Source organism: Modestobacter lacusdianchii, assembly GCF_054177765.1.
The window spans coordinates 1-56,790 of record NZ_JBJJTJ010000001.1 but is presented as its reverse complement, the minus strand read 5'-3'; the positions used below and the strand labels follow the sequence as shown (position 1 = coordinate 56,790).

Sequence of the window (56,790 nt, the reverse complement as noted above, 5' to 3'; positions counted from 1 at the left end):
CGCGCCCCCCGTCGAGGAGGCGCCGCCCCGGGTGACGCTGCCCCAGCGGCCCGCCGTCCGTCGCCCCGACGACGTGGCACCGGAGCCCGGCGGGGAGAACGACGCCGCGCCCCGTCGCCGGGTACGCGACCGGCTGGCCCGCCGGATCGTGGCCGGCCAGCGCTCCACCGGCATCCGCCCGGTGCTCGAGCCGCTGGCGGCGCTGCACCGGCAGAGCCACCCCAAGGCCGACCTGCTGCTGCTCCAGCGTGCCTACGACGTGGCCGAGGAGGCCCACTCGGCGCAGAAGCGCAAGAGCGGTGACCCCTACATCACCCATCCGCTCGCCGTGGCCACCGTGCTGGCCGGGCTGGGCATGGACACCACCACGCTGGTGGCCGCGCTGCTGCACGACACCGTCGAGGACACCGGCACCACGCTGGAGTCGATCACCGCCGACTTCGGCCCCGAGGTCGCCCACCTGGTCGACGGCGTCACCAAGATCGACAAGGTCAAGTTCGGGGACGGCGCGCAGGCCGAGACGATCCGCAAGATGATCGTCGCGATGTCCCGCGACCCCCGGGTGCTGGTCATCAAGCTCGCCGACCGGCTGCACAACATGCGCACGCTGCGCTTCCTCCCGCCCGAGAAGCAGGAGAAGAAGGCGCGCGAGACGCTGGAGATCCTTGCCCCGCTGGCCCACCGGCTGGGCATGAACACGATCAAGTGGGAGCTGGAGGACCTCGCGTTCGCCACGCTGTACCCCAAGCGGTACGACGAGATCGTCCGGCTCGTCGCCGAGCGGGCGCCGTCCCGGGACACCTACCTGTCCGAGGTCACCTCGGCGGTGACCGACCAGCTCAAGTCGGCCAAGATCGAGGCGACGGTCACCGGGCGGCCGAAGCACTACTACTCGATCTACCAGAAGATGATCGTCCGCGGCCGCGACTTCACCGACATCTGGGACCTGGTCGGCATCCGGATCCTGGTCGAGTCGGTGCGCGACGTCTACGCGGCGCTGGGCATCATGCACGCCCACTGGCAGCCGGTGCCCGGCCGCTTCAAGGACTTCGTGGCGATGCCGAAGTTCAACATGTACCAGTCGCTGCACACCACGGTGATCGGCCCGCAGGGCAAGCCCGTGGAGCTGCAGATCCGCACCCACGAGATGCACCGCACCGCGGAGTACGGCATCGCGGCGCACTGGAAGTACAAGGAGAAGGCGAAGGCCGCGGCCAAGGCCGGCGGCGGCAAGGCCGAGCTCGTCCCGGCCCCGGGCGCCCCCGGCGACGACATGCTGTGGCTGCGCCAGCTGCTCGACTGGCAGCGCGAGGCGCAGGAGCCCGGTGAGTTCCTGGAGACCCTGCGCTACGACCTCGGTCCGCAGGAGGTCTTCGTCTTCACGCCCAAGGGCGACGTGATCAGCCTCCCCGGCGAGTCCACCCCGGTCGACTTCGCCTACGCCGTGCACACCGAGGTCGGCCACCGGTGCATCGGCGCCCGGGTGAACGGCAACCTCGTCTCCCTGGACAGCAAGCTGTCCAACGGCGACGTGGTCGAGGTCTTCACCTCCCGGTCGCCCACCGCCGCGCCGTCCAAGGACTGGCTGTCCTTCGTCGGCAGCTCGCGGGCGCGCACCAAGATCCGGCAGTGGTTCACCAAGGAGCGCCGCGAGGACGCCGTCGAGGCCGGCAAGGACGCGCTGACCAAGGCGATGCGCAAGGCCGGGCTGCCGCTGCAGCGGCTGCTGGGCGGTGACCAGCTGGTCACCCTCGCCGCCGACCTGCACTATGCCGACGTCAGCGCGCTCTACGCCGCGGTGGGGGAGAACCAGGTCTCGGCGCACTCGCTGGTCGAGAAGCTGCTCACCGCCCTGGGCGGCTCGGAGGGCGCGACCGAGGACATCGCCGAGACGGCGATCCCGACCAAGCGCACCGTCGCCCGCACCGCCAGCGGTGACCCGGGCGTGGTGGTGCACGGCATGACCGACGTGTGGGCCAAGCTCGCCAAGTGCTGCACCCCGGTGCCCGGGGACGACATCCTCGGGTTCGTAACCCGCGGCGGCGGCGTCAGCGTGCACCGCACCGACTGCACCAACGCAGCCGACCTGCAGCGCAAGCCCGAGCGGCTGGTCGAGGTCGACTGGGCGTCGCAGCCCGGCGCGGTGTTCCTGGTCGCCATCCAGGTGGAGGCACTCGACCGGCACCGGCTGCTCTCCGACGTCACCAAGGCGCTGGCCGACGAGCGGGTCAACATCCTGTCCGCGTCGGTGCAGACCAGCCGCGACCGGGTGGCGATCAGCCGGTTCACCTTCGAGCTGGCCGACCCGGCGCACCTGGGCGCGGTGCTGCAGACGGTGCGCAACGTCGACGGCGTCTTCGACGTCGAGCGCGTCACGGCGTAGTCAGACCCGGGTGGCGAGGACGGCGTAGAGCGGGTCGCCCACGCCCGGCCGGGTCCGGAGCTCGACGGTGGGCTCGGTGAACCGGCGGCTGCGGCGCACCAGCTCGGCGATGACGGCGCCGTGCTGCTCGTCGTCGGTGGCCAGCCACCCGCGCACGGCCTTGGTCGGGAAGCACCGGTTCGAGTAGGTGATGGCCAGTACGCCGCCCGGGCGCAGCACCCGCCCCACCTCGGCGAGGACCTCGATCGGCCGGGTCAGGTAGTCGACCGACACGCAGCACACGGCCGCGTCGACGTCCTCGTCCGGCAGCGGGACGGTGGGGTCGGCGTTCAGGTCGTGCACGAGCCGTTGCGTCGCCGCGGGGTTCGCCGCGAGCTCGTCGGCGTTCATGCCGAGCACGACCAGGTCGGCCGGCGGGGTGGCGAAGTGCGACACCCAGGAGGACATCAGGTCCAGCACGCGGGTCGGTCGGGGCGCCGACCCGTCGATGCCCAGCTCGGCGTACAGCGCCCCGACCGCGGCGATCGCCGCGTCGTCGATGTGGGTGACCAGCCGGGGCCGGTCGTAGAACCGCGCGTCGGGCTCGTCGTCGGCGCGGTCGAAGAAGCCCGGGGGGAAGCCCGCGTACGGGTCGGCGGCCATGCCCCCAGTGTGCGGGCGCGGACGCACGAGGGCCCGGCCTCCAGCTGGAGACCGGGCCCTCGTGCGGTGCGCGCTACTGCTGGACGGTGACCGACTCGATCGTCACCGGCGTGGCCGGGGCGCCGTCGGTGGCGCCGCCCTCGATGCCGGCGGCCGCGATGGCGTCCAGCGTCGCCAGGCCCGCCTCGTCGATGGTGCCGACCACGGTGTAGTCGGGCTGCAGCTGGCTGTCGGCGTAGACCAGGAAGAACTGGCTGGCGTCGGTGCCCTGCCCGGCGTTGGCCATCGCCAGCGTGCCCCGCGGGTAGGTCTCGTCGCCGGTGACCTGGGTCGGGAAGTCGTAGGTCGGGCCACCGGTGCCGGTGCCGCTGGGGTCACCGCACTGCAGCACGCTCAGGCCCCCGCTGGTCAGCCGGTGGCAGGGCGTGCCGTCGAAGAAGCCCTGCTGGGCCAGGTAGACCATGCTCGCCGAGGCGCAGGGGGCGTTCTCCTGGTCCAGGGTCAGCCCGATGTCACCGGCGGAGGTGCTCATCGTGACGTTCGTCGTCCCGGTGGTCGGCACCTCGGCCGGCGGGGTGCCCACGTCGGTGAGGGTGTCGCTGCCCGAGGTGTCCGGCACGAAGTCGCAGGTGCCGTCACTGCCGTCGACCACGCCGGCCGCCGTGGAGTCGCCGGCGGCGGTGGCGTTGCCGGCGTTCTCCTCGTCGCCACCGAGCCCGGTGATGATGAAGACCGCGCCGATCACGGCGAGGACGGCGACCACGGTCACCCCGATCAGGGTGTTGCGCTTGCGCTTCTGGGCGAGCTCCTCGCGCCGCTCGAGCTGGCGCTGCAGACGTCGCTGGGCCGCCTCGCGGCGCTGCTTGTTGGTCGGCACTCTTCTCGGGCTCCTCGGCTTGCTGCGCTGTCTCACGGGCGGCCATCCGGTTCCACACCCGTGGATGTCGAGAGCGCAGTGTAGGTGGGGCAGCTGTCCGCTCCCTGGCAGCGCGGCCAGAGCGCCGGGACGCCCGCGTAACCTGCACGGGTGCTCATCCGCTCCTTCCCCGCCGGCGCCTTCGGCACCAACTGCTACGCCGTCGCGTCCGGCGCCGGGCAGGAGTGCATCGTGGTCGACCCGGGGATGGACGCGGTCGAGCCGCTGGCCGCGATGCTGGCCGCCGACGGGCTGAAGCCGGTCGCCGTCGTGCTCACCCACGGCCACCTGGACCACACCTTCTCGGTGCTGCCGGTCTGCGACGGCTACGACATCCCCGCCTACCTGCACCCGGAGGACAGCGGCATGCTGTCGGACCCGGCGCGCTGGCACGGCCCGCAGCTCGCCCCGCTGATCACCGGCGTGGCGCTGCCCGACCCCGCGGACGTGCTGCCGCTGGCCGACGGGGCGACGATCTCGCTGGCCGGGGTCGACCTGACGGTGCGCCACGCGCCCGGGCACACCCGCGGCTCGGTGGTCTTCTCCCTCGACCTGGGGGAGGCCCCCGGGCTGCTCGCCGGTGACGTGCTGTTCGCCGGCTCGGTGGGCCGGTCGACCTGCCCGGTGGGTCCTGGGACGACATGCTCGGCTCGCTGCGGGACGTCGTCCTGCCGCTGGACGACGAGACCGTCGTCCTCCCCGGGCACGGGCCGGCCACCACGATCGGGCGCGAGCGCGCCACCAACCCCTACCTGGCCGAGGCGGCCGCCGCGCCGAAGGGGCGCGGCCTGTGAACGGGCACCGGACGGACCGACGAGTTGAGCGAGTGATGACACCGTGAGCGAGCCGATGCGGGCTCCCAAGGGCACGTTCGACACGCTGCCCCCCGAGTCGGCGCAGTTCCTCGCCGTCCGGGACACCCTGACCGCGCCGCTGCGCCGGGCGGGGTACGGCTACATCGAGACGCCGACGTTCGAGGACACCGCGGTGTTCTCCCGCGGGGTGGGGGAGTCCACCGACGTCGTCTCCAAGGAGATGTACACCTTCACCGACCGGGGCGGCCGGTCGCTGACGCTGCGCCCCGAGCTCACCGCCGGGCTGATGCGCGCCTTCATCGAGCACCGGCTGTACTCCGGCGCGCTGCCGGTGAAGCTGTGGGCGGTCGGCTCGGCGTTCCGTTACGAGCGGCCGCAGGCCGGCCGGTACCGGCACTTCACCCAGGTCGACTGCGAGGCGCTCGGCGTCGACGACCCGGCGCTGGACGCCGAGGTGGTGGCGCTGGCCGTGCAGGGTTTCCGCGACCTGGGGCTGCGCGACTTCGAGCTGCAGCTGACCTCGCTGGGCGACGCCACCTGCCGGCCGCAGTACCGGGAGCTGCTCGTCTCCTTCCTCTCGAAGCTCGACCTGGACGAGGACACCCGGCGCCGGGCGGCGATCAACCCGCTGCGGGTGCTGGACGACAAGCGCCCCGAGGTGCAGGCCCAGCTGGACGACGCCCCGCTGATGGTCGACCACCTGTCGGACTCCACCAAGGCGCACTACGACGCCGTCCGGGAGCACCTGACCGACCTGGGTGTCCAGTGGACCGAGGCGCCGCGGCTGGTGCGCGGGCTGGACTACTACACGAAGACCACCTTCGAGTTCGTGCACTCCGGGCTCGGCGCGCAGTCGGCGATCGGTGGTGGCGGGCGCTACGACGGGCTGTCCGCGGCCCTCGGCGGCCCGGACCTCTCCGGCATCGGCTACGCCGTCGGCGTCGACCGCACGCTGCTGGCGGTGCAGGCCGAGGGGCTGGACGTGGTGGCGGCGGCGGGCGTGCAGGCGTTCGTCGTCCCGCTGGGGCCTGAGGCCAAGCGGCTCGCGGTGAAGCTGGTCGGCCAGCTGCGGGAGGCCGGCGTCTCCGCCGACACCGTCTACGGCGACCGCGGGCTCAAGGGCGCGATGAAGGCCGCCGACCGCTCGGGCGCCACGCACGCCGTGGTCGTGGGCGACCGGGACATCGCCGAGGGCGTCGCGCAGCTGCGTGACCTGCGCACCGCCGAGCAGGTCGCCGTCCCCCTGGATGAGCTGTTCGACCGGGTGCGTGCGACGGTGGGGGCATGACCTCTTCGACTCCGCTGGAGACCCGCCCGCTCGGCCGCACCGGAGCCGACGTCTCCGTCGTCGGCCTGGGCACCTGGCAGCTCGGTGGCGACTGGGGCGACGTCACCGAGGACGACGCCGCCGCCGTCCTCGACGCCGCGCTCGACGCCGGGGTCACCCTGCTCGACACCGCCGACGTCTACGGCGACGGCCGGTCCGAGGAGCGCATCCGCAAGGCGCTGGCCGCCCGTGGTGAGCGACCGTTCGTGGCCACCAAGGCCGGCCGCCGCGCCGACCCGTTCACCGCCGAGCAGTACACGCCGGAGAACCTGCGCGCCTGGATCGACCGTTCCCGCCGCAACCTGGGCGTGGACACCCTGGACCTGGTCCAGCTGCACTGCCCGCCGCCGACCGTCTACTCCGACGAGCGGGTCTACGACACCCTCGACACCCTGGTGCAGGAGCAGGCCATCGCCGCCTACGGCGTCTCGGTCGAGACCGTCGCCGAGGGCCTGACCGCGCTGCAGCACGAGGGCGTGCAGTCGATCCAGGTGATCCTCAACGTGTTCCGGCGCAAGCCGCTGGAGCAGCTGCTCCCCGCCGCCGCCCGCGCCGAGGTCGGCATCCTCGCCCGGGTGCCGCTGGCCAGCGGCCTGCTGTCGGGCAAGTACTCCACCGACACCACCTTCGCCGCCGACGACCACCGGAACTTCAACCGCAACGGTGAGGCGTTCGACGTCGGCGAGACCTTCGCCGGCGTCCCCTTCGAGGTCGGCGTCGCCGCGGCCCGCGAGGTCGCCGAGATCGCCGGCCCGGACGTCACGACGGCGGCCTTCGCGCTGCGCTGGGTCATCGACCAGCCCGGGGTCACCACCGTCATCCCCGGCGCCCGCAACGTCCAGCAGGCGCTGGGCAACGTGGCCGCCGCCTCCCTGCCCTCGCTCACCCCCAGCCAGCTCGCCGACCTCGAGCGCGTGTACGACGAGCGCATCCGCGCCCACGTGCACGACCGCTGGTGACCCGTTCCCCCTTCTCGAGAGAGGCCTGAAGTGCTCCGCACCCACGACGCCGGCACGCTCCGCGCGACCGACGCCGGTTCCACGGTCACCCTCGCCGGCTGGGTCGCCCGCCGGCGCGACCACGGCGGGGTCGTCTTCCTCGACCTGCGCGACGCCTCGGGCTACGCCCAGGTCGTCGTCCGCGAGGAGGAGGCGCACGCGCTGCGCAACGAGTACTGCGTGCTGGTCACCGGGCAGGTCCAGCGTCGTCCGGCCGGCAACGAGAACGCGGAGCTGCCCACCGGTGAGATCGAGGTCGTCGCCAGCGAGCTGCGGGTGCTCTCGGCCGCCGCGCCGCTGCCGTTCCCGATCGAGACCGCGCAGGCCGCCGGGGACGACGTCCGGTACCGGTACCGCTACCTCGACCTGCGCCGCCAGGGCCCGGCGGCGGCGCTGCGGCTGCGCAGCGAGGTCAACCGGATCGCCCGCGGCGTCATGGCCGGGCACGGGTTCACCGAGGTGGAGACCCCGTCGCTGACCCGCTCCACCCCCGAGGGCGCCCGCGACTTCGTCGTCCCGGTGCGGCTGCAGCCGGGCCACTGGTACGCCCTGCCGCAGTCGCCGCAGCTGTTCAAGCAGCTGCTGATGGTCGGCGGGCTGGAGCGGTACTACCAGATCGCCCGCTGCTTCCGGGACGAGGACTTCCGCGCCGACCGGCAGCCGGAGTTCACCCAGCTGGACTTCGAGATGAGCTTCGTCGAGCGGGACGACGTCCTGGCCGTCGCCGAGGACGTCATCCGGGCGCTGTGGCGGGAGCTGGCCTCCTACGACGTCCCGGAGATCCCGCGGATGACCTACCGCGAGGCGATGGACCGGTTCGGCTCCGACAAGCCCGACCTGCGCTTCGGGATCGAGCTCACCGAGCTGACGTCGTACTTCGCCGACACCCCGTTCCGGGTGTTCCAGGCGCCCTACGTCGGCGCGATCGTGATGCCCGGTGGCGGCTCGCAGCCGCGGCGGGCGTTCGACGCCTGGCAGGACTGGGCCCGCTCGCGCGGCGCCAAGGGCCTGGCCTACGTGACGATCGCCGAGGACGGCACGCTCGGCGGGCCGGTGTCGAAGAACATCTCCGAGTCCGAGCGGGCCGGGCTGGTGGAGGCCGTCGGCGCGAGGCCGGGCGACTGCGTCTTCTTCGCCGCCGGTCAGCGCCGCTCCTCGCAGGAGCTGCTGGGGGCCGCACGCAACGAGGTCGCCAAGCGGCTCGAGCTCATCGAGCCGGGCTCCTGGTCGTTCCTGTTCGTCGTCGACTTCCCGATGTTCGAGGAGACCGAGGACGGCGACTGGACCTTCATGCACCACCCCTTCACCTCGCCCACGCCGGAGTGGCGCGAGCGGTTCGCCGAGGACAAGGGCGGCGCGCTGTCGGACGCCTACGACCTGGTGTGCAACGGCAACGAGCTGATGAGCGGGTCGGTCCGCATCGCCGACGCCGAGCTGCAGGAGCGGGTGTTCCAGACCCTGGGCATGACCCAGGAGGAGGCCCGGGCGCAGTTCGGCTGGTTCCTGGAGGCCTTCGACTACGGCCCGCCGCCGCACGCCGGTGCCGCGATCGGCTGGGACCGGCTCACCGCCCTGCTGGCCGGGGTCGACTCCATCCGCGAGGTCATCGCCTTCCCGAAGACCGGCGCCGGCTACGACCCGCTGACCGCGGCACCGACCCCGATCACCGCTGCCCAGCGCAAGGAGGCCGGCATCGACGTCGACCCCGACGCCGACCCCGCGCCGGGCCAGCCCGGCGCCCCCGGCCCCACCGACCCGTCGAAGGCCTGACCGCCTTCCACGAGCCTGACCGTCATTGATCATGGGCGTCTCGTCGCTCGCCACGCCGTACGCCCGCGTGTCGTCGGCCAGACGCCCATGATCAACTGCCCGGTGGGCGCCACCCGCGGCTGAGCAACGCTCTCCGGGTGCGGTCGACGACCGTCTCGGGTCCGGACAGGTGGTGGGCGGCGAAGCGCAGGACGAGCCAGCCGTCGAGTGCGCTCAGCGAGTACCGGTCGACGTCCCGCCGGAACTGTTCGCGCTCGGCGTGCTGCCTGCCCTCGTACTCCAGCAGCACCTTCCAGTCGCTGTAACCGAGGTCGCCGTGGCCGACCTCCCGGCCCCACCGGTCGACCACCGGCACCTGGGGCTCGGGGGTCGGGGAGGTCGCTGTCGACCAGCCCACCAGCGCATCAGGCTCTCCGGACGGGACGCCGCCAGCGGGCTCAACGCCGGTGCACAGAGCCGGGCTCGGACGACCCCGCGCACCCGACCGGCCCGGGCCAGCCGCTGCTCCAGGCGGTCGCTGTCCAGGTGCCGGTCGCGGTACAGGGCGTCCCCGACCGCGACCAGCTCCGCGGGCGGCAGGGCGGCGGCCAGGTCGAGGAAGGTCTGCGCTCCCGAGGTGACCCGCAGGCCCGCGTGCTCCACGACATCGGCCTCGTCCAGCGTGCGGACGTGCCGGACGAGCTGGCGGCGGGCTGGCACGACGACGTCCGGCGGCAACACGACGGTCAGTCGCGGCGGGGACGAGCCGAGCGCTCCCAGCAGGGCGGCTGCCGTCGTCCCGCCGAACGCGGCCCCGGGTGGGAGCACTCGCGTCCACGCGCGGCAGCGTTCGACCAGGGTGAACGCCGCCCGCGACAGGTACAGGCCCTGGCCGAGGCGAAGGCCGTCGCGCTCGATCTGTCGCCGCGTCACCCCAGCCGCCCGGGCGCCGGCCCACGTGTAGCTGCTGCCGAGCCCGATGCCGTCCACGCGTCCACCGTGGCGCCCGACCCGTCAGCCGACCAGCTCCGACGAGTGCCTGTGGACGCTCCGCCACCTGTGGATGCAGTGACTGCAAGCACTGGCCCAGCCGTTGATCATGGGCGCCCTGCACGGTGACACGCCGTCCGACGGCCTGTCGTCGGCGAGACGCCCATGATCAACCGCAGACGGCAGACGGCAGACGGCAGACGGCAGACGGCAGACGGCAGACGCCAGACGGCGGACGGCGGACGGCGGGTCAGGCGGCGTTGAGGCGGGTCAGGTGGTCGTCGGTCAGGTGGAGGTCGGCGGCTGCGGCGGAGTCGGTGATGGACTCGGGGCGGGAGGCGCCGGGGATCGGGATCACCTCGTCGGCCTGGGCCAGGTGCCAGGCCAAGGTCACCTGGTGGACCGAGACGCCCAGCTCGTCGGCGACCGCGGCGAACTCCGCGGCCGTCGAGCCCAGCTCCTTGGCCGCCGGGACGCCGCCGAACGGGCTCCACGGCAGGAAGGCCAGACCGTGCTGCGCGCAGTGCGCCAGCTCCCCGGCGGAGGAGCGCCAGCCGGGGGAGAACTGGTTCTGCACGCTGACCAGCGCGTCGCCGACGATCGCCCGGGCCGCGTCGATCTGCCCGACGTCGGCGTTGGAGATGCCGGCCATCCGCACCAGTCCGTCGTCCACCAGCGACCGCAGGGCGCCCATCGACTCCTCCCACGGGGTCGACGGGTCGGGGCGGTGGAACTGGTAGAGCCCGATCGCCTCGACGCCCAGCCGACGCAGCGAGGCCTCGCAGGCCCGGCGCAGGTAGGCCGGCGACCCGTCCAGCTCCCACTCCGCACCGCGCCGGGTGTGCCCGCCCTTGGTGGCCACCAGCACGCCGTCCGGGGAGCCGGCCGAGCGCAGCGCCCGGGCGACCAGCTCCTCGTTGTGGCCGAACTCGGCCTCGTCCCGCGCGTAGGCGTCGGCGGTGTCGATCAGGGTCACCCCGGCGTCCAGGGCGGCGTGCACCACCGCCTCGGCCTCGGCCGGCGTCGGGCGGGGGTCCTTGGTCGACAGCGGCATGGCGCCCAGGCCGACCGCCCCCACCGGAACGGTGCCGACGCTGCTGTTGCCGATCGTGCGCTGCTGCATGGGGTCTCCTGGAGGTCGAGGGTGGCCAGACCCGTCGTGCCCCGCGGGTAACTTCGCAACCGTGACGTCGCTGTTCGACCCCGCTCCCGCCGACGGCCCGCCGCCGGTCGACCCCGGGGCGCCGCTGGCGGTCCGGATGCGGCCGCGGTCGCTGGACGAGGTGGTCGGGCAGCAGCACCTGCTCGGTGCGCGCGCTCCGCTGCGCCGGCTGGTGGAGGCCGACGAGCCGATGTCGCTCGTGCTCTACGGCCCGCCCGGCACCGGGAAGACGACGCTGGCGCACGTCATCTCGCTGGCCACCCAGCGCTCCTTCGTGCAGCTGTCGGCGCTGGACTCGGGGGTCAAGGAGGTCCGTGCGGTCATCGCGGACGCCAAGCGGGAGCTGACCCACGCCGGCCGGCGCACCGTGCTGTTCATCGACGAGGTGCACCGGTTCTCCAAGACCCAGCAGGACTCACTGCTCTCCGCGGTCGAGGACCGGATCGTCAGCCTGATCGCCGCCACCACCGAGAACCCGTTCTTCTCCGTGGTCAGTCCGCTGCTGTCCCGCAGCCTGGTGCTCGCGTTGCAGTCACTGGACGACGAGGACGTGCGCACCGTGCTGCGCCGGGCGCTGACCAGCGAGCGCGGCCTGGACGGCGCGGTGACGCTGACCCCCGAGGCCGAGGAGCACCTGCTGCGGGTGGCCGGAGGCGACGCCCGCAAGGCGCTGACCGCGCTGGAGAGCGGGGCCGGGGCGGCCCGGGCGGCCGGCTCCGACGTGCTCGACCTGGCCACCTTGGAGACCGCGGTCGCCCAGGCCGCGGTGCGCTACGACCGGTCGGGTGACCAGCACTACGACATCGCCAGCGCGCTGATCAAGAGCATCCGGGGCAGCGACGTCGACGCCGCGCTGCACTACCTGGCGCGGATGGTGGAGGCGGGGGAGGACCCGCGCTTCATCGCCCGCCGGTTGGTGATCTCGGCGAGCGAGGACATCGGCATGGCCGACCCGACCGCGCTCCTCACCGCGGTCGCCGCCGCCGACGCGGTGGCCTTCATCGGCATGCCCGAGGGGCACTTCCCGCTCGCGCACGCCGTGGTCCACCTGGCCACCGCGCCCAAGTCGAACGCGATCACCACGGCGATGGGGGAGTCGGTCGCCGACGTGCGCGCGGGGCTGGCCGGGCCGGTGCCCGCCGGGCTGCGCGACGCGCACTACGCCGGGGCGAAGAAGCTCGGCCACGGGAAGACCTACGTCTACCCGCACGCCCACCCCGACGGCGTCGTCCCGCAGCAGTACCCGCCCGACGCGCTGGTGGGCAAGGACTACTACCGGCCGACCGGGCGCGGGGTGGAGGCCCAGATCGGTGCCCGGCTGGCCAAGCTGCGGGCGATCGTCCGCCGCCGCGGCTGAGGTCCAGCGGTCACCGTCGGCGAACGGCGGCGCCCGGTGTCGGTGCCGGCGGTTAGGGTTGCCCGACCGGTGGACCGTCACCGGTGACGTGCACGAGACGACGAAGGGGACCCTCGAGTGTCTGCAGGAGAGTGGGCCGGGCTGATCGCAGCCGGTGCCTTGGTGCTGCTGGTGGTCCTGGTGGCGGTGCCGCTGCTCAAGCTCGGGCGCACCCTGGACGAGACGACGCTGACCATCCGCCAGGTGCGTGAACAGAGCCAGCCGATCCTGAGCCAGGCGTCGACGACGGTCACCCACGTGAACGCCAACCTCGAGCGGGTCGACGACATCACCGGCAACGCCGCGAACGTCTCCAGCAACGTCGCCGCGCTGACCAGCGTCTTCGCCGCGACCCTGGGCAGTCCGCTGATCAAGGTCGCCGCCTTCAGCTACGGCGTGCGCAGCGCCGCCCGCAAGAAGCGTGAGGGTCAGGCCGTCGCCGACGCCGCCGCCCGCGACAAGGCCGAGCGGCGGGCCCGCCGCAGCGCCCGGCGGGCCGCCTGATGCGCCGGCTGTTCTGGCTGACCATGGGCATCACCATCGGTGTCCTCGTCGTCCGCAAGCTGTCCCAGACCGCGGAGAAGCTGACCCCGCAGAGCCTGGCCGGCAACCTCGCCGACGGGCTGCGCGAGCTGGCCGAGGCGATCGGCGACTTCGGTGCCGACGTGCGCGCCGCCGCCGCGGTCCGGGAGGACGAGCTGCGCGCGGGCACCGGGCTGGACGCACCGCTGCCCGACAACTCGCAGGTCGCGCTGCCGACCCGCCGCGGCGCCCACGCCGCGGACAACTGAGCCATCCCCTCCCGGCGCCGCTGAGCCCTTCCGGGCACCGCTGAGCCCACCCCGCCCTTGAGGACCGAGACCACCCGCATGCAGACCGCCGAGATCCGCCGCCGTTTCCTGGAGCACTTCGAGAAGCGCGGGCACACCGTCGTCCCCAGCGCCTCGCTGGTGTCGCCGGACCCCTCGCTGCTGTTCACCGTCGCCGGGATGGTGCCGTTCATCCCGTACCTGACCGGTCGCGAGCCCGCCCCGTACCCCCGGGCCACCAGCGTGCAGAAGTGCGTCCGCACCCTCGACATCGAGGAGGTGGGCAAGACCACCCGGCACGGCACGTTCTTCCAGATGAACGGCAACTTCTCCTTCGGCGACTACTTCAAGGCCGAGGCCATCCAGTTCGCCTGGGACCTCGTGACCGGAGCGGTCTCCGACGGTGGTCTGGGGCTCGACCCCGAGCGGATCTGGCCGACGGTCTACCTGGACGACGACGAGGCGTTCGACGCCTGGCGGGCCTACGTCCCGGCCGAGCGCATCCAGCGCCGCGGCAAGGACGACAACTACTGGTCGACCGGCGCGGCCGGCCCGGCCGGCCCCTGCTCGGAGATCCACTACGACCGCGGGCCGGCGTACGGCCCCGGCGGCGGGCCGGAGGCCGATCCCACCGGCGACCGGTACCTGGAGATCTGGAACCTGGTCTTCATGCAGTACGAGCGGGGCCCGGGGGAGGGCAAGGAGTTCCCCATCCTCGGCGACCTGCCGAAGAAGAACATCGACACCGGAATGGGGCTGGAGCGGGTGGCCTTCCTGCTCCAGGGCGTCGACAACATGTACGAGATCGACGAGGTCGCGCCGGTGCTGCGCCGGGCCGCCGAGCTGGCCGGGGTGCGCTACGGCGCCGACCACGAGGCCGACGTGCGCCTGCGGGTGGTCGCCGACCACGTGCGCAGCGGGCTGATGCTGATCAGCGACGGCGTCACCCCCGGCAACGAGGGCCGTGGCTACATCCTGCGCCGGCTGCTGCGCCGCGCCGTCCGGTCGATGAAGCTGCTCGGGGTCGACGAGGCCACGCTGCCGGAGCTGCTGCCGGTCTCCCGCGACGCGATGAGCGCCAGCTACCCCGAGGTGGCCACCGACTTCGCCCGGATCTCCGGCATCGCCTACGCCGAGGAGGAGGCGTTCCGGCGCACCCTCACCGCCGGGACGGCGCTGTTCGACACCGCGGTCGGCCAGGCCAAGACGGCCGGCACCGCGGCGCTCTCGGGTGAGCAGGCGTTCTCGCTGCACGACACCTACGGCTTCCCGATCGACGTGACCCTGGAGATGGCCGCCGAGCAGGGCGTCTCCGTCGACGAGGAGGGCTTCCGGGCCCTCATGAAGGAGCAGCGCGACCGCGCCCGCGCCGACGCCCGCGCCAAGCGCACCGGTGCGGTCGACGTGCTGGCCTACCGGCGGCTGCTGTCGGAGTTCGGCCCCACCGACTGGCGGGCCTACGACACGCTGCACACCCAGTCCCGGGTGCTCGGTGTGGTCGACGAGGAGGACACCGACGGTGAGCCGGTCGTGGGCCCGGGCGGCATCACCCGGGTCGTGCTGGACCGCACGCCGTTCTACGCCGAGTCCGGTGGTCAGGTCGCCGACGCCGGCGAGCTGACCTGGGACGGCGGCCGGGCTGAGGTCATCGACGTGCAACGCCCGGTCAAGGGCCTGGTGGCCCACCAGGTGCGGGTGCTGGAAGGCGAGCTGCGCGCGGGCACCGAGCTGACCGCGCAGGTCGACCGGGAGTGGCGGCTGTCGGCCTGCCAGGCGCACTCCGGCACCCACGTGCTGCACGCCGCGCTCCGCCAGGTGCTCGGCCCGCAGGCGCTGCAGTCCGGCTCGTACAACCGCCCCGGCTACCTGCGGCTGGACTTCGCCTGGCAGGGGGCGCTGTCGGCGCAGCAGCGGATCGACGTCGAGGACGTCGCGAACGCCGCCGTCCGGGCCGACCACGGGGTCCGGGCGCTGTACATGACGCTGCCGGAGGCGCGGGAGTTCGGTGCACTGGCGCTGTTCGGCGAGACCTACGGCGAGCAGGTCCGGGTCGTCGAGATCGGCGGCGAGTGGTCGCGGGAGCTCTGCGGTGGCACGCACGTGCGGGGCAGCGCGCAGATCGGCACCCTGGCGCTGACCGGCGAGAGCTCGGTCGGTTCCGGCGCGCGCCGGGTCGAGGCAGCGGTCGGCCTGGAGGGCTTCCGCTACCTCGCCCGTGAACGCGACCTGGTCCGCCAGCTCGCCGACCTGCTCAAGACCCCGCAGGACGGGTTGACCGACCGGGTCAGCGGCATGATCGCGCGGCTGCGGGACGCCGACCGGGAGCTGGCCGACCTGCGCGCCCAGCAGGCGGTGGCGGCGGCCGGTGACCTGGCGGCCGGCGCCCGCGACCTCGGGGGCGTCGCGGTGGTGACCGGTGCACCGTCGGGGCTCTCCGGCGGCGACCTGCGCAGCCTGGCCCTGGACGTGCGTGGGCGGCTCGGGGAGCGTCCGGCAGCGGTCGTGCTCGCCTCCGCAGCGGACGGCAAGGTGGCGCTGATCGCCGCCGTCAACCCGGCGGCCCAGCAGCGCGGGCTGTCGGCCAACGACCTGCTGAAGGCGGCCGCGCCCGCGGTCGGCGGGCGCGGCGGCGGCAAGCCGGACGTCGCCCAGGGCGGTGGCACGGACCCCAGCGGCATCCCCGCCGCACTGGCTGCGGCCGAGCAGGCCGTCGGCGCGGCCGGCGCATGACCGACGAGGCCACCGGCCCCGGCTCGGCGGGCGAGGCCACGGGGCCCGGCACCGGCCCGGTGGGGCAGCAGGCGGCCCGGCCGCCGGTGCCACCCACCGGGCGTGCCCCGGGCCGGGCCGCTGACGGTGAGCACCGGACCGAACGCGTGCCGTTCCCCCTCCCCGCTCCAGGCGCGGTCGGGGCGCCCTCCGGGGCGCCGGCCGCGACGGGGCAGCCGGAGACTGGCGCCCTGGACCTGGGCGGCTACCCGCCCCGGGTGCCCGGGGCGGCAGGACGCCGGCCGGTGCGCCCAGGTGGGACGCCCGACGAGGAGGCGAGCCGAGTCGATGACGAGTGACCCCGTCGCCGGTGCCGCACCGCAGGCCTGGGTCCCGGGCCGACGGCTGGGGGTCGACGTCGGCACCGTGCGGGTCGGGGTCGCCCTCTCCGACGCCACCGGGACCCTCGCCAGCCCGCTCGTCACCCTGCGCCGGGCCAAGGACCAGAGCGACCTGGACCGCCTCGCTGAGCTGGTTGTGACAGAAGAGGTGGTGGAGGTGGTTGTGGGCTTGCCAACGCACCTGTCCGGTGCGTCGGGCGCGTCGGCAAGAGATGCCAGTGCATACGCTCAGGCCCTGGCCAGTCGCATCGGGAGCGTCCCGGTGCACCTCGTCGACGAGAGGCTCTCCACCGTGACCGCAACGAGTCATCTGCGCGCAGGCGGCATCAACGCCCGCCGGCAGCGTGCGGTGATCGACCAGGCGGCTGCGGTGGTCATCCTGCAGAGTCACCTCGACGGGCGTTCGCGCACTGGCACTGACTCGAGGGGGCGCCACTCGTGACGGACCCGAACCAGCCGCGCCCGCGCGGCCGCCACGCCCAGCCCGACGCCGACGGCGCGGGCCGCTCCGCCGCCGAGATGCTGGCCGCCTGGTCCAGCTCCTCCGTCGCGACGGACACCCCTCCGGACGCCACCCTGCGGCCGCGGCGCGGACGTCGCTCCGCCCCGGACACCGACGCCACCGGCGTGCGTGTCCTGGCCCGTCCCGCGGTGGACGTCGCCGACGTCGGGATCACCGGACTGGAGGCGACCGGGATAGCCAACGTCGGGCTGGCCGCCGCGGGTCTCGACGTGAGCGCGTTCGGCATCGACCGGCCGACGCACGGTGCCGCCTCCACCGGCCGGGGGCGCGTCGGCGACGACCGCGGCGCCCGGCACCGCGGGTCCACCGCGACGGGTGCGCCGGCCGACCGGCCGTGGGCGCCCGCCAGCACCGCGCCCGCCACCGCGGCACCCGCCACCGCCGAGATGCCCGCCGCTCCGCCGGCCGTGCCGCTCCTCAACGGCGACGACCGTGGCCGCGGCGACCGGCGGCTCGTGCCCCCGCCCCGCCCGGCCGTCGAGCCGACCACCGCCGAGCGCGTCGTCGCCGACAGGTTCGCCGACACCGACACCGACCCCGGTTGGCTGTCCGCGCCCCAGCGCGCCGGGGCCGAGGCGGCCCCCCAGGCAGCCGCGGGCAGCTCGCTGGCCGCGCTCTTCACCGATGCCCCGGCCACCCCGGTCCGCGACCGGGACGACGAGCCGGCCACCGAGGTGCACCCTGCGGGCCAGTCGCACGACGGGTACGCCGAGGACGGGTACGCCGACGACCGGTACGCCGACGACCGGTACGCCGAGGACAGACACCACGACGACCCGTACCAGGACGACCCGCACCAGGACGACGCGTACCAGGACGACCGGCACCAGGACGACCGGCACCAGGACGACCGGCACGTCGACGACATGGGCCCGGCGACGGGCGCGGGGATGTTCGACCAGACCGGCGGCCTCGAGGTCATCGGGGACCACCACGACGACCACCACGACGACGGTCATCACGGCGACGACGGCCACGGCGGCTCGGGCGGTGGCCGGGGACGTGGCGGCGGGCGGGGGTCCGGTGGTGGGCGCAAGCGCCGTGGCCCGATCACCGTCGCCATCTCCCTGCTCGTGCTGCTCGGCATCATCGGTGGGCTGGCCTTCGGTGGGCTCTACCTGTGGCGCACCATCAACCCGGTGGCCGAGGACTACACCGGCACCGGCACCGGCAGTGTCCAGATCCGGGTGAACGAGGGCGAGTCACTGCGAGCCATCGGCAACACGCTGGTCGAGGCCGACGTGATCGCCTCGGTCGAGCCGTTCGCCGACGCGGCGGCGGCCAACCCCGCGGCCACCGGCATCCAGCCGGGCGTCTACGCGCTGCGGTCGCAGATGTCCGGCCAGGCCGCGCTGGACCTGCTCCTGGACCCGGCCTCCCGGATGGTCACCAAGGTGACGATCCCCGAGGGCCGGACGGTCGAGCAGACGCTGCAGCTGCTGGCCGACAAGGGGGGGCTGCCGCTCGAGGAGCTGCAGGCCGCGGCGGCCGACCCCGCCGCGCTTGGCCTCCCGGCCTACGCCAACGGACTGCTCGAGGGTTTCCTCTTCCCGGCCACCTACGACGTCGAGCCGGGCCAGACCGCGGCCGACGTGCTCAGCCGGATGGTCGCCCGCACCGACCAGGTCCTCAACCAGCTGCAGATCCCCGTGGAGAACCGGCTCAGCGTGCTCACCGAGGCCAGCCTCGTGCAGGCCGAGGCCGGCTCGATCGAGGACATGGGCAAGGTGGCCACGGTGCTCAACAACCGGCTGGCCGACGGCATGCTGCTCCAGCTGGACACCACGGTGAACTACGCCAACGGCAAGGGCGGCATCACCACCACGGCCGAGGACCGCGCCAACCCCTCGCCCTACAACACCTACGTCCACCCGGGGCTGCCGCCGGGCGCCATCAACAACCCGGGTGAGGAGGCGCTGCGCGCGGTGCAGAACCCCACCCCGGGCGACTGGCGCTTCTTCGTGGTCGTCGACCCCGACACCGGGGAGACCCGCTTCGCCGCCACCGGGGCCGAGCACCAGCAGAACGTGCTGCTGTTCCAGCAGTGGCTGCGGGACAACCCGGGGAACTGAGATCACCAGCGCAGCCGGGTCACCGGCCGGCATGAGGGCAGCCGTCCTCGGCCGGCCGGTGGCCCATTCGCTCTCCCCGGTGCTGCACCGGGCGGCCTACGCCGCCCTGGGCCTCACCGACTGGACGTACGACGCCCTCGACGTCGGCGCGGACGACCTCCCGGTGCTGCTCGCCGGCCTCGGCCCGGAGTGGCGCGGGTTCTCGGTGACCATGCCCAACAAGCGGGCAGCGGTGGAGGTGGCCGACGTCGTCGAGCCGCTGCCGCGCCTGCTCCGCGCGGCGAACACCCTGCTCCGCACCCCCGACGGCGGCTGGCGGGCGGAGAACACCGACGTCGCCGGGGTGGGCACCGCCCTGCAGGCCGGCGGGGTCGAACAGCTCGAGCACGCCGCCGTCCTGGGTGCCGGCGGGACCGCGGCCGCCGCGGCCGTCGCCCTGGCCTCCCTCGGTGCCCGCCAGGTCGACCTCGTCGTCCGCGAGCCGGCGCGCGCTGCCGACGTCGTGCGGGTGCTGGAGACCCTGGAGGTCGTCGTCGAGGTGCACCGACTGGACGCCGGAGGACCGGTCGCCGCCCCGGTCGTGGTGAGCACGGTGCCGGCCGAGGGGCAACCCGCCGTCGCGGAGCTGGACTGGCGACCCGGGCAGCTGGTGCTCGACGTGCTGTACGCGGGCTGGCCGACCCCGCTGGCCCGTCGCGTCGAGGAGGCCGGCGGCGACTCGATCAGCGGGCTCGAGGTGCTGTTCTGGCAGGCCACCGCCCAGGTCGAGCTGATGACCGGGCAGCCCGCCCCGATCGCCGCCATGCGCGCCGCGCTGGACGCCTGACACCGCTCCCGGTGACCGGCCTGCTCGTCGCCGTCGGCGCTGCCGCGGGCCTGCTGCTGGGCCCCTGGCTGGCCCGGACCACCGTGCGGCTGGCCGCCCGCGACCCGGCGGCCCGGCCCTCGGCCGCCCGGGTGGCCACCACCGCGGTACTGGCCGGCGGCGCGCTGGCCGCCGCCCCGGCCCTGACCGGTGCCCGGCCGGCCGCGCTGGCCTTCGCCTGGTTCGGCGCGGCGGCCGTCGTCCTGGCCGGGGTCGACCTGGCCGTGCACCGGCTGCCCGACCGGGTGACCGGGCCGGCCGCCGGTGGCTGCACCCTGGCCCTGCTGGCCGATGCCGCGGTCCTGGACACCTGGGGCGCGCTGCTGCGCGCGCTCGCGGCAGCGGCCGTCGCGTACCTGCTCGGCACCGCCGCCCGGCTGGTCCAGCCGTCGGGGCTCGGTGGCGGGGACGTGAAGCTGCTCACGCTGCTCGGGCTGGTGCTCGGCTGGGTCGGCTGGGGCGTGCTGCTGGCCGGGGTGTTCGCCGGCCTCCTCATCGGCGCCCTCGGCTCGCTGCTGCTGATCGCCCTCGGCCGGGCGGGCTGGCGCACCGCGATCGCCTTCGGACCGCCCCTGCTGGTCGGCGGCTGTGTCGCGCTGCTGCTGGCGGCCCCGCTCGGCTGACGCCGGGCCCCACCCGAGCGCGCGAGGAGTCCCGCGGCGGCGTCCTCGTAGGATCGCCGGCATGTTGCGTTGGCTGACCGCAGGTGAGTCGCACGGTCAGCAGCTGACCGCACTGCTCGAGGGGCTGCCCGCCGGGGTGCGGGTGCAGACCACCGACATCGACGGCCAGCTCGCCCGCCGCCGGCTCGGCCACGGCCGCAGTGCGCGGATGAGCTTCGAGGAGGACGTGGTCACGCTCACCGGCGGCGTCCGGCACGGGGTCACCCAGGGCGGGCCCATCGCCGTCCAGATCGGCAACACCGAGTGGCCCAAGTGGCAGAGCGTCATGTCGGCCGACCCGGTCGACCCGCAGGTGCTGGAGGGGCAGGCGCGCAACGCCCCGCTGACCCGGCCCCGGCCCGGTCACGCCGACCTCGCCGGCATGCAGAAGTACGGCTTCGACGACGTCCGCCCCGTGCTGGAGCGGGCCAGTGCCCGGGAGACGGCCGCCCGGGTCGCGCTCGGCACCGTCGCCCAGCAGTTCCTGCACCAGGTCCTCGGCGTCCGGGTCGTGAGCCACGTGGTCGCGATCGGGCCGGTCACCGTCCCCGACGGCGTGCTGCCCGGCCCGGAGGACAACCCCCGGCTGGACGAGGACCCGGTGCGCTGCGCCGACCCGGCCACCAGCGAGCGGATGGTCGCCGAGATCGACGACGCCCGGAAGTCCGGTGACACCCTCGGCGGGGTGATCGAGGTCGTGGTCCACGGGCTCCCGCCGGGCCTCGGCAGCCACGTGCACTGGGACCGCCGGCTGGACTCCCGGCTGGCCGGTGCGCTGATGGGCGTCCAGTCGGTCAAGGCGGTGGAGGTCGGCGACGGTCTGGAGACCGCCCGCCGGCGCGGCTCGGTGGCCCACGACGAGATCGACGTCGACGGAGACCGGTTGTCCCGGCGCACCGACCGGGCCGGCGGCATCGAGGGCGGCATGACCAACGGCGAGGCACTGCGGGTCCGGGCCGCGATGAAGCCGATCAGCACCGTGCCCCGCGCGCTGGCCACGATCGACACCGCCACCGGTGAGGCCGCGGTCGCGATCAACCAGCGCAGCGACGCCTGCGCGGTGCCCCGCGGCAGCGTGGTCATGGAGGCGATGGTCGCCCTGGTGCTCGCCGATGCGGTGCTGGAGAAGTTCGGCGGCGACTCGGTGCCCGAGACCCGCCGCAACGTGCAGGGCTACCTCGACTCGCTGACCTACCGGTGACCGGGCCGGCGGTCGTCGTCGTCGGTCCGCCGGCGTCGGGCAAGACGACGGTGGGCACGGCGGTGGCCGCCGCCCTCGGGCTGCCCTTCCGCGACACCGACGCCGACGTCGAGGCGGCGACGGGGGAGTCGATCGCCGACCTGTTCGTCCAGCACGGCGAGCCGCACTTCCGTGAGCTGGAGGAGCAGGCGGTGGCCCGGGCGCTCACCGAGCACCACGGGGTGCTGGCCCTCGGCGGTGGTGCGGTGACCAGCGCGGCCACCCGGGCGCTGCTGGTCCAGCACGGCCGGGCCGGCGGCAGCGTCGTCTGGCTGGACGTCGACGTGGCGTCAGCGGCCAAGCGGGTGGGCCTGTCCCGGGACCGGCCGCTGCTGGCGGTCAACCCGCGCGCCATGCTGCGCACCATGCTGGAGGCCCGCGCCCCGCTCTACGCCGAGGTGGCGACGCTGACCGTCGCCACCGGCGGCCGGTCCGTCGACGAGGTGGTGGCCGACGTGCTGGCCGCCGTCGGGCAGGAGGCCCCGTGAACCCCGACGTCCACCGGATCACCGTCGCCGGGGACCGGCCCTACGACGTGCTCATCGGCCCGGGCGTGCAGTCCCGGCTCGGGCTGGTGCTCGACGGCACCGCGCGGGCGGCAGTGGTGCACAGCAGGTCGCTGGCCGCCGCGGCCGGGGCCGCGGTCGAGACGCTGCAGCAGGCCGGGATCGCCGCCGAGGCGGTGGTCGTCCCCGACGGCGAGGCGGCCAAGACCGCCGAGGTCGCCGCCGGCGCCTGGGAGGAGTTCGGCCGGCTGGGGCTCACCCGCTCCGACGCCGTCGTCGGCGTCGGCGGGGGTGCGGTCACCGACCTGGCCGGCTTCCTGGCCGCCACCTGGACCCGCGGCATCCGCGTCGTGCAGGTGCCGACCAGCCTGCTGGCCATGGTCGACGCCGCCGTCGGGGGCAAGACCGGGATCAACACCGCCGCCGGCAAGAACCTGGTCGGCGCCTTCCACCCGCCGGCCGCGGTGCTCGCCGACACCGACGCCCTGGCCGGGCTGCCCGATGCGGAGTTCCGCGCCGGCCTGGCCGAGGTGGTCAAGTGCGGGTTCATCGCCGACGGCCGCATCCTGGAGCTGCTGGACACCGACCCGACCGGCCGGCGCGACACGGCCGAGCTGATCGCCCGCGCCGTCGGAGTCAAGGCCGACGCCGTGGGGGAGGACCTCTACGACACCGGCCGCCGGGAGTTCCTCAACTACGGGCACACCCTCGGGCACGCCATCGAGCGGGTCGAGGACTTCGGCTGGCGGCACGGCGAGGCCGTCGCGGTCGGGCTGGTGTTCGCTGCCGAGCTCGGCGCCCAGGCCGGCCGGCTGTCCCGCGCCGACGCCGACCGGCACCGCGACCTGATCGCCGCGATGGGCCTGCCCACCAGCTACCGCGGCGACTGGGACCAGCTGCAGGCGGTGATGCGGCTGGACAAGAAGGCCCGCGGCGCCTCGCTGCGCTTCGTCGTCCTCGACGGGCTCGGGGCGCCGACGATCCTGACCGACCCCGACCAGGCCTGCCTCGACGCCGCCTGGGCGGCCGTGTCGTCAGCCCACCCCGCCGCCCCATCGAAGGAGGAGAGCAGATGACCGTCCAGGTGCTCAACGGCGCCAACCTCGGCCGGCTCGGCACCCGCGAGCCCGAGGTCTACGGCTCCACCACGCACGCCGAGCTGGTCGAGCTGATCGGCGCGGCCGCCGCCGAGCTCGGCCTGGACGTCGTCGTCCGGCAGACCGACTCCGAGGCCGAGCTGCTCGGCTGGGTGCACGACGCCACCGATGCCGGGGACGCGGTGGTCATCAACCCCGGCGGCTGGTCGCACACCTCCGTGGTGCTGCGCGACGCGCTCGCCGCGGTGACAGCGCCGGTGGTCGAGGTGCACATCAGCAACGTGCACGCCCGCGAGCAGTTCCGGCACCACTCCTACGTCTCCGCCGTCGCCGACGGCACGATCGTCGGCCTCGGGGTGACCGGCTACGAGCTGGCGCTGCGCTGGCTGGCCGCGAAGGGCATCCGATGACCCGGGACACCGCGCGCGAGGCCGCCCGGCGGGAGCGGCTGCGCCAGGTCGCGGCGGCGAACGGCCTGGACGCCGTCCTGGTCACCAACCTGCTCAACGTGCGCTACCTGACCGGGTTCACCGGCTCCAACGGCGGGCTGCTGCTGCGCGCCGACGGGCGCGACCTGTTCGGCACCGACGGCCGGTACACCACCCAGGCCGCGGCCCAGGTGCCCGACGTCGAGGTGCTGGTCGACCGCGGCACGATGCCGGCGCTGGCCCGTGCCGCGCTCGCCGGTGGGGCCACCCGGCTGGGCTTCGAGTCGCACGTGGTCACGGTCGACGAGCTGCGCGGCCTCGAGCGGCTGATCGACGAGGGCGGCTCCGCGGTCGAGCTGGTCAGCGTCCGCCGGACGGTGGAGGCGCTGCGCGCGATCAAGGACGACGGCGAGGTCGAGGCGCTGCGCCGGGCCTGCGCGGTCGCCGACCAGGCGCTGGCCGAGCTGGCCGCCGAGGGCGCGCTGCGGCCGGGGCGCACCGAGCTGCAGGTGGGCCGCGAGCTCGACGCCCGGATGCTCTCCCTGGGCGCGGAGGCGCCGAGCTTCGAGACGATCGTGGCCGCCGGCGCCAACTCGGCGATCCCGCACCACCGGCCCGACGGCACCGAGCTGCGCGACGGGGACTTCCTGAAGCTCGACTTCGGCGCCACCGTCGACGGCTACCACTCGGACATGACCCGCACCCTGGTGCTCGGGCACGCCGCGGACTGGCAGCGCGAGGTCTACCAGCTGGTGCAGGAGTCCCAGGCCGCCGGGCGGGCGGCCCTCGCGGTCGGCGCGGACGTCACCGCGGTGGACGCCGCCTCCCGCGACGTCATCGTCGCCGCCGGCCACGGTGAGCACTTCACCCACGGCCTCGGGCACGGGGTGGGGCTGGAGATCCACGAGGCTCCGGCCATCTCGGCGCTGGGCGCAGGTACCCTGGCCGCTGGCATGGCCGTCACCGTGGAGCCCGGGGTGTACCTGCCCGGCCACGGCGGTGTCCGGATCGAGGACACCTTGATCGTCACGGACGACGAGCCCGAGTTGTTGACCCTCACGAGCAAGGAACTGCTGGTCCTCTAGATGGCTACCACCAACGACCTCAAGAACGGCATCGTCCTCAACCTCGACGGTCAGCTCTGGACCGTCACCGACTTCCAGCACGTGAAGCCGGGCAAGGGCGGGGCGTTCGTCCGTACCACCCTCAAGAACGTGCTCTCGGGCAAGGTCGTCGACCGCACCTTCAACGCCGGCACCAAGGTCGAGACGGCGACGGTCGACAAGCGCTCGATGACCTACCTGTACAAGGAGGGCACCGACTTCGTCTTCATGGACGGCGACACCTTCGAGCAGATCTACGTGCCGGAGACCACCGTCGGCGGCGGCGCGGACTACCTGCTGGACAACACCGAGGTGATCGTGGCGGTGCACGACGGCACCCCGCTGTACGTCGAGCTCCCGGTGACCATGGAGCTCGTCGTGTCGCACACCGACCCGGGCCTGCAGGGCGACCGCTCCACCGGTGGCACCAAGCCGGCGACCCTGGAGACCGGCGCGGAGATCCAGGTCCCGCTGTTCATCACCACGGGCGAGAAGCTGAAGGTCGACACCCGCGACGGTCGCTACCTCGGCCGGGTCAGCTGACCTCGTGGCTGCCCGTTCCAAGGCACGCAAGCGCGCGGTCGACGTCCTCTACGAGGCCGACCTCCGCGGGGACGACCCGCTGGCCGTGCTCCGCGACCGGGTCGCCGACGGCAACCCACCGGTGCCCGAGCACGCCGTCCGGCTGGTCGAGGGGGCCGTCGAGCAGCGCGCCCGGATCGACGAGCTGATCGAGCAGCACGCCTCCGGCTGGTCGCTGGACCGGCTGCCCGACGTCGACCGCGCGATCCTGCGGATGGCGGTCTACGAGCTGCTGTGGGTCGACGACGTGCCCGACGCGGTGGTCATCGACGAGGCGGTGGAGCTGGCCAAGGCGCTGTCCACCGACGACTCGCCGTCCTACGTCAACGGCGTCCTCGGCGGCATCGTCCGGGCCGAGATCCCCACCTGACGTCCTAGGACAGCACACGAACGGCCCACTCAGCTCGGCAGAGTGGGCCGTTCGCGTTCGACCTGTCGTCGCTCACGACCCGCCGAGTCCGGCGGTCCCAGGGGATCGGCCGGTGGGAGGTCACGAGGTCGCAGATCTCGGGTGCGCCGCGACGCGCAGAGGCCCCACTCGCTGAGCGGGTGGGGCCTCTGTGCGTACCGGTCAGGTCAGCGGGGGGTGCGGCGGCGGTCGCCGCCCCAGGACGGCTCGTCGTCGTCCTCGGTGGCGTAGCCGACGCCGTCGGCACCGGGGGAGAGCACGCCCCACTCGATGAGCCGGGTGGTCAGCTCGTCGGGGCTCATGTCGTAGATGATGGCCAGCGACTTGAGGTCCTCGGCGCGGATCGACAGCACCTTGCCGTTGTAGTCGTGGCGCTGGGCCTGGATCGTCGAGGCGTAGCGGGCCAGCGGGCCGGCCTCGTCGGCGGGCAGCGAGCCCAGCGACTCCAAGTTCAGCACGATCTTGGTGCTCTTGGTGACCGCGGAGCTGGGCCGCGGGTCGGGGAGCAGCTCGCTGACCGGGACGCCGTAGAACACGGCCAGCTCGGACAGCCGCTGCACGGTGACCGCGCGGTCGCCGCGCTCGTAGGAGCCGACGACGACGGCCTTCCACCGGCCGTGGGACTTGTCCTCCACGCCCTGCAACGACAGCCCTTGCTGGTTGCGGATGGCCCGCAGGCGGGCGCCGAGTGCCCTGGAGTAGTCGGTGCTCATGACCTCTGCTCACTGACTGTCGTCGGAATGGGACCGTGCTGGTCACGCAGAGTACTTGGCTTCTGGAACGGGCGACAGTCAGGAGCCCCCTTCGGGTCAGATCGCCCGTCGCGGGCGGACCGGCGGGCGCGACGTGGATCACCTCGGCGGGTGCAGTACCGTCGCCGTCGGTCCACCTCCGTCGCCGGCCGCCCCGGCCGACGACGGCGAACTCCTTTAACGACCCGTCCCGTGAGGCGGGGAAGGAGGCTGCGATGACCGAGCGCCCGGCGCCGTCATCAGAGCTGTCTGCACCACCGGCGCCTGCCCAGCAGGCCCCCTTGCTGACCGCGGACGACGTCGCCCGCGTCGTCGACCGGATCGCCCACCAGCTGATCGAGAAGGCCGGGGACTCCCTCGCCGACCTCGTCCTGGTCGGCATCCCCACGCGTGGTGCCCCGCTGGCCCGCCGCCTGGCCGCCCGGGTCGAGGCCTTCTCGCAGCAGCCCGTCGACGTCGGCACCGTCGACATCACCCTCTACCGCGACGACCTGCGGCTGCGCGGGGTGCGGGCGCTGGAGGACACCCGGCTGCCCGGTGCGGGCATCGACGGCCGGCTGGTCGTCCTCGTCGACGACGTGCTGTTCTCCGGCCGTTCGGTGCGCGCGGCGCTGGACGCGCTGCGCGACCTGGGCCGGCCCCGCGCGGTGCAGCTGGCGGTGCTGGTCGACCGAGGTCACCGGGAGCTGCCGATCCGCGCCGACTACGTGGGCAAGAACGTGCCGACCGCGCGGAGCCAGAAGGTCCAGGTCCACCTGGCCGAGATCGACGGCCTCGACGAGGTCCTGGTGACCGGCGGCACCGAACAGGGGGGCGACCGGTGAGGCGGCACCTGCTGGAGGCCGGTGACCTCGACCGGGCCGACGCCACCCTCGTGCTGGACACCGCCGCGCAGATCGAGCAGGCGCTGGCCGGCCGCGAGGTCAAGAAGCTGCCGACCCTGCGCGGGCGCACCGTGGTCAACCTCTTCTACGAGGACTCCACCCGCACCCGGATCTCCTTCGAGCTGGCTGCGAAGCGCCTGTCCGCCGACGTCATCAACTTCTCCGCCAAGGGCAGCAGCGTGTCCAAGGGCGAGAGCCTCAAGGACACTGCGCTGACCCTGGAGGCGATGGGCGCCGACGGCATCGTCGTCCGGCACTCGGCCTCCGGCGCCCCGCACCGGCTGGCGCACTGGGTGCGCGGCAGCGTGGTCAACGCCGGTGACGGCACCCACGAGCACCCCACCCAGGCGCTGCTGGACGCGTACACGATCCGGCAGCGGCTGGGCCGGCTCGAGGGCGTGCGGGTGGCGGTCGTCGGCGACGTGCTGCACAGCCGGGTGGCGCGCTCCAACGTGTGGCTGCTGGCCACCCTCGGCGCCGAGGTCACGCTGGTCGCCCCACCGACGCTGCTGCCGGTGGGCGTGGGCAGCTGGCCGGTCACGGTCTCCTACGACCTGGACGCCGTGCTGCCGAAGGCCGACGTGGTGATGATGCTGCGGGTGCAGGCCGAGCGGATGAACGCCTCGTTCTTCCCCAGCGCCCGCGAGTACAGCCGCCGGTACGGCCTGGACGCCCGCCGGATGGCGGCGCTGCCCGACGGCGCGATCGTCATGCACCCGGGCCCGATGAACCGCGGCATGGAGATCGCCGCCGAGGTGGCCGACTCCGCCCGCTCCACGATCGTCGACCAGGTCGGCAACGGCGTCAGCGTGCGCATGGCCGTCCTGTACCTGCTGCTGGGAGGCGCACCCGAGTGAGTGAGCATCGCAGCGAGGAACGAGCGAGGAGCGGAGCGAACGGCCGAGCGGAGCGAGGAGAGGTGCACAGCGTGCTCATCAAGAACGTCCGCCCCTACGGCGAGGACGCCGTCGACATCCGCATCGCCGACGGCGTCATCGCCGAGATCGGCACCGGCCTGGACGCCGGGGACGCCGACGTGGTCGACGGGACCGGCCTGGTCGCCCTGCCCGGGCTGGTCGACCTGCACACCCACCTGCGCGAGCCGGGCCGGGAGGACGCCGAGACCGTCGAGACCGGCAGCCGGGCCGCCGCACTCGGCGGGTTCACCGCGGTGCACGCGATGGCCAACACCGACCCGGTCGCCGACACCGCCGGCGTGGTCGAGCAGGTGTGGCGGCTGGGCCAGGAGGCCGGGCTGGTCGACGTCGTCCCGGTGGGTGCGGTCACCGTGGGCCTGCGCGGGGAGCGGCTGGCCGAGCTCGGCGCGATGGCCGACTCCGCGGCCCGGGTGCGGGTGTTCTCCGACGACGGGCACTGCGTGGCCGACCCGGCGCTCATGCGCCGGGCGCTGGAGTACGTCAAGGCGCTGGACGGCGTCGTCGCCCAGCACGCCGAGGAGCCCCGGCTCACCGTCGGCGCGCAGATGAACGAGGGCGACCGTTCCGCCCGGCTGGGGCTGACCGGCTGGCCGGCCGCCGCCGAGGAGGCGGTGATCGCCCGCGACGTGCTGCTCGCCGGCCACGTCGGTGCGCGGCTGCACGTCTGCCACGTGTCGACCGCGGGCTCGGTGGAGATCCTGCGCTGGGCGAAGTCCCGCGGCGTGCAGGTGACCGCCGAGGTGACGCCGCACCACCTGCTGCTCACCGACGAGTGCGCGGAGACGTACGACCCGGTGTTCAAGGTGAACCCGCCGCTGCGCACCGACGCCGACGTCCAGGTCCTGCGGGCGGGGCTGGCCGACGGCACGATCGACGCCGTCGCCACCGACCACGCCCCGCACGCGGTGGAGGCCAAGGAGAGCGAGTGGGCCGCCGCCCGGCCGGGGATGCTCGGCCTGGAGCAGGCGCTCGCGATCGTGGTGCAGACCATGGTCGAGCCCGGCCTCCTCGACTGGCGCGGTGTCGCCGACCGGATGTCGGTCCGCCCGGCGGCCATCGGCCGTCTGGACGGGCACGGCCGGCCGCTCGCCGTCGGCGAGCCGGCCAACCTGCTGCTGCTGGACCCCACGCACCGGGCCACCGTCGACCCGGCCGCGCTGGCCAGCCGCAGCCGCAACAGCCCCTATGCCGGCCGGGAGCTCCCCGGCCGGGTGGTCGCCACGTTCCTGCGGGGCGTCGCGACCGTGCTCGACGGAGAGGCAACCAAGTGAGTGACGCGATCCTCGTGCTCGAGGACGGCAGGACGTTCCGGGGCGAGTCCTACGGCGCGACCGGGACGACGGTCGGCGAGGCGGTGTTCTCCACCGGGATGACCGGCTACCAGGAGACGCTCACCGACCCCAGCTACGCCGGCCAGATCATCACGATGACGGCCCCGCACGTCGGCAACACCGGCGTCAACGGCGAGGACGACGAGAGCCGCCGCATGTGGGTGGCCGGCTTCGTCGTCCGCGACCCCGCCCGCCGTCCGGCGAACTGGCGGGCCACGGGCAGCCTGGACGACGAGCTGGCCGCCCAGAGCGTGGTGGGCATCAGCGGCATCGACACCCGGGCCCTGACCCGGCACCTGCGCGACCGCGGCGCGATGCGCGCCGGCATCAGCACCGAGCTGGACGCCGACGAGCTGCTGGCCCGGGTGACCGCCAGCCCGAGCATGACCGGCGCGGACCTCGCCCCGGGCGTCAGCGCGCACGAGCCCTACGTCGTCCCGGCGGTGGGGGAGAAGCGGTTCACCATCGCCGCGCTCGACCTGGGCATCAAGACCGCCACCCCGCGGTACCTGGCCGAGCTCGGCGTCGAGACGCACGTGCTGCCGGCGACTGCGACCGCCGAGCAGCTGCTCGAGCACGGCGTGGACGGCGTCTTCGTCTCCAACGGCCCCGGCGACCCGGCGGCCGCGGACTACGCGGTCGAGGCGGTGCGCGGGGTGCTGGCGGCCCGGCGCCCGCTGTTCGGCATCTGCTTCGGCAACCAGATCCTCGGCCGCGCGCTGGGCCTGGGCACCTACAAGCTGCGCTTCGGCCACCGCGGGCTCAACCAGCCGGTGCTCGACCGGGTCAGCGGCACCGTGCGGGTCACCAGCCACAACCACGGCTTCGCCGTCGACGCCCCGCTCGACCGCCCCACCGACACTCCGTTCGGCCCGGTCGAGGTCAGCCACGTGGGCCTGAACGACCAGGTGGTCGAGGGCCTGCGGCTGATGGAGACCCCGGCGTTCAGCGTGCAGTTCCACCCGGAGGCCGCGGCCGGCCCGCACGACGCCAACCCGCTGTTCGGGCGGTTCGTCGACCTGATGGCGGCCGAGCGTGAGCGCGGGGGAGCGGTCAGCCCCCCACCGACCGTGCAGGACACCACCGGCGAGAAGGGGGCCTGAGATGCCCAAGCGGACAGACCTCCAGCACGTGCTCGTCATCGGCTCGGGGCCGATCGTGATCGGTCAGGCCAGCGAGTTCGACTACTCGGGCACCCAGGCGTGCCGGGTGCTCAAGGCCGAGGGCCTGCGGGTCAGCCTGGTCAACAGCAACCCGGCCACGATCATGACCGACCCCGAGGTCGCCGACGCCACCTACGTGGAGCCGCTGACCCCGGAGTTCGTCGAGCGGGTCATCGCCGCCGAGCGCCCCGACGCGCTGCTGGCCACCCTCGGCGGGCAGACGGCGCTGAACATCGCGATCGGGCTGTACCAGAACGGCGTGCTGGAGAAGTACGGCGTCCAGCTCATCGGCGCCGACGTCGACGCGATCAACCGCGGCGAGGACCGGCAGCTGTTCAAGGAGATCGTGCGCTCGGTGGGCGCTGACGCGCCCCGGTCGAAGGTCTGCGCCAGCATCGACGAGGCGCTGGAGACCGCGGCCGAGGTCGGCTACCCGGTGGTGATCCGGCCCTCGTTCACCATGGGCGGCCTGGGCTCGGGGTTCGCCACCGACGAGGCGATGCTGCGCCGGATGGCCGGCCACGGCCTGGCCGACTCGCCCGTGCACACCGTCCTCATCGAGGAGTCGGTGCTGGGCTGGAAGGAGTACGAGCTCGAGCTGATGCGCGACCGCAGCGACAACGTGGTGGTCATCTGCTCGATCGAGAACATCGACGCGATGGGCGTGCACACCGGCGACTCGGTGACCGTCGCCCCGGCGATGACGCTCACCGACCGCGAGTACCAGCGGATGCGCGACGTCGGCATCGACGTGCTGCGGGCGGTCGGCGTCGAGACCGGTGGCTGCAACATCCAGTTCGCCGTCGACCCGGACAACGGCCGGCTGGTCGTCATCGAGATGAACCCGCGGGTCTCGCGGTCCTCCGCGCTGGCGTCCAAGGCCACCGGCTTCCCGATCGCCAAGATCGCTGCCAAGCTCGCCATCGGCTACACCCTCGACGAGATCACCAACGACATCACCGGGGTCACCCCGGCGTCGTTCGAGCCGTCGCTGGACTACGTCGTGGTGAAGATCCCGCGCTTCGCCTTCGAGAAGTTCCCCGGCGCCGACCCGCGGCTGACCACGACGATGAAGAGCGTCGGCGAGGTCATGGCCATGGGCCGCAACTTCACCGAGGCGCTGGGCAAGGCGATGCGGTCGACGGAGACCAAGGCCGCCGGGTTCTGGACCGACACCGCAGACGGGTCGAGCGCCGAGGAGCTGGTCGAGGCGCTGCGCACCCCGGTCGACGGCCGGCTCTACACCGCGCAGCGGGCGCTGGCCGCCGGGGCCACCGTGCAGCAGGTGGCGCAGGCGTCCGGCTTCGACGAGTGGTTCGTCGACCAGATCGCCCTGGTCAACGAGGTCGGCGAGGAGCTCCGGGCAGCTCCGGCGCTCACGCCGGAGCTGCTGCGCACGGCCAAGCGGCACGGGCTGTCCGACCGGCAGATCGCCATCCTGCGGCCGGAGCTCTCCGGTGAGGACGGCGTCCGGCTGCTGCGGCACCGGCTGGGCATCCGGCCGGTGTACAAGACCGTAGACACCTGCGCCGCGGAGTTCGCCGCCCGCACGCCGTACCACTACTCGTCCTACGACGAGGAGACCGAGGTGGAGCCGCGCGAGAAGCCCGCGGTGCTGATCCTGGGCTCGGGTCCGAACCGGATCGGGCAGGGCGTGGAGTTCGACTACTCCTGCGTGCACGCGGTCATGGCGCTGCAGGACGCCGGCTACGAGGCGGTGATGGTCAACTGCAACCCCGAGACCGTCTCCACCGACTACGACACCGCCGACCGGCTGTACTTCGAGCCGCTGACCTTCGAGGACGTGCTCGAGGTGGTCGAGGCCGAGCGCGCCGCCGGCCCGGTCGCCGGGGTCGTCTGCACCCTCGGCGGGCAGACCCCGCTGGGCCTGGCGCAGCGGCTCAAGGACGCCGGTGTGCCGGTGCTGGGCACCTCCCCGGAGGCGATCGACGCCGCCGAGGACCGCGGCGAGTTCTCCCGGGTGCTCACCGACTGCGGGCTGCTCGCGCCCAAGCACGGCATGGCGACGACCTCCGCCGAGGCCAAGGCGATCGCGGCGTCGATCGGCTACCCGGTGCTGGTGCGGCCCTCCTACGTGCTCGGCGGGCGCGGCATGGAGATCGTCTACGAGGACGCCACGCTGGAGGCCTACATCACCCGGGCCACCGACGTGAGCACCGACCACCCGGTGCTGGTCGACCGCTTCCTCGAGGACGCCGTGGAGATCGACGTCGACGCGCTCTACGACGGCACCGACCTGTACCTGGGCGGGGTCATGGAGCACATCGAGGAGGCCGGCATCCACTCCGGCGACTCGGCCTGCGCGCTGCCCCCGATCACCCTCGGCGGCGCGGACCTGGCCGCCATCCGCCGGGCCACCGAGGCGCTCGCGGCCCGGATCGGCGTCCGCGGGCTGATGAACGTGCAGTACGCGCTCAAGGACGACGTCCTCTACGTGCTGGAGGCCAACCCGCGGGCCAGCCGCACGGTGCCGTTCGTGTCGAAGGTGACCGCGGTGCAGCTGGCCAAGGCCGCGGCCCGGATCGCGGTCGGCCAGTCGATCGCCGACCTGCGCGCCGAGGGCGTGCTGCCGGCCACCGGAGACGGCACCGACCTGCCGGTCGAGGGGCCGATCGCGGTCAAGGAGGCGGTGCTGCCCTTCCACCGGTTCCGGACGATCGAGGGCCACGGCGTGGACACCGTGCTCGGCCCGGAGATGAAGTCCACCGGCGAGGTGATGGGCATCGACGCCGAGTTCGGGACGGCGTTCGCCAAGTCCCAGGCCGCCGCCTACGGCGACCTGCCGACCACCGGCACGGTGTTCGTCTCGCTGGCCAACCGGGACAAGCGCGCGGCGGTCTTCCCGGTCAAGCGGCTGGCCGACCTGGGCTTCCGGGTGCTGGCCACCGTCGGCACCGCCCAGGTGCTGCGCCGCAACGGGGTGGCCTGCGAGGTGGTCGGCAAGTTCTCCGACGGCCCGGGCAACGTCGTCGACCGGATCCTGTCCGGCGCGATCGACCTGGTGGTCAACACCCCGTTCGGCACGCCGGGCAACAGCGGCCCGCGGCTGGACGGCTACGAGATCCGGGCGGCCGCGGTGAGCGCCGGCATCCCGTGCATCACCACGGTGCAGGGGATGGCCGCCACGGTGCAGGGCGTCGAGTCGCTGCGCCGCGGTGACCTGGGGGTGCGGAGCCTGCAGGACCTGCACCGCGCCCTGGCTGCCGCCCAGGCGGCGGTGGGGGACGGGGCGCAGGTGTGAGCACGCCGGACGCCGTGGTCGCGCGGCTGCGCGAGGAGCTGGTCGACCGCCGGCTGACCGCGGGGCTGCCGGCGGCGTTCCTGGCCGGGGCCAGCCGGTTCGGGTCGCCGCCGGAGCCCGAGCGGGCCGCGCTGGCCGCGGCGGCCGGGAGCCTGGCCGCCCGGCTGGAGGCGGGCACGGTCACCGGGGACGACGAGCCGCTGCTGGTGCGGGTCCTGTACTTCGCCGGCCACCACGACGTGCTCGCCGCACTGGGTGTGCGCGCCCCGGCCTACGACGTGCGGGGCGGCTTCCGGGAGAACATCACCGGCCCGCCGGGGCCGCGGCTGGCCAGCCGGCCGGTGGTGGCGGGGCGCCGCTGGCCGCTGCTGGGCCGCACGATCGGCTTCCCGATCGGCGTGCCGGCCTGCGTGCTGACCGGCGGTGAGGAGTGGGTGCGCTACCTCGGCGGCAACGGGTTCAACGTGCTCAGCTACAAGACGGTGCGCAGCCGTGCCCACGAGCCGAACGCCCGGCCCAACTGGGTGTACGCGGCCCGGGAGACGGCGAGCCTGCCGCCCGGCGCGGCCGGTGAGGTGACCGCCGACCCGTGGGACTGGGTGCCGCCGGGCTCCCCGGCGGTGAGCACGGTCAACTCCTTCGGCGTGCCCTCGCTGCCGCCGGAGGAGTGGACGGCCGACCTCGCCCGCGCCCTCGCCGTGCTCGGTGAGGACCAGCTGATGCTGGTCAGCGTGATGGGCGACGACTACGACTCGCCCACGCCGCAGCTGGACGCCCTCGTCGCCGACTTCGCGCGCACCGCGCAGCTGGCCGAGGAGGCCGGTGCCCCGGTGGTCGAGCTCAACCTGTCCTGCCCCAACTCGCTGAGCCGGTCGGCGTCGGGGGTCAAGCCGCCGCTGTGCCTGGACCCCGAGGCGACCCTGGCCGTCGTCGCCGGGGTGCGCCGGGCGCTCGACGACCGCACCGGCCTGGTGGCCAAGCTCTCCTGGCTGGACGAGGACGCCCTGGCCACGCTGGTTCCCCGCCTGGCGCCGCTGGTCGACGGCATCGCCGGGATCAACACGCTGCAGAGCCGGGTGCGGCGCAGCGACGGGCAGGCGACCTTCCCCGGCCGCGACCTCGCCGGGCTGTCCGGGGTCGCCGTGCGGGGTTCGGCGCTGGACTTCACCCGGCGGCTGGCCGCCCTCCGCGACGCCGGCAGCGCCCGGTTCGACGTGCTGGCGATGGGCGGGGTCACCGACCCGGCCTCGTTCCAGGCGCTGTACGACCTGGGGGCCGACGCCGTGCAGACCGCGTCCGGGGCGTTCTCCGACCCCTTCCTCGCCGCCGCCTGCGCCGCCGAGCTGGGCGACACGCTGGCCCGGGCGGTGGCGGCGTGAGCACGTCGGCGTTCGGGCAGCGGCTCGCCGACGCCGTCGCCGCCCGCGGTCCGCTGTGCGTGGGCATCGACCCGCACGTGCCGCTGCTGGAGCGCTGGGGGCTGCCCGACAGCCCCGAGGGGCTGGCCCGGTTCACCGACACGGTGGTCGACGCACTGGCCGGCCACGTCGCGGTGCTCAAACCGCAGCTGGCCTTCTACGAGCGACACGGCTCCCGGGGGCTGGCCGTGCTCGAGGAGGCCGTCGCCCGTGCCAGGGCCGCCGGGGCGCTGGTGCTGCTGGACGCCAAGCGCGGGGACATCGGCTCGACGATGGACGCCTACGCCGACTACCTGCGCCCCGACCACCCGCTCGCGGTGGACGCCCTGACGGTCAGCCCGTTCCTCGGGCCGGGGTCGCTGCAACCGGCGGTGGACACCGCGCGGCTGCACGGCGGTGGGCTGTTCGTGCTGGCCCGCACGTCCAACCCGGACGCCGGCACGCTCCAGCACGCGATGGTCGGCGCGCGCAGTGCGGCCCAGGTCGTGGTGGACACCGTGCGCGGCTGGAACACCCCGGGCTGGGTGGTGGGCGACCCGCTGCCCGACGTCGCCGCGGTGCGCGACCTGCAGGGCCGCTGGGGTGCCACCACGGGCTCGTTCGGCGTCGTGGTGGGCGCCACCCTGCCCGACCTGGACGTCGACCTGGACGGCCTCGGCGGGCCGGTCCTTGCACCGGGCCTGGGTGCGCAGGGCGGGTCGGTGGCCGACCTGCGCCGGCTGTTCGGCACCGGGCGGGCCGTCGTCCCCACCGTCTCCCGGGACGTGCTGCAGGCCGGGCCGGACGGTCCAGCGCTGCGGGCGGCCGCCGACCGCTGGACGGCGGAGCTCACCGCGTGAGCCGCGCGGCGCCCCGGCTGGTGCTCGCCCTCGCGGCGGCGCTCGGGGTGCCGCGGCTGGCCGGGGTGGCCGGCTGGCTGCTGGGTGCCCGACCGGCCGGTTGACCAGGGGTGACGGCCCGGTTACGGCACCGTCCGGTCCGATCGCGTGTCCGCGCAGCACACCGCCCCGGCGGAGATGACACGGGGTCCAGGGTGACCAGTGCGTTCCAGGTGACTAGGTTGGCGGCCAGGCTCATACCGAGGGCCACCTTGCAGGCAAGCTCCACACCGAAGAACCACGCCGGTCGCTGCGCCGGCATGAACACGATTGGGTTGCTCCGTGCCCCTTCCCGAGTTGTCCCCCGAACAGCGCGCCGCCGCCCTGGAGAAGGCCGCCGCGGCCCGCAAGGCCCGCGCCGAGCTGCGCGAGCGACTGAAGAGCAAGGGCACCACGGTCGGTGACGTCCTCAAGCAGGGCGAGACCGACGAGATCATCGGCAAGATGCGCGTCTCCGCCGTCCTGGAGTCCCTCCCGGGCGTGGGCAAGGCCCGCGCGGCCAAGATCATGGAGCGCCTGGAGATCTCGCCCACCCGTCGCGTGCGCGGCCTGGGGGCCAACCAGCGCCGGGCGCTGGAGCAGGAGTTCGCCGGCGAGCAGGTCGAGCCGGACCAGGTGCCCACCGAGGGCCTCCTCTGACCGGACCCCGCGGTGGTCTCCGGCCACCTCGGGCCGAGGGGCGCCGAGCAGGTGAGCTGGGCCGCGCGCGGCTGACCGTCCTCTCCGGGCCCTCCGGGGTCGGGAAGGGCACGGTGGTCGCCGAGGTCCGGCGCCGGCACCCGGAGGTCTGGGTGTCGGTGTCGGTGACCACCCGGGCCGCCCGGCCGGGCGAGGTCGACGGCGAGCACTACTGGTTCGTCGACGACGAGTACTTCGACTGGCTGATCGCCAACGACGGCCTGCTCGAGTGGGCCGAGTACGCCGGCAACCGCTACGGCACCCCGGTCGCCCCGGTGGAGGAGCAGCTGGCCTCCGGAGCCCCTGCGTTGCTGGAGATCGAGCTGCAGGGGGCCCGGCAGGTCCGCAGCCGGGCACCCGAGGCGCAGCTGGTCTTCCTGGCCCCGCCGTCCTGGGCGGAGCTGGTCAGCCGGCTGGCCGGCCGGGGCACCGAGCACCCCGAGGTGCAGGAGCGCCGGCTGGCGCTGGCCCAGGCCGAGCTGGACGCCTCCGGGGAGTTCGACGTGGTCGTCGTCAACGACGACGTGGCCAGGGCGGCGGACGAGTTGGTAGGCTTGCTGACTGCGCCTCCGCCCGCTGGTCGTTGACCGCTGCCGAAGGCGCACCCGAGGCGACCGCGCGGGCTCGTCCCGCCGCCCGCCCGCACACCGAGTTGAGGAGCACGCCCGCCCGTGTCCGGAGTCGCACCCGCCCCTGAGGGCATCACCAACCCGCCGATCGACGAGCTGCTCGAGCGCACCAGCAGCAAGTACGGGCTGGTCATCTACGCCGCCAAGCGCGCGCGCCAGATCAACGCCTACTACAGCCAGCTCTCCGAGGGCCTGCTGGAGTACGTCGGCCCGCTGGTCGACACCGCGCCCCAGGAGAAGCCGCTCTCGATCGCGCTCCGCGAGATCAACGAGGGCCTGCTGACCCACACCGCCGGCGAGAACTGACGAAGGACCCCCTCGCCCCCCACCACTCGCAAGCTCGTGGCGGGCCCTTGCGAGGGGGCCGAACGACCCGAAGTGATGACGGAGCCCCCGGCTGGTGCCGGGGGCTCCGTCGTGCGTGGAGGATGACCCCCATGAGCCAGATCGTGCTCGGCGTGGGCGGCGGGGTCGCCGCCTACAAGTCGGCGCTGCTGCTGCGGGCCCTGACCGGGGCCGGCCACGACGTGCGCGTGGTGCCGACCGCCTCGGCGCTGCGCTTCGTCGGCGCGGCCACCTTCGAGGCGCTCAGCGGCCACCCGGTCTCGACCGAGGTGTGGGACGACGTCTCCGAGGTCGCCCACGTGCGGATCGGCCAGACCGCCGACCTCGTGCTGGTCAACCCGGCCACCGCCGACCTGCTGGCCCGCGCCGCCGCCGGGCGGGCCGACGACCTGCTCACCGCCACCCTGCTGACCGCCCATTGCCCCGTCGTGTTCGTGCCCGCGATGCACACCGAGATGTGGCTGCACCCGGCCACCCAGGACAACGTCGCCACCCTCCGCCGCCGGGGCTCGGTCGTGCTGCCCCCGGCGGTCGGCCGGCTGACCGGACCGGACTCCGGACCGGGTCGGCTGCCTGAACCCACCGACGTGGCCGCGCTGGCCGAGCTGGTGCTCGCCGCCGGCGCCGGTGCGCTGCGCCAGGACCTCGCCGGCCGCCGGGTGGTCATCACCGCCGGTGGCACCCGCGAGGCGCTGGACCCGGTGCGCTACCTGGGCAACCGGTCCTCGGGCATGCAGGGCTGGGCGCTGGCCCGGGTCGCCGCCGCGCGTGGGGCCGAGGTGGTGCTGGTCGCGGCCAACGTGGCCGAGCCCGCACCGTTCGGCGTCCGGGTGGTGCCGGTGGAGTCCGCCGAGGAGCTGCGCACCGCCGTGCACGCCGAGGCGGGGCAGGGCGCCGACGTGGTGGTGATGGCCGCCGCGGTCGCCGACTTCCGTCCCGCCAGCGTCGCCGGCACCAAGCTGAAGAAGGGCGCGGCCAGCGAACCCAGCTCGATCGAGCTGGTACGCAACCCCGACGTCCTCGTCGAGCTGGTCGGCGCCCGGCCGCCCGGGCAGCTGGTGGTCGGCTTCGCCGCCGAGACCGGGGACGCCGAGGGCGACGTGCTCACCCACGCCCGCGCCAAGCTGGACCGCAAGGGCGCCGACCTGCTCGTGGTCAACGACGTCTCCGCCGGCCGGGTGTTCGGCCGCGCCGAGAACGAGGTGACGGTGCTCGCGCCCGACGGCACGGCCACCCCGGTGCCGGCCGGACGCAAGGACACCGTCGCCGCCGGCATCTGGGACGCGGTGGCCGCGCGGCTGGCCCCGGCGGGCTGACCCACCTGCCACACCCGACGGCCGTCGGCGACCGCCGGTAGCCTTCGTCGACGGGCCGCACCGCCACGCTGACGTCACCACCACCCCAGCGCGGCGACGAGCCCACCGATCGCGACCACCGCGCTCGGCAGCCGACCTCAGGGAGAACCGAGTGCCACGCCGTCTCTTCACGTCCGAGTCGGTGACCGAGGGCCACCCCGACAAGATCGCCGACCAGATCAGCGACTCGATCCTGGACGCCATGCTGGCGCAGGACCCGCGCAGCCGGGTCGCCGTCGAGACCCTCATCACCACCGGTCAGGTCCACATCGCCGGAGAGGTCACCACCTCCGGCTACGTGGACATCGCCGACATCGTCCGCCGCACCATCCTGGGCATCGGCTACGACTCCTCCCGCAAGGGCTTCGACGGCGCCTCCTGCGGCGTCAGCGTCTCCATCGGTGCGCAGAGCGCGGACATCGCCCAGGGCGTCGACACCGCGTACGAGGCGCGCACCGGTGCCGAGCACCGGGCCGCGGCGGCCGAGGACCTCATCGAGCGTCAGGGCGCCGGCGACCAGGGCCTGATGTTCGGCTACGCCGTCGACGAGACCCCCGAGCTGATGCCGCTGCCGATCGCGCTGGCGCACCGGCTGGCCAAGCGGCTGTCCGCCGTCCGCAAGGACGGGTCGGTGCCCTACCTGCGCCCGGACGGCAAGGTGCAGGCCACCGTGGTCTACGAGGACGACCGCCCGGTCGCCGTGGACACCGTGGTCGTCTCCTCCCAGCACGCCGAGGACATCTCCATCGAGACGCTGCTCGCCCCCGACGTGCAGGAGCTCGTCGTGGAGCCCGAGCTCGCCGCCCTGGGCCTGCCCACGACCGGCTACCGGCTGCTGGTCAACCCCACCGGCAAGTTCGTCATCGGCGGCCCGATGGGCGACGCCGGCCTGACCGGCCGCAAGATCATCGTCGACACCTACGGCGGCATGGCCCGGCACGGCGGCGGCGCCTTCTCCGGCAAGGACCCGTCGAAGGTCGACCGGTCCGGCGCCTACGCGATGCGCTGGGTGGCCAAGAACGTGGTCGCTGCCGGGCTGGCCCGCCGCTGCGAGGTGCAGGTCGCCTACGCCATCGGCGCCGCGCACCCGGTCGGGCTCTTCGTCGAGACCTTCGGCACCAACACCGTGCCCGAGGAGGCGCTGGAGAAGGCGATCACCTCGGTGTTCGACCTGCGTCCCGGCGCGATCGTCCGCGACCTGGACCTGCTGCGGCCGATCTACGCGCCGACCGCGGCGTACGGGCACTTCGGCCGCAGCGACGTCGAGCTGCCCTGGGAGCGGCTGGACCGCGTCGACGCCCTGCGCGAGGCCGTCGGCGCCTGATCGACCGCACGCTCGCCGGAGCCCGCCCCACCGCTCGTGGTGGGGCGGGCTCCGGCGTGTGAGGGGCGCGTCGGAGGACTGTCGTCCCCACCGGGGAGACTGGTCGGGTGCGGGTGGCCAGGGTCGTCGTCGATGTGCCGCTGGCCCACCTGGACCGGCCCTTCGACTACGCCGTGCCCGACGAGCTGGCCGAGCAGGTGGTCGCCGGCTGCCGGGTGCGGGTGCGGTTCGCCGGCAAGCTGGTGGACGGCGTCGTGCTGGAGCTGGCCGGCAGCAGCGACCACACCGGCAAGCTGGCCCCGCTGGCGAAGGTGGTCTCCGCCGAGCCGGTGCTCACCCCCGAGGTCGCCGAGCTCGCCCGGTCGGTGGCCGACCGCTACGCCGGGTCGATGACCGACGTGCTCCGGCTGGCCCTGCCGCCGCGGCGCGGTGCCCCGGAGAAGCGCCCACGGCTCGACCCGCCGCCACCGCCGGAGGCCCCCGACCCGGCCGGGTTCGCCCGGTACCCGACCGGGCCGCAGCTGCTGGCCGCCGTCGCCGAGGGCCACCCGGCCCGCGCGGTCTGGACGGCGCTGCCCGGTGAGGACTGGCCGACCCGGCTGGCCGAGCTGGCCCAGGCCGCGCTGTCCGGTGGGCGCGGTGCGCTGGTCGTCGTCCCCGACGGCAAGGACCTCGACCGGCTCGCCGCGGCGGCCGAGCGGCTGCTGCCGGCCGGGTCGGTGGCGGTGCTGCGCGCCGACTCCACCCCCGACACCCGGTACGGCCGGTTCCTGAGCGCCGCACGGGGCACGGCGCAGGTGGTGCTGGGCACCCGGGGCGCGGTCTTCGCGCCGGTGCGCGACCTGGGCCTGGTGGTGGTCTGGGACGACGGCGACGACCTGCACGCCGAGCCGCGGGCGCCCTACCCGCACGCCCGCGACGTGCTGGTGCACCGGGCGCACCTGGCCTCCTGCGCGGCCGTGGTGGCCGGCACCGCGCGCACCGCGGAGGCGGCGCTGCTGGTGGAGTCCGGCTGGGCGCACGAGCTGATCGCCGACCGCGCCACGCTGCGCGCCGCGGCTCCGCGGGTGGAGGCGCTGGGCAGCGACTTCGAGCTCGCCCGCGACCCGGCCGCCCGGTCGGCCCGGCTGCCCACGCTCGGCTTCACGGCTGCCCGCACGGCGCTGCAGGCCGGCGCCCCGGTGCTGATCCAGGTGCCCCGGTCCGGCTACGTCCCTTCGCTGGTCTGCGACCGGTGCCGGGCGCCGGCGCGCTGCGCGCACTGCGCCGGGCCACTGGGCATCGCCCCGGCGCCCGGGCCGAACGGCGTCCGGATCGCGGCCTGCCGGTGGTGCGCCCGGCCCGCCGCGACCTTCGACTGCCCGCACTGCCACGGCACGAAGCTGCGGGCCGCGGTGGTCGGTGCCGCACGCACGGCCGAGGAGCTGGGCCGGGCGTTCCCGGGGGCGGCCGTGCGGGTCTCCGGCCGGGGCTCGGGGGTGCTGGCCACCGTCTCCGCGGAGCCGGCGATCGTGGTCGCCACCCCGGGCGCCGAACCGGTGGCCGAGGGCGGTTACGGCGCGGCGCTGCTGCTGGACTCCTGGGCCCTGCTGGGCCGGGCCGACCTGCGGGCGGGGGAGGAGACGATGCGCCGCTGGGTGAACGCGGCCGCGCTCGTCCGCGCCGGTGGGCAGGTCGTCGTGGCCGCCGACGCCGCGCACCCGGTCGTGCAGGCCCTGGTCCGCTGGGATCCAGCCGGCCTGGCCGCCCGCGAGCTGGCCGACCGCCGCGAGCTGGGCTTCCCGCCGGCCACCCGGATGGCCTCGCTGTCCGCCTCGCCGGGGGCGCTGGCCGACTTCCTGGAGGCGCTGCGGCTGCCCGAGGGCGCCGACGTGCTGGGCCCGGTGCCCGAGCCCCCGCGGCCCGGGCAGGACGACGAGCGGGAGCGGTACCTGGTGCGGGTGCGCCGCAGCGACGGCGCCGCGCTGGCCCGCGCGCTGCACGACGTCCAGGGGGTGCGCAGCGCGAAGAAGGTCGCCGAGCACGTGCGCGTCCAGCTGGACCCGCTCGAGCTGGCCTGACGCCCGCCGGCGGGAACGACGGTCAGCCGGCGGACTGGGCCAGCAGCTCGGCGAGCTCGTCGTCCAGCCGGGACGCCGCGAGGTCCTCGGCGGCCCGCTCGGTGGCCCGCCGCCAGTGCGCCGGGAACGTGCTGGCCGCGGCACCGAGCCCGGCGACCACCCCGACCAGCAGGTGCGGACGGCGGTGCCCACGCCGGCGCAGCACCCGGACGACCGGGCCGTCGACGACGGTGACGGCCAGCCCCCAGGCCACCGTGGCGATCCCCTGGTGCAGCAGCACGGCGCGGTCGGCCGGGTCCGACGGCTCGATCGGCATGCCGGAGAACGCCCGCTGCAGCGAGGGCAGGTCGCGGGCCACGGTGTCCGCGGCGACCAGCGCGAGGATGCCCGTGTAGACCCGCAGCCGGGCAGCCGACCGGGCCGGGTGGTCGAGGGCCGCCTCGGCCCCGCCGACGGTGAGGCCGTCGACGAGGGTGGTGAGGACGGCGTGCACGCGGTGCGAGGCGAGTGAGGCCATCCCTGCACCGTAGCCAGGTCACCCCGCGACCGCCGCACGCCGCGGCACCTACCATCGTCCGGTGAGCGTCACTCCCATCCGGATCATGGGCGACCCGGTGCTGCGCACCCCGGCCGCCCCCGTCGTCGACTTCGACAAGGAGCTCCAGCAGCTCGTCGCCGACCTGACCGACACCATGCACGCCGCCGGTGGTGCGGGCATCGCCGCGCCCCAGATCGGCGTCGGCCTGCGGGTCTTCACCTGGTACGTCGACGGCGAGGTCGGCCACCTGGTCAACCCCGACGTCGTCCCGGTGGGCGAGGACGTCGAGCGGGACGCCGAGGGGTGCCTGTCGATCCCCGGCTTCCGGTTCGACTGCGACCGGTACCTCACCGTCGCCGCCACCGGCTGGAACATGTACGGCGACCCGATCCGGGTGGAGGGGTCGCACAAGCTGGCCCGCGCGATCCAGCACGAGACCGACCACCTCGACGGCGTGCTGTTCGTCGACCGGCTGGACGCCGAGGCCCGCGCGGCCGCGCTGTCGGTGCTGCAGGACGCCGAGTGGCAGGGCGCGCAGTCATGGCTGCCCGACGGCTCGCCGGTGCCGGCGCCCGTCGTGAAGGTGAGCCCCCACTGAGGCTCCTGTTCGCCGGTACCCCGGCGCCGGCCGTCGTCGCCCTCGACGCGCTGCTGGGCTCGGCACACGAGGTCGTCGCCGTGCTCACCCGGCCCGACGCGCCCTCGGGCCGGGGACGGCGCACCAGCCGCTCCCCGGTCGCCGAGCGCGCCGACGCCGCGGGCATCCCGGTGCTGCAGCCCCGGTCACCGCGGGAGCCGGAGTTCCTCGCCCAGCTCACCGACCTGGCCGTGGACTGCGCGCCGGTGGTCGCCTACGGCGCGCTGGTGCCGCCGGCCGCGCTCGACGTGCCGCGGCACGGCTGGGTGAACCTGCACTTCTCGCTGCTCCCGGCCTGGCGCGGTGCCGCGCCGGTGCAGCACGCGGTCATGGCCGGCGACGAGGTCACCGGCGCGGCCACCTTCCGGCTGGAGGCCGGCCTGGACACCGGCCCGGTGTTCGGCGTCGTCACCGAGCCGATCGGCCCCCGTGACACCGCCGGTGACCTGCTCGACCGGCTCGCGGTGAGCGGCGCCGGGCTGCTCGTGGCGACCCTGGACGGCATCGCCGACGGCTCGCTGCGGCCCGAACCGCAGCCGGCCGAGGGCATCAGCCTGGCCCCGCGGATCGAGACCGCGGACGCCCGGGTCGACTGGGCGCTGCCGGCGCACGTCGTCGACCGCCGCGTCCGTGGGGTCACCCCGGCGCCGGGTGCCTGGACCACCTGGCGGGGCAACCGGCTGCGGCTGGCCCCGGTCGAGCCGCTGACCTCCTCGCTCGCGCTCGAGCCCGGCGAGCTGTCGGTCGGGCCGACCGGCGTGCTGGTGGGCACCGGGCGTGGGGCGGTGCGGCTCACCCAGGTGCAGCCGGCCGGGAAGAAGATGACCCCGGCGACCGACTGGGCCCGCGGGGCCCGGCCCGAGCCCGGCGAGCGACTCGGCGAGCAGGTGGGCGCGTGACCGGCCCCGCGCGGCGGGCCGCCGCCAAGCGGCGCAACGACCCCGGCACCGGCAACCAGCGCCCGCAGTCCCGGCGGCACCGCCCGGTGCTCGACGGTGCCCGGCTGACCGCCTACGACGTGCTGGACGGCGTCTCCAGCCGCGCCGCCTACGCGAACCTGCTGCTGCCCCAGCTGCTGCGCGAGCGGCAGCTGGAGCCCCGGGACGCCGCCTTCGCGACCCAGCTGGCCTACGGCACGCTGCGCGCCACCGGCACGCTGGACGCGGTGCTCGGCACGCTCGTCTCCCGGCCGCTGGCCGAGCTCGACCCGCGGGTGCTCGACCTGCTGCGGCTGGGCACCCACCAGCTGATCGACCTGCGGGTGCCGGCGCACGCCGCGGTCGACACCACCGTCGCCCTCACCCGGGCGATCGTCGGCACCGGCGCCTCCGGGCTGGTCAACGCGGTGCTCCGCAAGGTCGCCGCGGTCGGTGACCGGGCCGCCTGGGTGACCGCGCTCGCGCCGGCCGACGAGGACGAGCGGCTGGGCCTGACCACCGACCACCCGCGCTGGGTCGTCGAGGCCTGGCGCGACGCCCTCGGCGCCGAGGACGAGGTCGAGGCCGCGCTGCTCGCCGACGACACCGCCCCGGAGGTGCACCTGGTCGCCCGGCACGTCGACCGCGACGAGCTCGCCGCGCAGTCCGGTGGTGAACCGGGGCCGTGGTCGCCCCACGCCGTCCGGCTGCCCGGCGGTGACCCCGGCAGGATCGCCGCCGTCCGCTCGGGAGCCGCGGCCGTGCAGGACGAGGGCAGCCAGCTCGCCGCCCTGGCGCTCACCCGGGCACCGCTGGAGGGCACCGACGAGCGCTGGCTGGACATGTGCGCCGGCCCCGGCGGCAAGGCCGGGCTGCTCGCCGCCGTCCGCCCGGCCGGGGTGCACCTGACCGCCGCCGACCGCAGCGAGCACCGCGCCGAGCTGGTGCGCGGCGCGCTCACCGGCGAGGACGACGTCGACGTCCGGGTCGCCGACGGCACCGCCCCGGACTGGCCGGCCGGCTCGTTCGACCGGGTGCTGCTGGACGCCCCGTGCACCGGGCTCGGCGCGCTGCGCCGCCGGCCGGAGGTGCGCTGGCGGCGCACGGCCGAGGACGTCGCCCCGCTGGCCGAGCTGCAGCGCCGGCTGCTGGACAGTGCGCTGGCCTCGGTGCGGCCCGGGGGAGTGGTCGCCTACGTGACCTGCTCACCGCACACCGCCGAGACCGTCGACGTGGTCGACGCGGTCGCCGGCCGGGACGACGTCGAGGTGCTGCCGGTCGCGCCGCTGTTCCCGGAGGTGCCCGGTGTGCAGCGGGGCGACTACGGCCAGCTCTGGCCGCACCGGCACGGCACCGACGCGATGTTCCTGGCGCTGCTCCGCCGCACCCGCTGAGCCTCAGGCCGGCGGGTCGGCGAGCCAGCGCCGCGCCTCGGCCAGGCCCCGCTGGTGCAGCCACAGCTGCACACCGCAGCTGACCGTGGCGACGGCGCCGAACGCGGCGAGCCCCGGGCTGGGTGGGTCGGCCACCGACGTCACGACGGTGAGCGCGGCGAACACCACCGCCGCGATGCCCCAGGTGGCACGCTGCCGGCCGGCCTGGCGCACCCGCTGCTCGGCCCGGGCCCGGACGGCGTCGGGCCGGGCCCAGCCGGCCAGCCGGTGGTGGCGGAGCGCGAAGTCGACCCGGGCGCCGTCGGTCCGGGCCCCCCGGTCACCCCACCGCCAGACGGCGGCACGGATGAGCACCGCCAGCAGCAGGAACCCCCAGGACACGGCGGCCGGGGCGTTGCCGCCGCCCAGCACCAGGAAGGCGTAGAGGGCGGCCCAGGTGAGGACGGCGGCCTCGACGAGCAGCCGGCGCCGGCGGTCCCAGCCGCGCAGCTCCGCCTCGCCGTGGGCGATCGCGGCCTGTTCCTCCGCGCTCCGGTTCCTGGTCACCGGCGCACGGTAGCCGCAGGGCAGAAGACGCTCGCCGTGACCGGCTGCCAGCGCTAGCGTCGGCTGCCGTGCCGTGGCTGCCCGACGAGTTCGTCCACCCCGTCCGCGCCGAGCTGCCGACCGGTGAGCACCTGCGGCCGATGGGCGAGGCCGACACCGAGATCGACTTCCCCGCGGTGATGGGCTCCCGCGAGCGGCTGTGGGCTCGCTACGGCCCGGCCTGGGGCTGGCCGCCGGCCACCATGACCATCGAGGCCGACCGGGACGACCTGGCCCGGCACGCCCGCGAGATCGCGGCGCACGAGAGCTTCCTGTACGGCCTGTTCCCGGCCGACGAGTCCGAGCTGCTCGGCTGCCTCTACGTCGACCCGCCGGAGAAGGCCGGCGGCGCCGACGCCGAGGTGTCCTGGTGGGTGGTCGACCGGCTCGTCGGCAGCCCGACCGAGCGGGCCCTGGACGCCTTCGTGCCGGCCTGGCTGGCCGAGCAGTGGCCGCTGCGCTCACCCCGGTTCGTCGGCCGGGACCTCAGCTGGGCGGAGTGGCTGGCGCTGCCGGACCTGTCCGACCCCGGGGCGACCACCGCCCCGGGGTCCTGACGGTCAGAAGGGGTACTCCCGCTTGGTGTGCTGGACGCTGATCCAGTGGTCGGTGGTGAACTCGTCGATCGCCCACTCGCCGCCGAAGCGGCCCAGCCCCGACTCCTTCTCCCCGCCGAACGCGGTGTTGTTCTCGTCGTTGAGCGGGGAGTCGTTCACGTGGGTCATGCCGGCCTCGACCTGCAGCGCGAAGTCCACGCCGCGCAGCGTGTCCTCGGTGAACACCGCGCTGGACAGGCCGTACTCGGTGTCGTTGGCGATCGCCAGGGCGTCGGCCTCGTCCCGGGCCCGGATGATGGTGACGACCGGGCCGAACACCTCCTGCCGGGCGGTGGCCACCTCGTTGGTGCCCAGCAGCACGTGCGGCGGCAGCACCGAGCCGATCGGGCCGGTCGGGTCACCGCCGAGCAGCTGCTCGGCGCCGTCCTCCCGGGCCTGGGCGACCTTGTCCTGGATCCCCTCCAGCTGGGAGGAGTTGATGATCGGGCCGATGACCGTGTCGTCCTCCCTCGGGTCGCCGGCCTTGAGGCCGCGGACCCGCTCGACGAAGCGCTCCACGAACGCGTCGTGCACCGAGTCGTCCACCACGATGCGGTTGGTGATCATGCAGACCTGGCCCTGGTGGAAGAACTTGCCGAACACCGCGGCGTCCACCGCGAGGTCGAGGTCGGCGTCGTCCAGGACGACCAGCGGACCGTTGCCGCCGAGCTCCAGGGACAGCTTCTTCAGCCCGGCCTTCTGCGCGATGCCCTTGCCCACCGGCGTCGAGCCGGTGAAGGAGACCACCCGCGGCACCGGGTGCTCCACGATCGCGTCGCCGATGTCCCGGCCGCGGCCGATCACCACCGACAGCAGCCCCTCGGGCAGCCCGGCCTCCTCGTAGACCTTGGCCAGCAGCAGGCCGCCGGTGACCGGGGTGTCCCCGGCCGGCTTGAGGACGACGGCGTTCCCGGTGGCCAGCGCGGGGGCCACCGAGCGGTTGGACAGGTGCATCGGCACGTTCCACGGGCTGATCACCGCGACCACCCCGACCGGCCGGCGGTAGACCCGGCTCTCCTTGCCCTCGATGTCGGCGGGGAGGATCCGGCCCTCCATCCGGTACGGGTAGGACGACGCCTCGTGGAAGTCGCGCAGGGTGATCGCGTACTCGAACTCCGCGGCCGGGGCGGCCGCGCCGCTCTCCCGGATGTGCCACTCGACGATCTCGTCCTTGCGGGCCTCCATGACCCGGGCCGCGCGGCGCATCACGTCGGCGCGCTCGCTGGGCAGCCGGGCCGCCCAGTCGCGCTGCGCCTGCTTCGCGGTGCGGTAGGCCTCGTCGAGGTCCTCGGCGTTCGCGAGCGGGATCTCGGTGAGGGTCTCGCCGGTGTAGGGGTCGGTGTCCGTGGCGGTCGCGCCGGCGTTGCCGGCGCGCCAGGTGCCGGCGATGGGCATCCGGTCGAAGCCGTCGTAGCGGGTGGGGGCGGAGGTGGCCGTCGTCATGGGACCGGGGCGTACCCGGTCGTTCACCACGGACACGCGGTCCGTGCCCGCTGTCGGCGGTCCCGGGTCAGTGGTACGGCACGGTGCCGCCGTCGGCCGCGCCCGCGGACCCCAGGTACCGACGCTGCACCACCTCCAGCCGGTCGGTGACCGCCTGGCAGGTCCGGCGCAGGTCGCCGGCCGCGTCCAGCTCGTCCTCGTCGACCGGCCCCGGACGTCGTCCGTCGGCACCGGACGCCCGGGTGAGGACGGCGACGGCGGCCCCGAGTGGACCAGGGGCTCCGGGTGGCCCGGCGGGCGGCTCCGGGGCGGAGTACCGGGTGCCCAGCAGACGCCGCAGCACGGTCCACGAGGGCAGCCTGCCGGACACCCGCCCGCCGGCCACGGGGGGCGTCAGCCCCGGCGCCGCAGACGGTCAGCCGGCGACGAGGCCGATCAGGAACGAGGCCACGATGCAGGCGCCGCCGACCGCCGTGACCACCGGGGCCACCCGCCGCCATGGAGCAGCCGGTGGCAGGGGGCGCGGCGGTCCGGGCGGGTCGGCCAGCCAGCGCTGTGCGTCCCGGCCCGACCGGGCGGTGGTGAAGGCGATCGCGACGAAGGTGACCACCAGCACGCCGACCGCCAGCCCGGCGAGGACCGACCGGTCCCACGGGGCCGAGCGGACGAACAGCAGCGGGACGACGAGGAAGAACGGCGCAGCCCAGCGCTGACCGGCCAGGTGCCGCGCCTGCCGGTCGGCGCGCGCACGCAGCTCCGGCCCGGGGTCGGCGTGGACCCGCAGGGCGTGCTGGACCCGGCGGGCCACCACCTGGCGGTGCCCGGGGCCGCGCAGCCGGGCCACCGAGGTGACCAGCAGCGAGGCGACGGCGACGGCGCCGACCAGCCACCAGCCCAGCGGGCCGAGCAGCGCCGGCCACGTCCCGCCCTGGGCGACGGCCAGCGCAGCCGTGTACGCCGTGGCCGCCGGCGGGACGGCCCAGGCCTGCCAGGCCGGGGGACGGTCGGCGACCGCTCCGTCGACGGTGCGGGTCACGCGCGTTCCTCCCGTACGAACGGCGGGGCGTCCAGCCAGCGTGAGGCGTTCAGCAGGGCCCGGTGTCCGGTGACGAGCACCCACGCCGCGGCCACGAGCAGCGGCAGCACCGGCGCGGCCGCGAGCAGGTCGTCCCGCAGCAGTGCGGCGACACCGCAGGCCACGGCCAGCCCGGCGAGCACGGCGGCGGGGCCCCACAGGTCGCTCGCCGGCCGGGCGAGCAGATCCCGGGCCGCCCGGTCGGCGGCGTCCCGGTGGCCGGGCCCCGGGTCCCGCTGGTGACGCAGGGCGTCGGTCGCCCGGCGTTGCTCGGCGATCTCCGCGGCCGGCGGCAGCCAGCGCCACCACAGCACCAGTCCGACGCCGGCGCACAGCCCGGCTGCCGTCCAGGACTCGAACAGCGTGCCCACGCCCCAGGCAGCGACGAGCAGGGTGAGGACGAGCGCAGCCGAGGGCAGCCCGACGCCCACCCGGGGCGCCGCAGGGTGCCGCCGGTCGGAGCCGCGGAGATCGTCGATCATGGCGGCAGGGTAGGGGCACCCCCGCTGAGCTGCAGGTTCACCCGCGTCTCCCGAGCCGCCGCGGAGTCGCCCGCACCGGTGCGGAGGCGGCCGGACCCGGGGCCGGTCGCCGGGTGGCACTGCCTACCATCGCGGGGTGACCCGGGAACCCATGATCGCGCCCAGCCTGCTGTCCGCGGACTTCGCCCGGCTCGCCGACGAGGTGCAGCGGATCGCCGACGCCGACTGGGTGCACGTCGACGTCATGGACGCCCACTTCGTGCCCAACCTGACCCTCGGGCTGCCGGTGGTGCAGGCGATCCAGGCGGTCAGCCCGGTGCCGCTGGACTGCCACCTGATGATCGAGGACCCGGAGCGCTGGGCGCCCGGGTACGCCGAGGCCGGCGCCCGCAACGTCACGGTGCACGCCGAGGCCTGCACCGACCCGCGGAAGGTGGCCCGCGACCTCAGGGCCGCCGGGGCCCTGGCCGGCCTGGCGATCAAGCCGGGCACCCCGCTGGAGGCCTACCTCGACGTGCTGCCGGAGTTCGACACCCTGCTGGTCATGACGGTGGAGCCCGGCTTCGGCGGGCAGTCGTTCATGCCGGAGGTGCTGCCCAAGGTCACCGAGGCACGCCGGCTGGTGGAGACCGGTCACCTGCAGCTGTTCCTCGAGGTGGACGGCGGGATCAACGCCGACACCATCGAGCAGGCCGCGGCGGCCGGCGCCGACGTCTTCGTCGCCGGCTCCGCGGTCTACGGAGCCGACGACCCCGCGCAGGCGATCGCCGCGCTCCGGGCCCTGGCCGCCCGGTGACCCCGGCGGAGCGCGCGGCGATGGCCCGCGCCCGCGAGCTGGGCCTGGCCGTGCTGGGCACGACCAGCCCCAACCCGGCGGTCGGTGCCGTGGTGCTCGACGCGGCCGGCCAGGTGGTGGGGGAGGGGGCCACCTCCCCGCCCGGCGGCCCGCACGCCGAGGTGCACGCGCTGGCCGCGGCCGGCGAGCGGGCCCGCGGCGGCACCGCCGTGGTCACCCTGGAACCGTGCGCGCACACCGGCCGCACCGGCCCGTGCGCCGACGCGCTCATCGCCGCCGGGGTCGCCCGGGTCGTCGTCGCCGTGCCCGAGCCGACCCGGCTGGCGGAGGGCGGGGCCGCCCGGCTGCGCGCCGCCGGCATCGACGTCGAGCTCGGCGCCGAGCAGGCCGAGGCAGCCGACGGCGCGCTCGCGGCCTGGCTGACCGGCGTGCGCGAGCACCGGCCGCACGTGGTCTGGAAGGTCGCCACCACCCTCGACGGGCGGGTGGCCGCCGCCGACGGCACCAGCCGCTGGATCACCGGCCCCGACGCGCGCGCCGCCGTCCACGTCCTGCGGGCGACCTGCGACGCGGTGCTGGTCGGCTCCGGCACGGCGCTCGCCGACGACCCGCAGCTCACCGTCCGGGACGCCGACGGGCGCACCCTCGACCGCCAGCCGCTGCGCGTGGTGCTGGACCGACGCGGTCGGGTGCCGGCCACCGCACGGGTGCACGACGCCGCCGCACCCACGTTGGTCAGTGACGCCGACACCCCGGCCGAGCTGCTGGCCGAGCTGTACGACCGGGACGTCCGCCGGGTGCTGCTGGAGGGCGGCCCGACGCTCGCCGCCGCGTTCCTGTCCGCCGGGCTGGTCGACGAGGCGGTGGTGCACGTCGCGCCGACCCTGCTGGGTGCCGGGGCCGCCATGGTGGGCGACCTGGGAATCCCGACGATCGGCGCCGCGCTGCACCTGGTGGTCACCGACGTCACCCGCATGGGCGGGGACGTGCAGATCCGCCTGCGGCCCACCCGGCACACTGGTGGACCGGCGACGGACGACGGAGGGAGCTGACGTGTTCACCGGCATCGTGGAGGAGCTCGGCACCCTGGTCGAGCGCCAGGACGGCACGGACAGCGCCGTGCTGCGCATCCGCGCGCGCACGGCACTGCAGGACGTGGCGCTCGGCGACTCGATCGCGGTCAACGGCGTCTGCCTCACCGTCACCGGCGTGCAGCCGGGCGAGGACGGCACCGGCGTCTGGAGCACCGACGTGATGGCCGAGACGCTGCGGCGCAGCAGCCTGGGCCGGGTCGGGCACGGCGACCAGGTCAACCTGGAGCGCGCGGTCACCCCGACCACCCGGCTGGGCGGCCACATCGTGCAGGGCCACGTCGACGGCGTGGGCGCCGTGGTCTCCCGCACGCCGGGCGACGACTGGGAGGTCGTGCGGATCGCCGTCCCGGCCGAGCTGGCCCGCTACGTGGTGGAGAAGGGCTCGATCACCGTCGACGGGGTCTCCCTGACCGTCAGTGCACTGGCTGACGGCCCGGAACCGTGGTTCGAGGTCAGCCTCATCCCCACCACCCTGCGCGAGACGACCCTGGGCGAGCGTGCCCCCGGTGACCCGGTCAACCTGGAGGTGGACGTCATCGCCAAGTACGTCGAACGACTGTTGGGAGCCCGACGATGAGCGAGTTCCGGCTGGACTCCGTGGAGAGCGCGATCGCCGCGGTGAAGAGCGGCCGGCCCGTCGTCGTCATCGACGACGAGGACCGGGAGAACGAGGGCGACCTGATTTTCGCCTCCGAGCTCGCGACGCCCGAGCTGGTGGCGTTCATGGTGCGCTACACCTCGGGCTACATCTGCGTCGCGGTCACCGAGGAGGACGCCGACCGGCTCGACCTGCCACCGATGTTCCGGGTGAACCAGGACCGCCGCGGCACCGCCTACACCGTCACCGTCGACGCCCGCGAGGGCGTGACCACCGGCATCTCGGCGGCTGACCGGGCGCACACCATCCGCACCCTGGCCGCCGCCGACACCAGCTCCGCCGACCTCGCCCGACCCGGGCACGTCGTCCCGCTGCGGGCCAAGGACGGCGGCGTCCTGCGCCGCCCCGGGCACACCGAGGCCGCCGTCGACCTGGCCGTGCTGGCCGGGCTGCGCCCCTCGGGGACGCTGTGCGAGGTCGTCAGCGAGAAGGACCCGATCGGCATGGCGCGCGGTGAGGAGCTGCGGGTCTTCGCCGACGAGCACGACCTGGTGATGGTCTCCATCGCCGACCTCATCGCCTACCGCAAGCGCTTCGACAAGCTCGTCGAGCGGGTCGCCGAGGCCCGGGTGCCGCTGCGCGCGGGGGAGTTCACCGCGGTCGGCTACCGCAGCTCCTACGACGAGCGCGAGCACGTCGCGTTCGTCTACGGCGACCTGGGTGCAACGGACGGGGTGGCCCCCGGCGAGGACGTGTTGGTGCGCGTGCACTCCGAGTGCCTCACCGGCGACGTGTTCGGCTCGCTGCGCTGCGACTGCGGCCCGCAGCTGGACGCCGCGCTGGCCGCCGTCGCCCGGGAGGGCCGCGGCGTCGTGCTCTACATCCGCGGGCACGAGGGCCGGGGCATCGGGCTGCTGCACAAGCTGCAGGCCTACCAGCTGCAGGACACCGGCGTGGACACCGTCGACGCCAACCTCGACCTGGGCCTGCCCGCCGACGCCCGCGACTACGGCACCGGCGCGCAGATCCTGGTCGACCTCGGGATCCACACCATGCGGCTGCTGACCAACAACCCGGCCAAGCGCGCCGGGCTGGAGGGCTACGGCCTGAAGATCACCGGTCGGGTCGCGCTGCCCAGCAGCGTCACCGCCGACAACGTCGGCTACCTGCGCACCAAGCGCGACCGGATGGGCCACCTGCTGGAGATCATCGAGCCCAGCGCCGACGACGACGGGCAGACGCCCCCACCGGTGCGGCGCGCCGACGAGCAGCCGGTATGACGGTCGGCGGGTCCCCGGCCGGGCACACTGCAGCGTCCCTCCCAGCAGCACACAGCACCCTTCCAGCGCCACACGGCATCAAGGAGAACTCATGAGCGGGTCCGGAGCGCCGGGGCAGGAGCCGATCGACGCCACGGGGCTGACCCTGGGCATCGTCGCGGCCACCTGGCACGCCGACATCAGCGACTCCCTGCTGGCCCGGGCCATCGCCTGCGCCGAGGCGTCGGGCATCCCCTCGCCGACCGTCGTCCGGGTGCCCGGTGCGATCGAGCTGCCGGTGGTCGCCCAGGCGCTGGCCGAGGACCACGACGCCGTCGTGGCCCTCGGGGTCGTCGTCCGGGGTGGCACGCCGCACTTCGACTACGTCTGCGACTCCTTCACCGCCGGGCTGACCCGGGTGTCGCTGGACTCCGGCACGCCCGTGGGCAACGGCGTCCTCACCACCGAGGGCGAGCGGCAGGCCCGCGACCGGGCCGGCATGGACGACTCGGGTGAGGACAAGGGCTGGGAGGCCACCGCCGCCGCGCTGCAGACCGCTCTGGTGCTGCGCGACCTGCGGGCCACCCCCCGCGCCACCGGCTTCCAGGCCGGGCCGGGAGCCGGCGCGTGAAGTCCTTCGACGAGCTGTTCGCCGAGCTGAGCGACAAGGTCGCGGCCGGCGACCCCGCCTCGGGCACCGTCACCGCCGTCCGCGACGGGGTGCACGCGGCCGGGAAGAAGGTCGTCGAGGAGGCGGCCGAGTCGTGGATGGCGGCCGAGCACGAGGGCGCCGAGCGGACGGCGGAGGAGATCAGCCAGCTCCTCTACCGCGTGCAGGTGCTGATGCTGGCCCGCGGGCTCAGCCTGGACGACGTCTACGCTCACCTCTGAAGAAGGACCCCGCTGCCCCCCACCGCTCGCTCCGCTCGCGGCGGGCCCCTGCAGCGGGGCCGGTAGGCCCTGCCCCGTCTGAAGGAGCTGCTCTGTGCTGCGCGTCGCCGTCCCGAACAAGGGGGTCCTGAGCGAGCCCGCTGCGGCGATGCTCGCCGAGAGCGGGTACCGGCAGCGGCGCACCTCCAGCGAGCTGGCCGTGTACGACCCGGAGAACGACACCGAGTTCTTCTACCTGCGGCCCCGCGACATCGCGATCTACGTCGCGGCCGGCACCCTCGACGTCGGGATCACCGGCCGCGACATGCTGCTGGAGACGACCCCGACCGACGGCGGGGACGCGGTCGCGGCCGAGGTCATGCCGCTGGGCTTCGGCCGGTCGTCCTTCCGCTTCGCCAGCCCGGCCGACTCGCCGATCGGGGACGTGGCCGCGCTGGAGGGCCGGCGGATCGCCACCGCCTACCCGGGGCTGCTCCAGCGGTTCCTGGACGAGACCGGCATGAAGGCCTCGGTGGTCAAGCTGGACGGCGCGGTCGAGACCGCCTGCCGGCTGGGCGTGGCCGACGCCGTCTGCGACGTGGTCGAGACCGGGACGACGCTGCGGGCCGCCGGCCTGCGGATCATCGGTGAGCCGGTGCTGGCCAGCGAGGCCGTGCTGGTCGGGCGGGCCGGGGCCGACGAGGAGCCGGCCGTGGCCCAGCTGCGCCGCCGGCTGCAGGGCGTGCTGGTCGCCCGGCGCTACGTGATGCTCGACTACGACTGCCCGAACGCGCTGCTGGCCCAGGCCACCGCCCGCACGCCCGGTCTGGAGGGCCCGACGGTCAGCCCGCTGCAGACCGAGGGCTGGTCGGCGGTGCGCGCGATGGTGCTCAAGGACGACACCAACCGGGTGATGGACGAGCTGTGGGAGCTCGGCGCCCGCGCCATCCTGGTCACCACCATCGCCGCCTCCCGGCTCTGATCGCGACCTCGCCCCCCTGGCGGACGTCGCGCCGGTGCACGCGGGGCGACGCCGGTGACCGCCCCCTCGGGCTCGTGGGAGTGGCCTCCCCGCGCTGAGCAGCGCATCACGCCGAGGGTCCGCCGCGTCGGCTGACCGGCGGTCACGGGGGGCGGCATCCTGGGCGCATGCGTCGCCTCGTCCTCCCGGTCCTGCTGCTCGCCGTGCCGATGCTCGGTGCCTGTGCCGCGCCGGACGCGCCGATCACCCCGGGGCCGGGCGAGCCGACCTCGCAGGGGCTGCCCGAGGCGTTCCTGCGGGTCTCGCTCGACCCAGGCGACGGGAACTCCGCAGCGGCGCACACGCTGCAGTGCGAGCCCGGGCCCGAGGGCACTTATGCCGACCCGGCGGCGGTCTGCGACCACCTGCAGGGGCTCGAGGAGCCGTTCGCCCCACTGCCCACCGACCAGATGTGCACCCAGCAGTTCGGCGGGCCGCAGACGGCTACGGTCACCGGCCGCTGGGCGGGGGAGCCCGTCGATCTGCAGCTGAGCCGGGTCAACGGGTGCGCCATCGCGCAGTGGGACCGGCTCGGCCCGCTGCTGCCCGTCGACGTCGGCTGAGCGGTGGGGGGGGGGGGGGGGGGGGGGGGGGGGGGGGGGGGGGGGGGGGGGGGGGGGGGGGGGGGGGGGGGGGGGGGGGGGGGGGGGGGGGGGGGGGGGGGGGGGGGGGGGGGGGGGGGGG

Annotated in this window: 56 protein-coding genes (1 of these 56 only partly in view); 45 read left to right on the top strand and 11 right to left on the bottom strand. The window is 74.8% G+C overall.

Annotated features, from left to right (window positions below; all coding sequences use genetic code 11):
- Nucleotides 1-2,383, top strand: partial view of a RelA/SpoT family protein gene (locus tag ACJTNH_RS00280; RefSeq protein ID WP_458172205.1) — the 3' portion only. The gene continues 35 nt to the left of window position 1, outside the view; 2,383 of the gene's 2,418 nt are visible here — the last part of the coding sequence; the start codon falls outside the window, past its left edge; the stop codon is at nucleotides 2,381-2,383.
- Here the strand turns inward: ACJTNH_RS00280 and ACJTNH_RS00275 are convergent, their stop codons facing one another.
- Both ACJTNH_RS00275 and ACJTNH_RS00270 read right to left on the bottom strand, forming a co-directional pair.
- Nucleotides 2,384-3,025, bottom strand: coding sequence for a class I SAM-dependent methyltransferase (locus ACJTNH_RS00275; RefSeq protein ID WP_458172204.1), 642 nt, complete (start codon nucleotides 3,023-3,025; stop codon nucleotides 2,384-2,386). It lies immediately after the preceding gene.
- 73 nt (nucleotides 3,026-3,098) lie between these two features.
- A complete protein-coding gene (locus ACJTNH_RS00270; protein WP_458172203.1) occupies nucleotides 3,099-3,902 on the bottom strand; it encodes a peptidylprolyl isomerase in 804 nt (267 codons plus the stop codon).
- A gap of 150 nt (nucleotides 3,903-4,052) precedes the next feature.
- Between ACJTNH_RS00270 and ACJTNH_RS00265 the strand changes: the two genes are divergently transcribed.
- From ACJTNH_RS00265 to aspS, 4 genes are read left to right on the top strand one after another with little or no spacing between them, the layout of a single operon-like run.
- The gene (locus tag ACJTNH_RS00265) at nucleotides 4,053-4,763 is read left to right on the top strand and encodes an MBL fold metallo-hydrolase (RefSeq protein ID WP_458172202.1); all 711 of its coding nucleotides are present in this window, start codon (nucleotides 4,053-4,055) and stop codon (nucleotides 4,761-4,763) included.
- A gap of 15 nt (nucleotides 4,764-4,778) precedes the next feature.
- Nucleotides 4,779-6,044 (top strand): histidine--tRNA ligase, encoded by a 1,266-nt coding sequence (hisS, locus tag ACJTNH_RS00260; protein ID WP_458172201.1) that lies wholly within the window; start codon nucleotides 4,779-4,781, stop codon nucleotides 6,042-6,044.
- Nucleotides 6,041-7,042: an aldo/keto reductase gene (locus tag ACJTNH_RS00255; protein ID WP_458172200.1), complete on the top strand. Its 1,002-nt coding sequence runs from the start codon at nucleotides 6,041-6,043 to the stop codon at nucleotides 7,040-7,042. Before hisS ends, ACJTNH_RS00255 begins: the two co-directional genes overlap by 4 nt.
- A gap of 30 nt (nucleotides 7,043-7,072) precedes the next feature.
- On the top strand, nucleotides 7,073-8,851 hold the full coding sequence (gene aspS, locus ACJTNH_RS00250; protein ID WP_458172199.1) for an aspartate--tRNA ligase: 1,779 nt from the start codon (nucleotides 7,073-7,075) through the stop codon (nucleotides 8,849-8,851).
- A 91-nt stretch (nucleotides 8,852-8,942) separates the two neighbouring features.
- Here the strand turns inward: aspS and ACJTNH_RS00245 are convergent, their stop codons facing one another.
- Together ACJTNH_RS00245 and ACJTNH_RS00240 are read right to left on the bottom strand one after the other, a co-directional pair.
- Nucleotides 8,943-9,248 (bottom strand): DUF559 domain-containing protein, encoded by a 306-nt coding sequence (locus ACJTNH_RS00245; RefSeq protein WP_458172198.1) that lies wholly within the window; start codon nucleotides 9,246-9,248, stop codon nucleotides 8,943-8,945.
- Nucleotides 9,249-10,070: 822 nt separating this feature from the next.
- Nucleotides 10,071-10,943, bottom strand: coding sequence for an aldo/keto reductase (locus ACJTNH_RS00240; RefSeq protein WP_458172197.1), 873 nt, complete (start codon nucleotides 10,941-10,943; stop codon nucleotides 10,071-10,073).
- A 61-nt stretch (nucleotides 10,944-11,004) separates the two neighbouring features.
- Between ACJTNH_RS00240 and ACJTNH_RS00235 the strand changes: the two genes are divergently transcribed.
- The 15 genes from ACJTNH_RS00235 (at nucleotide 11,005) to nusB (ending at nucleotide 25,745) form a co-directional block, all read left to right on the top strand.
- Nucleotides 11,005-12,339, top strand: coding sequence for a replication-associated recombination protein A (locus ACJTNH_RS00235; protein WP_458172196.1), 1,335 nt, complete (start codon nucleotides 11,005-11,007; stop codon nucleotides 12,337-12,339).
- 117 nt (nucleotides 12,340-12,456) lie between these two features.
- The gene (locus tag ACJTNH_RS00230; RefSeq protein ID WP_269171777.1) at nucleotides 12,457-12,882 is read left to right on the top strand and encodes a DUF948 domain-containing protein; all 426 of its coding nucleotides are present in this window, start codon (nucleotides 12,457-12,459) and stop codon (nucleotides 12,880-12,882) included.
- Nucleotides 12,882-13,169: a hypothetical protein gene (locus ACJTNH_RS00225; RefSeq protein ID WP_458172195.1), complete on the top strand. Its 288-nt coding sequence runs from the start codon at nucleotides 12,882-12,884 to the stop codon at nucleotides 13,167-13,169. Before ACJTNH_RS00230 ends, ACJTNH_RS00225 begins: the two co-directional genes overlap by 1 nt.
- 78 nt (nucleotides 13,170-13,247) lie before the next feature.
- Complete coding sequence (gene alaS, locus ACJTNH_RS00220; protein WP_458172194.1) at nucleotides 13,248-15,917, top strand: alanine--tRNA ligase; 2,670 nt, start codon at nucleotides 13,248-13,250, stop codon at nucleotides 15,915-15,917.
- A gap of 327 nt (nucleotides 15,918-16,244) precedes the next feature.
- Nucleotides 16,245-16,739 carry a Holliday junction resolvase RuvX gene (gene ruvX, locus ACJTNH_RS00215; protein WP_458172193.1) on the top strand — a complete coding sequence of 165 codons (495 nt, stop codon included), beginning with the start codon at nucleotides 16,245-16,247 and terminating at the stop codon, nucleotides 16,737-16,739.
- Nucleotides 16,736-18,892, top strand: a complete 2,157-nt coding sequence (mltG, locus tag ACJTNH_RS00210; RefSeq protein WP_458172192.1) for an endolytic transglycosylase MltG — start codon at nucleotides 16,736-16,738, stop codon at nucleotides 18,890-18,892. The genes ruvX and mltG overlap by 4 nt, the downstream gene beginning before the upstream one ends.
- Before the next feature lie 31 nt (nucleotides 18,893-18,923).
- Nucleotides 18,924-19,718 (top strand): shikimate dehydrogenase, encoded by a 795-nt coding sequence (locus ACJTNH_RS00205; RefSeq protein WP_458172191.1) that lies wholly within the window; start codon nucleotides 18,924-18,926, stop codon nucleotides 19,716-19,718.
- An 11-nt stretch (nucleotides 19,719-19,729) separates the two neighbouring features.
- Nucleotides 19,730-20,380 carry a prepilin peptidase gene (locus ACJTNH_RS00200; RefSeq protein WP_458172190.1) on the top strand — a complete coding sequence of 217 codons (651 nt, stop codon included), beginning with the start codon at nucleotides 19,730-19,732 and terminating at the stop codon, nucleotides 20,378-20,380.
- A 61-nt stretch (nucleotides 20,381-20,441) separates the two neighbouring features.
- On the top strand, nucleotides 20,442-21,620 hold the full coding sequence (gene aroC / locus ACJTNH_RS00195; RefSeq protein WP_458172189.1) for a chorismate synthase: 1,179 nt from the start codon (nucleotides 20,442-20,444) through the stop codon (nucleotides 21,618-21,620).
- Nucleotides 21,617-22,147, top strand: coding sequence for a shikimate kinase (locus tag ACJTNH_RS00190; RefSeq protein ID WP_458172188.1), 531 nt, complete (start codon nucleotides 21,617-21,619; stop codon nucleotides 22,145-22,147). Before aroC ends, ACJTNH_RS00190 begins: the two co-directional genes overlap by 4 nt.
- Nucleotides 22,144-23,241, top strand: coding sequence for a 3-dehydroquinate synthase (aroB, locus tag ACJTNH_RS00185; RefSeq protein WP_458172187.1), 1,098 nt, complete (start codon nucleotides 22,144-22,146; stop codon nucleotides 23,239-23,241). Before ACJTNH_RS00190 ends, aroB begins: the two co-directional genes overlap by 4 nt.
- Entirely contained in the window at nucleotides 23,238-23,672 is a 435-nt protein-coding gene (gene aroQ, locus ACJTNH_RS00180; protein WP_458172186.1) for a type II 3-dehydroquinate dehydratase, read from the top strand. Before aroB ends, aroQ begins: the two co-directional genes overlap by 4 nt.
- On the top strand, nucleotides 23,669-24,775 hold the full coding sequence (locus tag ACJTNH_RS00175) for a M24 family metallopeptidase (RefSeq protein WP_458172185.1): 1,107 nt from the start codon (nucleotides 23,669-23,671) through the stop codon (nucleotides 24,773-24,775). Before aroQ ends, ACJTNH_RS00175 begins: the two co-directional genes overlap by 4 nt.
- A complete protein-coding gene (efp, locus tag ACJTNH_RS00170) occupies nucleotides 24,776-25,336 on the top strand; it encodes an elongation factor P (RefSeq protein WP_458172184.1) in 561 nt (186 codons plus the stop codon).
- 4 nt (nucleotides 25,337-25,340) lie between these two features.
- Complete coding sequence (nusB, locus tag ACJTNH_RS00165; RefSeq protein WP_458172183.1) at nucleotides 25,341-25,745, top strand: transcription antitermination factor NusB; 405 nt, start codon at nucleotides 25,341-25,343, stop codon at nucleotides 25,743-25,745.
- A gap of 206 nt (nucleotides 25,746-25,951) precedes the next feature.
- On the opposite strand, the gene bldD is transcribed toward nusB, so the two are convergent.
- Nucleotides 25,952-26,497, bottom strand: a complete 546-nt coding sequence (bldD, locus tag ACJTNH_RS00160) for a transcriptional regulator BldD (RefSeq protein WP_299957842.1) — start codon at nucleotides 26,495-26,497, stop codon at nucleotides 25,952-25,954.
- Between the two features lie 254 nt (nucleotides 26,498-26,751).
- Here bldD and pyrR point away from each other — a divergent pair, with 254 nt between their 5' ends.
- From pyrR to ACJTNH_RS00095, 13 genes are all read left to right on the top strand, one after another.
- Nucleotides 26,752-27,360, top strand: a complete 609-nt coding sequence (pyrR, locus tag ACJTNH_RS00155; protein ID WP_458172182.1) for a bifunctional pyr operon transcriptional regulator/uracil phosphoribosyltransferase PyrR — start codon at nucleotides 26,752-26,754, stop codon at nucleotides 27,358-27,360.
- Entirely contained in the window at nucleotides 27,357-28,277 is a 921-nt protein-coding gene (locus ACJTNH_RS00150) for an aspartate carbamoyltransferase catalytic subunit (protein ID WP_458172181.1), read from the top strand. The genes pyrR and ACJTNH_RS00150 overlap by 4 nt, the downstream gene beginning before the upstream one ends.
- Nucleotides 28,278-28,348: 71 nt before the next feature.
- Complete coding sequence (locus ACJTNH_RS00145) at nucleotides 28,349-29,629, top strand: dihydroorotase (RefSeq protein ID WP_458172180.1); 1,281 nt, start codon at nucleotides 28,349-28,351, stop codon at nucleotides 29,627-29,629.
- Nucleotides 29,626-30,792, top strand: a complete 1,167-nt coding sequence (carA, locus tag ACJTNH_RS00140) for a glutamine-hydrolyzing carbamoyl-phosphate synthase small subunit (RefSeq protein WP_458172179.1) — start codon at nucleotides 29,626-29,628, stop codon at nucleotides 30,790-30,792. The genes ACJTNH_RS00145 and carA overlap by 4 nt, the downstream gene beginning before the upstream one ends.
- A 1-nt stretch (nucleotide 30,793) precedes the next feature.
- Nucleotides 30,794-34,114, top strand: coding sequence for a carbamoyl-phosphate synthase large subunit (gene carB, locus ACJTNH_RS00135; protein ID WP_458172178.1), 3,321 nt, complete (start codon nucleotides 30,794-30,796; stop codon nucleotides 34,112-34,114).
- The gene (locus ACJTNH_RS00130) at nucleotides 34,111-35,493 is read left to right on the top strand and encodes a dihydroorotate oxidase (RefSeq protein WP_458172177.1); all 1,383 of its coding nucleotides are present in this window, start codon (nucleotides 34,111-34,113) and stop codon (nucleotides 35,491-35,493) included. The genes carB and ACJTNH_RS00130 overlap by 4 nt, the downstream gene beginning before the upstream one ends.
- Nucleotides 35,490-36,371 carry an orotidine-5'-phosphate decarboxylase gene (pyrF, locus tag ACJTNH_RS00125; RefSeq protein ID WP_458172176.1) on the top strand — a complete coding sequence of 294 codons (882 nt, stop codon included), beginning with the start codon at nucleotides 35,490-35,492 and terminating at the stop codon, nucleotides 36,369-36,371. Before ACJTNH_RS00130 ends, pyrF begins: the two co-directional genes overlap by 4 nt.
- Before the next feature lie 321 nt (nucleotides 36,372-36,692).
- Nucleotides 36,693-37,049: an integration host factor, actinobacterial type gene (gene mihF / locus ACJTNH_RS00120; RefSeq protein WP_458172175.1), complete on the top strand. Its 357-nt coding sequence runs from the start codon at nucleotides 36,693-36,695 to the stop codon at nucleotides 37,047-37,049.
- Between the two features lie 56 nt (nucleotides 37,050-37,105).
- Nucleotides 37,106-37,675, top strand: a complete 570-nt coding sequence (gmk, locus tag ACJTNH_RS00115; protein ID WP_458172475.1) for a guanylate kinase — start codon at nucleotides 37,106-37,108, stop codon at nucleotides 37,673-37,675.
- A gap of 84 nt (nucleotides 37,676-37,759) precedes the next feature.
- On the top strand, nucleotides 37,760-38,023 hold the full coding sequence (rpoZ, locus tag ACJTNH_RS00110) for a DNA-directed RNA polymerase subunit omega (protein WP_014741310.1): 264 nt from the start codon (nucleotides 37,760-37,762) through the stop codon (nucleotides 38,021-38,023).
- 131 nt (nucleotides 38,024-38,154) lie between these two features.
- A complete protein-coding gene (gene coaBC / locus ACJTNH_RS00105; protein WP_458172174.1) occupies nucleotides 38,155-39,378 on the top strand; it encodes a bifunctional phosphopantothenoylcysteine decarboxylase/phosphopantothenate--cysteine ligase CoaBC in 1,224 nt (407 codons plus the stop codon).
- A gap of 151 nt (nucleotides 39,379-39,529) precedes the next feature.
- Complete coding sequence (gene metK, locus ACJTNH_RS00100; protein WP_458172173.1) at nucleotides 39,530-40,741, top strand: methionine adenosyltransferase; 1,212 nt, start codon at nucleotides 39,530-39,532, stop codon at nucleotides 40,739-40,741.
- A 107-nt stretch (nucleotides 40,742-40,848) separates the two neighbouring features.
- Entirely contained in the window at nucleotides 40,849-42,801 is a 1,953-nt protein-coding gene (locus ACJTNH_RS00095; RefSeq protein WP_458172172.1) for a primosomal protein N', read from the top strand.
- A gap of 22 nt (nucleotides 42,802-42,823) precedes the next feature.
- Here ACJTNH_RS00095 and ACJTNH_RS00090 read toward each other — a convergent pair whose 3' ends face one another.
- Nucleotides 42,824-43,318, bottom strand: coding sequence for a hypothetical protein (locus ACJTNH_RS00090; RefSeq protein WP_458172171.1), 495 nt, complete (start codon nucleotides 43,316-43,318; stop codon nucleotides 42,824-42,826).
- 61 nt (nucleotides 43,319-43,379) lie between these two features.
- On the opposite strand from ACJTNH_RS00090, the gene def reads away from it, so the two are divergent.
- From def to ACJTNH_RS00075, 3 genes are read left to right on the top strand one after another with little or no spacing between them, the layout of a single operon-like run.
- A complete protein-coding gene (gene def, locus ACJTNH_RS00085) occupies nucleotides 43,380-43,937 on the top strand; it encodes a peptide deformylase (RefSeq protein WP_458172170.1) in 558 nt (185 codons plus the stop codon).
- Entirely contained in the window at nucleotides 43,880-44,875 is a 996-nt protein-coding gene (fmt, locus tag ACJTNH_RS00080) for a methionyl-tRNA formyltransferase (protein WP_458172169.1), read from the top strand. The genes def and fmt overlap by 58 nt, the downstream gene beginning before the upstream one ends.
- Nucleotides 44,872-46,287 carry an RsmB/NOP family class I SAM-dependent RNA methyltransferase gene (locus ACJTNH_RS00075; RefSeq protein WP_458172168.1) on the top strand — a complete coding sequence of 472 codons (1,416 nt, stop codon included), beginning with the start codon at nucleotides 44,872-44,874 and terminating at the stop codon, nucleotides 46,285-46,287. The genes fmt and ACJTNH_RS00075 overlap by 4 nt, the downstream gene beginning before the upstream one ends.
- A gap of 3 nt (nucleotides 46,288-46,290) precedes the next feature.
- On the opposite strand, the gene ACJTNH_RS00070 is transcribed toward ACJTNH_RS00075, so the two are convergent.
- Complete coding sequence (locus tag ACJTNH_RS00070) at nucleotides 46,291-46,833, bottom strand: hypothetical protein (RefSeq protein WP_458172167.1); 543 nt, start codon at nucleotides 46,831-46,833, stop codon at nucleotides 46,291-46,293.
- Between the two features lie 68 nt (nucleotides 46,834-46,901).
- On the opposite strand from ACJTNH_RS00070, the gene ACJTNH_RS00065 reads away from it, so the two are divergent.
- Entirely contained in the window at nucleotides 46,902-47,429 is a 528-nt protein-coding gene (locus ACJTNH_RS00065; protein ID WP_458172166.1) for a hypothetical protein, read from the top strand.
- Nucleotides 47,430-47,432: 3 nt separating this feature from the next.
- Here the strand turns inward: ACJTNH_RS00065 and ACJTNH_RS00060 are convergent, their stop codons facing one another.
- From ACJTNH_RS00060 to ACJTNH_RS00045, 4 genes are all read right to left on the bottom strand, one after another.
- Nucleotides 47,433-48,911 (bottom strand): aldehyde dehydrogenase family protein, encoded by a 1,479-nt coding sequence (locus ACJTNH_RS00060; RefSeq protein WP_458172165.1) that lies wholly within the window; start codon nucleotides 48,909-48,911, stop codon nucleotides 47,433-47,435.
- A 67-nt stretch (nucleotides 48,912-48,978) separates the two neighbouring features.
- On the bottom strand, nucleotides 48,979-49,254 hold the full coding sequence (locus ACJTNH_RS00055) for a hypothetical protein (RefSeq protein WP_458172164.1): 276 nt from the start codon (nucleotides 49,252-49,254) through the stop codon (nucleotides 48,979-48,981).
- Nucleotides 49,255-49,326: 72 nt separating this feature from the next.
- Nucleotides 49,327-49,947 carry a hypothetical protein gene (locus ACJTNH_RS00050; RefSeq protein WP_458172163.1) on the bottom strand — a complete coding sequence of 207 codons (621 nt, stop codon included), beginning with the start codon at nucleotides 49,945-49,947 and terminating at the stop codon, nucleotides 49,327-49,329.
- Entirely contained in the window at nucleotides 49,944-50,468 is a 525-nt protein-coding gene (locus tag ACJTNH_RS00045; RefSeq protein ID WP_458172162.1) for a hypothetical protein, read from the bottom strand. Before ACJTNH_RS00045 ends, ACJTNH_RS00050 begins: the two co-directional genes overlap by 4 nt.
- Before the next feature lie 136 nt (nucleotides 50,469-50,604).
- Between ACJTNH_RS00045 and rpe the strand changes: the two genes are divergently transcribed.
- The 8 genes from rpe (at nucleotide 50,605) to ACJTNH_RS00005 (ending at nucleotide 56,669) form a co-directional block, all read left to right on the top strand.
- Nucleotides 50,605-51,264: a ribulose-phosphate 3-epimerase gene (gene rpe, locus ACJTNH_RS00040; protein WP_458172161.1), complete on the top strand. Its 660-nt coding sequence runs from the start codon at nucleotides 50,605-50,607 to the stop codon at nucleotides 51,262-51,264.
- Between the two features lie 20 nt (nucleotides 51,265-51,284).
- On the top strand, nucleotides 51,285-52,316 hold the full coding sequence (gene ribD, locus ACJTNH_RS00035; RefSeq protein ID WP_458172160.1) for a bifunctional diaminohydroxyphosphoribosylaminopyrimidine deaminase/5-amino-6-(5-phosphoribosylamino)uracil reductase RibD: 1,032 nt from the start codon (nucleotides 51,285-51,287) through the stop codon (nucleotides 52,314-52,316).
- A gap of 1 nt (nucleotide 52,317) precedes the next feature.
- Nucleotides 52,318-52,935, top strand: a complete 618-nt coding sequence (locus ACJTNH_RS00030) for a riboflavin synthase (protein ID WP_458172159.1) — start codon at nucleotides 52,318-52,320, stop codon at nucleotides 52,933-52,935.
- Complete coding sequence (locus ACJTNH_RS00025; protein WP_458172158.1) at nucleotides 52,932-54,236, top strand: bifunctional 3,4-dihydroxy-2-butanone-4-phosphate synthase/GTP cyclohydrolase II; 1,305 nt, start codon at nucleotides 52,932-52,934, stop codon at nucleotides 54,234-54,236. Before ACJTNH_RS00030 ends, ACJTNH_RS00025 begins: the two co-directional genes overlap by 4 nt.
- A gap of 91 nt (nucleotides 54,237-54,327) precedes the next feature.
- Nucleotides 54,328-54,846 carry a 6,7-dimethyl-8-ribityllumazine synthase gene (ribH, locus tag ACJTNH_RS00020; protein WP_458172157.1) on the top strand — a complete coding sequence of 173 codons (519 nt, stop codon included), beginning with the start codon at nucleotides 54,328-54,330 and terminating at the stop codon, nucleotides 54,844-54,846.
- Nucleotides 54,843-55,106 (top strand): phosphoribosyl-ATP diphosphatase, encoded by a 264-nt coding sequence (locus tag ACJTNH_RS00015; protein WP_458172156.1) that lies wholly within the window; start codon nucleotides 54,843-54,845, stop codon nucleotides 55,104-55,106. The genes ribH and ACJTNH_RS00015 overlap by 4 nt, the downstream gene beginning before the upstream one ends.
- 94 nt (nucleotides 55,107-55,200) lie before the next feature.
- On the top strand, nucleotides 55,201-56,067 hold the full coding sequence (gene hisG / locus ACJTNH_RS00010) for an ATP phosphoribosyltransferase (RefSeq protein WP_458172155.1): 867 nt from the start codon (nucleotides 55,201-55,203) through the stop codon (nucleotides 56,065-56,067).
- A gap of 167 nt (nucleotides 56,068-56,234) precedes the next feature.
- Nucleotides 56,235-56,669, top strand: coding sequence for an SSI family serine proteinase inhibitor (locus ACJTNH_RS00005; RefSeq protein WP_458172154.1), 435 nt, complete (start codon nucleotides 56,235-56,237; stop codon nucleotides 56,667-56,669).
- Nucleotides 56,670-56,790: the final 121 nt, after the last annotated feature.

Bases quoted from the DNA above. Each gene is read 5' to 3' on its own strand.
- ACJTNH_RS00275 (WP_458172204.1), bottom strand. From the start codon at position 3,025: ATGGCCGCCGACCCGTACGCGGGCTTCCCCCCGGGCTTCTTCGACCGC.
- ACJTNH_RS00255 (WP_458172200.1), top strand. From the start codon at position 6,041: ATGACCTCTTCGACTCCGCTGGAGACCCGCCCGCTCGGCCGCACCGGA.
- ACJTNH_RS00240 (WP_458172197.1), bottom strand. From the start codon at position 10,943: ATGCAGCAGCGCACGATCGGCAACAGCAGCGTCGGCACCGTTCCGGTG.
- ACJTNH_RS00225 (WP_458172195.1), top strand. From the start codon at position 12,882: ATGCGCCGGCTGTTCTGGCTGACCATGGGCATCACCATCGGTGTCCTC.
- alaS (WP_458172194.1), top strand. From the start codon at position 13,248: ATGCAGACCGCCGAGATCCGCCGCCGTTTCCTGGAGCACTTCGAGAAG.
- ruvX (WP_458172193.1), top strand. From the start codon at position 16,245: ATGACGAGTGACCCCGTCGCCGGTGCCGCACCGCAGGCCTGGGTCCCG.
- ACJTNH_RS00205 (WP_458172191.1), top strand. From the start codon at position 18,924: ATGAGGGCAGCCGTCCTCGGCCGGCCGGTGGCCCATTCGCTCTCCCCG.
- aroC (WP_458172189.1), top strand. From the start codon at position 20,442: ATGTTGCGTTGGCTGACCGCAGGTGAGTCGCACGGTCAGCAGCTGACC.
- aroQ (WP_458172186.1), top strand. From the start codon at position 23,238: ATGACCGTCCAGGTGCTCAACGGCGCCAACCTCGGCCGGCTCGGCACC.
- ACJTNH_RS00175 (WP_458172185.1), top strand. From the start codon at position 23,669: ATGACCCGGGACACCGCGCGCGAGGCCGCCCGGCGGGAGCGGCTGCGC.
- efp (WP_458172184.1), top strand. From the start codon at position 24,776: ATGGCTACCACCAACGACCTCAAGAACGGCATCGTCCTCAACCTCGAC.
- bldD (WP_299957842.1), bottom strand. From the start codon at position 26,497: ATGAGCACCGACTACTCCAGGGCACTCGGCGCCCGCCTGCGGGCCATC.
- pyrR (WP_458172182.1), top strand. From the start codon at position 26,752: ATGACCGAGCGCCCGGCGCCGTCATCAGAGCTGTCTGCACCACCGGCG.
- carB (WP_458172178.1), top strand. From the start codon at position 30,794: ATGCCCAAGCGGACAGACCTCCAGCACGTGCTCGTCATCGGCTCGGGG.
- coaBC (WP_458172174.1), top strand. From the start codon at position 38,155: ATGAGCCAGATCGTGCTCGGCGTGGGCGGCGGGGTCGCCGCCTACAAG.
- ACJTNH_RS00090 (WP_458172171.1), bottom strand. From the start codon at position 43,318: ATGGCCTCACTCGCCTCGCACCGCGTGCACGCCGTCCTCACCACCCTC.
- fmt (WP_458172169.1), top strand. From the start codon at position 43,880: ATGGCTGCCCGACGGCTCGCCGGTGCCGGCGCCCGTCGTGAAGGTGAG.
- ACJTNH_RS00060 (WP_458172165.1), bottom strand. From the start codon at position 48,911: ATGACGACGGCCACCTCCGCCCCCACCCGCTACGACGGCTTCGACCGG.
- ACJTNH_RS00045 (WP_458172162.1), bottom strand. From the start codon at position 50,468: ATGATCGACGATCTCCGCGGCTCCGACCGGCGGCACCCTGCGGCGCCC.
- ribD (WP_458172160.1), top strand. From the start codon at position 51,285: ATGGCCCGCGCCCGCGAGCTGGGCCTGGCCGTGCTGGGCACGACCAGC.
- ACJTNH_RS00025 (WP_458172158.1), top strand. From the start codon at position 52,932: ATGAGCGAGTTCCGGCTGGACTCCGTGGAGAGCGCGATCGCCGCGGTG.
- ribH (WP_458172157.1), top strand. From the start codon at position 54,328: ATGAGCGGGTCCGGAGCGCCGGGGCAGGAGCCGATCGACGCCACGGGG.
- ACJTNH_RS00005 (WP_458172154.1), top strand. From the start codon at position 56,235: ATGCGTCGCCTCGTCCTCCCGGTCCTGCTGCTCGCCGTGCCGATGCTC.